Origin of the sequence: Streptomyces sp. STR69 (assembly GCF_024519455.1) — a bacterium.
Taxonomy (GTDB): domain Bacteria; phylum Actinomycetota; class Actinomycetes; order Streptomycetales; family Streptomycetaceae; genus Streptomyces.
This window is the reverse complement of the sequence record NZ_JALJRY010000020.1, coordinates 1-57,671: the sequence shown is the minus strand read 5'-3', so window position 1 is coordinate 57,671 and position 57,671 is coordinate 1. Positions and strand designations below refer to the sequence as shown.

Genomic DNA, 57,671 nt, shown 5'->3' with positions numbered 1-57,671 from the left:
ACGACCCAGCGCTCGTCGTAGCGGTCCAGCAACTCCCCGGCGATCGTGAGCCCTACCAGCGGGGCGAGTTGGGCCGCCGAGATCAGCAGGCCCAACTGCGCTGCGCTCAGGCCGAGTTCATGACGCAGGACGATGCCCATCGCTCCGATGCCCTGCACGAAGAAGCCTGACGCGGCCTGAGTGAAGGTGGCGACCGCGAGGACAGTCCATCGATAGCGCGTGACGTCGTCCCGGTAGCGAGTGGCGTCGTCCCCGCCGATCACGGGCGCCAGTACAGGGAGGGATCGGGGTGTTCGGTGAAACCGAGGTCGCGGTACAGCGGTTCGCCTTCGGCGGAGGCGTGCAGGTCGACCCGGGCGACTCCGCTGTCCTGGAACCAGTCGAGCAGGCCGCGCATGATCGAGCGGCTGTGCCCGCGCCGCCGGTGGGCCGGGTCGGTGACCACTCCGAGCACGTGCCCGATCCGGCCGTTGCGCAGATGTGGTCCTGGCAGTCGCTGCTCGACGGTGCCGATGCCGCAGGCCGCGAGGGCGCCGTCGTCACCGTCCACGACGAGGATGCGCACGGTGTCCGCCGTCAACTGTTCCTTGAGCACGACGGCCAGGGCGTCCAGCCAATCGCCGTCCACCGGCGCGGGGTTGAAGAAGTCGCCGCCCAAGTCCTCGAAGAGCAGCACCCGTAGCCGTACGAGCTCCACGAGGTCGTACTCCACGGCCTGCCGTACCCGGGACGGGTGTGTGTTGTCGTGTTGTCGCATGGCGATCAGACTGCTGTAATGGTCTTATGCACCTCAACCCTTACGGCGAGGATGCCGTGAACCTGGCCGCGGATCTGGTCAACCGGCCCCCCGCCGACGCCGAGGAACTCACGGACCGCTGTCGCGCTGCCGGTCTGGTGCTGGAGCGGCCGACGACCGCCGAGGACCTCGTCCGCGCCCGGTACGCGCTGGAGTCGTGGGAGAAGGTCGTCGACGCCACCGACGAGCACGAGCGCGCGGCGCTGGTCAACCGGATGCTGGAGGAGGCCGCCGCCTATCCGCGGATGACCGACCACGCAGGCAGCGGCTGGCACCTGCACTATCGCGACGACCGGAAGCCGCTCGGCGATGTGCTGTTCTCCCTCATCTCGGTGGGTACGGCACTGCATCTGGCGGGACGCGGAATGCACCGCCTCCGGCGCTGCGCCGTGACCGAGTGCGGCACGGTCTTCGCCGACACCTCCCGCACGGGGCGGCAGCGCTACTGCTCCCAACTCTGCGCCAACCGCGACGCGGTACGCCGGCACCGGGCCCGAGGTCATGAAAAGGAGGCATCCAGTATGTACAAGGGAAAATCCAGTTCATCAGTGCGCAAATCGATCACTGGATCGGTGTAATCGGCACATACGTCCCACCGCCAAGGGATCTAGCGTCGGAGTGCACGGGGCCCGCACGGACCAGAAAGGCATCCCCACACTCATGCCCATCCCGCATACCGCCGTCATGCCCGAAGCCGAGTTCGACACCCGGACCGTCTCCCGCCGCGCCGGACAGCCGGCCGCCGCCGACCTCCTGCTGCCGGTCGACGAACTGCCCGAGACGTCGTCCTCGCCCGACCTGATCTGCCGCCGCGTACGCGACGAGCTGATGCTCGACGGCAACGCACGCCTCAATCTCGCCACCTTCGTGACGACGTGGATGGAGCCGCAGGCAAGGGAGTTGATGGCGGAGACCGCCGAGAAGAACCTCGCCGACCGTGCCGAGTACCCGCAGATCACCGCCATGGAGGAGCGCTGCGTACGGATGCTCGCGCGGCTCTGGCACGCACCGCATCCGGAGCAGGTCCGGGGCTGCTCGACGACCGGTTCCAGCGAGGCGGCCATGCTCGGCGGACTGGCGCTCAAGCGCCGCTGGCAGGAACGCCGGCGCGCCCAGGGCAAGGACACCGCGCGGCCGAACCTGGTGATGGGCGCGAACGTGCAGGTGTGCTGGAAGAAGTTCGCCAACTACTTCGAGGTGGAGCCGCGTTACGTCCCGATGGAGCCGGGCCGCTACCACCTCACCGCCGACGCGCTCACCGCGTACTGCGACGACAACACCATCGGCGTCGTGGCCATCCTCGGCTCCACGTTCGACGGCTCCTACGAGCCCGTCGCGGACATCTGCATGGCCCTGGACGGATACCAGGCCGCCACCGGCACCGACATCCCCGTGCATGTCGACGGCGCGTCCGGCGCCATGGTCGCCCCGTTCCTCGACCCGGACCTCATGTGGGACTTCCAGCTCGAACGGGTCGCCTCCATCAACACCTCGGGACACAAGTACGGGCACGTCTTCCCGGGCCTGGGCTGGGCGTTGTGGCGCGACGCCGAAGCCCTGCCGGACGACCTGGTGTTCGAGGTCGACTACCTCGGCGGCAGCTCCCCCAGCTTCACGCTCAACTTCTCCCGCCCGGGGGCGCATGTCGTCGCGCAGTACTACAGCTTCCTCCGCTACGGCTTCGAGGGGCTGCGGGACCTGGCGGCCCAGAGCCGGACCACCGCCCGCGCCCTTGCCGCGCGGATCCGCGCCGTCGCCCCCTACGAGTTGATCACGGACGGCTCCGAACTCCCGGCATTCGCCTTCCGGTTGACCCCCGGCACACAGGGCTTCACGGTGTTCGACGTCTCCCACGGCATGCGTGCCCGCGGCTGGCATCTGCCCGCCTACAGCTTCCCCGCCCCGTGCCAGGACGTCTCGGTCCTGCGGCTGGTGGTGCGCACCGGGTTCACCACCGAACTCGCCGGCATGTTCATCGCCGACCTGACCGAGGTCACCCGGAACCTGCACACCGCCCTGCCGACCCTCGCACCGCCGCTCAAGCCACTCGTCACCGCCTGAGGCGGCGGACCGCGTCGAGGAGTCCTTCGGTCACGTGCTGGGGTAGACGGCAGAAGAGGATGTTGGCCTGCGGGGTGGCCAACAGGCCCGCACCGGCGATGGACTTGAGGCCGTCGCCGAGACGGGTGGCCATCTCGTTGGCCCGGCGGGCGTTGCGCAGCCACAGACCGTCGGTGAGGTACGCGTCGAGCTGGGCCGTCTGGAACCGCATCTTGGAGGTGAGTTGGCCCGCCCGCTTGGCGCGGAAGGCGAGCTCGGCGGCGAGTGCGGGGTCGAAGGAGACGACGGCGTCGGCGGTCATCCGAACCCGAGGGAGACAGTGAACGCATCGTTCGTTTTACTCAACGCCGACGGGCACACACCCCGCCCCCGCGAGCCTCCAGGAAAAGGCAGTTGCCGATGCCGCATCCGTCATGAACGATCTCGGACCATGACGACGAGCACCGATCACCCGTCCATCCGCCCGCTCGCGCTCGTCACCGGAGTGGGGCGCACCGTCGGTATCGGCGCGGGCATCGCACGTCGGCTGGCGGCCTCGGGCTGGGACATCGCCTTCACCTACTGGACTCCCTACGACGAGCGCATGTCCTGGGGTGTCGAGTCCGGCGCGGCGTCGGCCATCACCGACACGCTCAAGGAACTCGGCGCCGCGACCATGGCCGTCGAGGCGGACCTGTCCGACCCGGACGCCCCGGCCCGTGTCTTCGACGAGATCGGAGGCGGGGCGGGCGGCGTCACCGCCTTGGTGATGTGCCACTGCGAGTCGGTCGACTCCGGCCTCCTCGACACCACCGTCGAGAGTTTCGACCGACACTTCGCGGTCAACGCGCGCGCCACCTGGCTGCTGATCCGCGAGTACGGCCGACGGTTCGCCGCCACTCCGGGCACCGGCCGGATCATCGCCCTCACCAGCGACCACACTGTGCACAACCTCCCCTACGGCGCGAGCAAGGGCGCCCTGGACCGCATCACGCTGGCCGCCGCGCACGAGTTCGCCCACCTCGGGATCACCGCCAACGTCATCAACCCGGGCCCGGTGGACACCGGTTGGATGACGGAGGAGGGGCGAGCGGAGGTCCTGCGGCAGACACCGCTCAACCGTCTCGGCACTCCACGGGACACCGCCCACCTCGTCGACTTCCTCTGTTCACCGGAAGGCCAGTGGATCAACGGCCAACTCCTGCTGAGCAACGGGGGTTTGGCGTAGCGGATGTCACCGGGCGCAGTCGGCGGCCAGACGCAGGCTCTCAGCGACCGCGCGCGGGATGTCGGTGACCGGGAACAGCGTGTGTCGTACGGTCCGTTCGGCGTCGAGGATCAGGATCAGCCGTTTGTGCCGCAGTCGGCCGGCCGCGCGGAACGTCGGCAGGCGTAGGGCAGCGGCGAGTTGTTGAGCCGCGTCGGAGAGCAACGGGTACGGGATCTCCTCGACGCGGGCGAACTCCGCCTGCTCGTACGGGAGTTGGGTACTGACTCCGCGCACGTCCACACCCGCCCGGCGGAAGTCGGGCCAGGCGTCACGGAAGAGGCGGTTCTCCAATGTGCAGCCCTCGGCACCGGGGATCGGTGGCTCGCCCCAGTCGATGCCGGTGCCCGGGTAGGTGAACAGCACGGTCGCTGCGGCCTCCGGTGACACGACCGGCAGGTCCGCGCCCTGGATGCCGGGGAGTTGGAGGTCATCGGGCAGGCGGGTGCCGGGCAGGGCGTGCACGCGAGTGTGTTCGGCGCTGTCCTCGGCCACGGTCGCGGTGAGGGTGCCGTCGCCGAGCATCCACCGGTCGCCCCAGTCCTGCATCGCCACGAGCAACGGCAGCAGGGCCAGACCGGCATCGGTGAGCACGTACTCGTAGCGCACCGGCCGCCGCCGATAGAGCCTGCGGAGCAGCACCCCGCTCGCGACGAGCCGGCCCAGGCGCTCGGTCAGGACGTTCCGGGACAGGCCGATCCCGGCGGCCAGCGCGTCGAAACGGACATGGCCGCGGGCGATCTCCCGCAGCACCAGAACGTTCCACCAGTCCCCCAGGACCACGGCGGCCTGGGCGATGCCGCAGGTCTCGTCGGCGTTGTGCATCCTCATGCGCCCATAGTAGGTTCTCTTTCAGGACTCACTTTGTTTCATGACGGAACTTACCGCCCGCCGACGTCCGGAACGCGGGCCCTGCGTGAGGAGTTGCACCGTGACCGCCATCAGCCGGGTCGTCGCACGCGAGATCATCGACAGCCGGGGCAACCCGACCGTCGAGGTGGACGTGGAACTCAAGGACGGGTCGCTCGGCCGCGCCGCCGTACCCTCGGGCGCCTCCACCGGAGCCAGGGAAGCCGTCGAACTGCGCGACGGCGACCCGACCCGCTTCCACGGCAAGGGAGTCCGCCGCGCCGTCGACGCCGTCAACGAGACCATCGCGGACGCCGTGACCGGACTCGACGCCGAGAACCAGGCGATCGTCGACCACACGATGATCGAACTCGACGGCACCGACACCAAGTCACGCCTCGGCGCCAACGCCCTGCTCGGCGTCTCCCTGGCCACCGCCAAGGCCGCCGCAGCCGCCCACCGGCTGCCCCTGTACCGCTACATCGGCGGCGTCGACGCCCGCCTGCTCCCGGTGCCGATGATGAACATCGTCAACGGCGGCGCCCACGCCGACAACCCGCTGGACTTCCAGGAGTTCATGATCGCCCCGATCGGCGCCGCCACCTTCGCCCAGGCCGTCCGCATGGGCTCCGAGGTCTTCCACACTCTGCGCCGCGACCTGATCGCCGCAGGCCACAGCGCCAACGTCGGCGACGAGGGCGGCTTCGCCCCCGACCTGCGCACCGCCGACGAGGCCCTCGACTTCGTCCTCCACGCCATCGAACGCACCGGCTACAAGCCCGGCACCGACATCACCCTCGTCATGGACCCGGCGACCTCGGAGTTCTTCCGCGACGGCGTCTACGACTACACGGGCGAGGGCGTCCGCCGTACCCCCGCCGAACACGCCGACTATCTGGCCGAGTTGGTCGACCGCTACCCCATCGCCTCCATCGAGGATCCGATGGCCGAGGACGACCACGACGGCTGGCGCGACCTGACCGCACGGCTCGGTGAGCGCTGCCAGCTCACCGGCGACGACGTCTTCTGCACCAACGAGACGCTGTTGAGCGCCGGTATCCGGGACGGGATCGCCAACTCGATCCTGGTGAAGGTGAATCAGATCGGCACCCTGACCGAAACCCTGGCCACCGTCGCCACCGCACACCGGGCCGGCTACACCGTCGTGATGTCCCACCGCTCCGGCGAGACCGAGGACACCACCATCGCCGACCTCGCCGTCGCCACCGGCTGCGGCCAGATCAAGACCGGCTCCCTGTCCCGCGCCGACCGCACCGCCAAGTACAACCAACTCATCCGTATCGAGGAGGACTTGGGCACCCAGGCACGCTACGCCGGGCGGGACGCACTGGGACTGCGCCGCTGAGGCGTCCGGCTCAGGAGACCTTCTCAGGAGACCATCGCTCCCAGCAGGTCGACCGGGACGATCACCGGCGGCGCGCTGAGCTTCGTCCGTGCGATCTCTCCCAGAGCGGCGGCGATTTGACCGACGAGGTGCGCCTGCCGTCCCTGCTCGTCCTCGAAGGTGTCGAACACCCCGAAGGTGGTGGCGTTCTCGCGGAACGCGAACCACGTCACCGTGCCCGGTTCCTGTTCGGCGAGTTCCTGGGCACCGCGGAGCAGGGCCTCCACCTCGTCGGCGTGCTCCGGCTCGGCCTCGATGCGTACCAGCAGACCGACCTTCATGTCACCACTCCTTGTGCATACGTCCAGGGCGCCGGATTTCCGGCGCACCTCGAACCTATGGCGGTGATCGGTGATCACATCAGCGGCGGAAACGACACGGTTGACAGCGTTCCCGCCATGAAGGTAGCGGTCGTCGTCTACGACGGGGTGTTCGACTCGGGGCTCTCGGCCGTCCTGGACGTGCTGAACAACGCCAACGCGCTGGGCGGACAGCTCCACGAGTCGTCGGCCACCTGGGACGTCACCCTCGTCGGCCCCGGCCCGAGGGTGCAGACCCGGGCGGGACTGCTCGTGGCGCCCGAGCCGCTTGAACTGGCGGACACGGCGGACCTCCTGGTCGTACCGGCGCTCCGGGAGAACGATCCCTCGGCGCTGCTCGACCATGCGGGCGGCGAAGTGTCCCGGCCCGTCCGGGACTTGGTCGTGCGCGCCCGCGCACGGGGACGACCGTCGCCTCGGCATGTGCGGGTACCTTCCTGCTGGCCGAGGCGGGGGTGCTGGACGGGCTGCGGGCCACGACGTCCTGGTGGCTGTCGCCCGTGTTCCGGGACAGGTATCCCAAGGTCGAGCTGGATCAGAGCCGGATGGTCATCGACTGCGAGGGTGTCATCACCGCCGGTGCGGCTTTCGGTCATGTCGATCTCGCGCTGGCGATCGTCCGGGCGGCCAGCCCCGCGCTCGCCGACCTGGTCGCCCGCTATCTCGTGGTCGACGAACGCTCCTCGCAGGCCGCGTACACGATTCCCAGTGCCCTGGCCCGGAGCGATCCCACGGTCGCGGCCTTCGAACTCTGGACCCGTGAGCATCTGACCGAGCCCATCGGCATCCCTGCGGCGGCCAGGGCCATCGGGGTCAGCGAGCGGACGCTGCAGCGTGCCGTGCGGCGGACCGTCGGGACGTCGCCGATCCGGTTCGTCCAGGACCTGAGGATCGAACGCGCCTCCCATCTGCTGCGCACCACCGACCTCTCCTTGGAGACCATCTCCAGGAGGGTCGGCTACGAGCACCCCAACACCCTGCGCGTGCTGCTGCGCGAACGCACCGGCAGGACCACGTCGACCCTACGCGACAGCAAGTGACCTCGGTTCAGGGGCAGTTCAGGGGATGAGGACGATCTTTCCGCGCGTGTGGCGCTGTTCGAGTTCGGCGTACGCGTCGCGGACGCGGTCGAGCGGATAGGTGGCGGCGACGGGGATCTCGATACGGCCGGCGGCGACATGGTCGGCCATTTCGGTGAGGACCTCGCGGGTGGAGGCGCCTTCGCTGCCCGCGCTCCTGGTGCCGAGTTCCTGCGCCTTCTGGAACGAGATGATCGTCTCGATCCGGTCCCGGGGAATGCCGAGATCGACGGCGAGTTGGACGTAGTCGGGTCCGAACAGGTCGATGAAGGCATCGATCCCGTCGGGTGCCGCCGCGGTGAGGGCGTCGGCGAGTCCGTCGCCGTACGGGACCGGCGTGGCGCCGTGGGCGGAGAGCCACTCGGCGTTGGCGGGTGAGGCGATGCCGAGGACGTTCGCGCCTCGTACGGCGAGGAGTTGGACCGTGACGGTGCCCACTCCGCCGGCGGCGGCCGAGACGGCGACGGTCTCGCCGGGCTTGGGGGCCACCGCGTCGACGGCGGCCCACGCGGTGCAGCCGACGACGTAGAGAGCGCCGGCCACCTCCCAGCTCAAAGCGTCCGGCTTGGGGATCAGTTGGGTCACCGGTACGACGACGTGGGTGGCGTGGCTGGAGCGCTGCCAGGAGAAGCCGAGGACCTCGTCGCCGAGGCCGAAGTCGGTGACGCCCTCGCCGAGCTCGGTGACGATTCCGGCGAGGTCGCTGCCCTGGCCGGACGGGAAGGTCGCGGGGAACAGCTCGCGCATCGCGCCCGAACGGATGGCCGCCTCACCGGGGTTGATGCCGGCCGCCCGCACCTCGACGAGGACTTCTCCTGCGGCGGGGCTGGGCATCGGCACCTCGGTGACGTGCAGGACGTCGCGGTCGCCGTAATCGTCGAAGCGGACTGCTCGTGCTTGTGCGGGGCTCATCTGGTCTCCTTCGTCAGGGGTGTTGGCCCGTCCGGGGCATGCGGGCCGGCGGCGCGGAGCACGGCGAGCGCGTTCGCGAGGTGGCCGAGTGCCGTGTCCGGGAGCGGACGAGCCAGCCAGGTCGCGAGCTCCCGGTCGAAGACGGGACCGGCTGCGTTCACCAAGTCCCGCCCGGCCGTCGTCAGTTCGACGATCGAGGAGCGGCGGTCGGTGCGGTGCGGCCGTCGTGCGCAGTGGCCCAGTTTCTCCAGCCGGTCGACGGCCTGGCTCGCGCCGCCGACCGTGATGGAGAGGGCGGCGGCGATGTCGTTGACCCGGCAGGAGCCCGCGCGTTCGACGACGAGCAGCACGTTCAGGCTGCCCAGGGTCACAGCGCAGTCCTTGCGGAGCCGGGCGTCGATCCCGTTCCACAGGTCCGTCTCGAAACGCACCAGGTCGTCGAACAGCTGCCGCAGGTCCACGGGCGGGCTCCTTCCGGCCGAAGTGCATTAGCTCTAATCAACTTAGCCCTAATGCACTTCGGATGCGCCCCTGACGATCGGATCGGGCGCGGCTGCCGGGGCGGTGCCGCCTTCGCTGAGGCCGAACCGTGCATGGAACCGGCGCAGGAAGCCGGGCGCGTACCAGGCCGAGCGGCCGAGCAGCCGCATCGCGGCGGGGACGAGGACACCGCGTACGGCGACGGCGTCGATGAGGATGGCCAGTCCGCTGCCCAGGCCGAACAGCTGCATGAAGCTGAGTTCGGCCGTCCCGAAGGCGAAGAAGCTCACCGCGAGCAGACAGGCCGCGGCGGTGACGATGCGTCCGGTGTGTCCGAGGCCGTTGGTCACGGCGGACTCGTTGTCGGCGCCCTGGTCGTGGAGTTCCTTGATCCGGCTGGTGACGAAGACCTCGTAGTCCATCGAGAGGCCGAAGGCGATGCAGAACATCAGCACGGTCATGGAGACGTCCATCGGCTGCGCCGTGAAGCCGAGCAGGGAGGAGAGATGGCCCTCCTGGAAGATCCAGGTCATGACGCCGAGGGTGGCGCCCAGGCTGATCATGTTGAGGAGCAGTGCGCGCAGCGGCTGCACGACGCTGCCGGTGAACAGGAAGAGCAGGAGGAAGGTGGTGAGGGCGACGAGGGCCACGGCGAGCGGGAGCCGGCTGCCGACGGAGTGCTTGGAGTCGACCAGGACGGCGTCGACTCCGCCCACCAGGGGCTGTGTTCCGGCGGGCACGGCGACCGCCCGTACCTCCCGGACCAGGCTCTGGGCCGCGTCGGACTTCGGTGTCAGGGTGCTCACCACGTTGATCTGCTGTGCGTCGGGGCGGCCGAGGGCGGGGTTGCCGGGGTCGGTCACGGTCGACTGTCCTGCGGCGTAGGTGCCGGCGCTGGTCTCGACTCGGACGACTCCATCGAGCCCCGACAGCTGGCCCGCGTACACCCCGAGCGCGCTCTTGTTCACGGGTGAGTCGATGACGACGTGGAGGGCCGCGTCGTCGCTGCCGTTGAACTTCTCCCTCAGTACGGCGGAGACCTGTCGGCTCGCGGCGTTCTCGGGCAGTACGCGTTCGTCCGGGGTGCCGAAGGTGATGCCCAGCAGCGGGCTCGCCGCGAGCAGCAGGACCGCGAGGACGGGCAGCGCGGTGAGCGCGGGCCGCCGCATGACGGTGCGGGCCAGCCGTCCCCACAGGGGTGCCCGGGCGCCGGAGCGGCCACGGTTCGCCCACGGCAGCCGTCCGCCGTTGACGCGGTGGCCGAGGACGACGAACAGGGCCGGCATGACGAACAGGGTGCTGACGGCCGCGATGACGACGACGCCGACCCCGGCGTAGCCGAAGGAGCGCAGGAAGTACTGCGGGAACACCAGCAAGGCCGCGAGCGCCGCCGCGACGGTCGCGGCGGAGAACGCGACGGTACGGCCCGCGGTGCTCACTGTCCGCCGTACGGCGTCGTCCACGCTCGCCCCGGTCGCGAGTTGTTCCCGGAACCGGCTGACCATCAGCAGCGCGTAGTCGATGCCGAGGCCGAGTCCCAGTGCCGTGGTCAGGTTGACCGCGAAGACGGAGACGTCGGTGACGCTGCCGAGGAGGAACAGCTCCGCGAACGTGCCCGCGATGGCGATGGTTCCGATCGCCAGCGGCAGCAGTGCGGCGACCGCGCTGCCGAAGACGAGCAGGAGCAGCACGAGGGTGAGGGGGACGGCGATGGACTCGGCGAGGACGAGGTCCTTGGCCGACTGGGTGCCCATCTCGCTGGTCACGGCGGCGCCGCCGCCCGCCCGGATCGTGAGGGTGCCCTTGTACGGTCCGGCGTAGGCGTCGATGACGCTCTTCGCGTTCTTGTCCCGCTCGGTGTCGTCGCCCTTCACATGGGCGAGCACCACGGCTTCGCGGCCGTCCTTGGAACGGAGGTCGGGGCTGGACGTGTCCCAGAACGAGATCACGTTCTCAAGGCGTTGTTCCTTCTTGAGGTCGGCCACCAGCGCCCGGCCGCTCTGTTGCGCCGCCGGCGCGTCGACGCGCCCTTCACCGGCATCGACCAGCAGGACCAGATTCGTCTCCCCGCCGAACTTCTGGTCGATGACCTTCGCGGCCCGGGACGACGCGGAGGACGGGTCGTCGTAGCCGCCTCCCAGCAACTTGCCGAACGCGCCGGCGCCCAGGACCCCCATGAGAGCCACGGCCACGACGGCGACCACGAGTACCAGCCGCGACCGGCGGATCACCAGCTCGGCCATACGTTCAAACACGCCCGTTCCCCTTTGCTGTCCATACGTCGGAAAAGGCGCGAAACAGCCGGATTTGACCAATGCGGCATTCTTCGTCGCCGCACACGACGCTAGTGAGGAGCAAGAAGATTTGGCAGTGTTAGATTTTCCTCACACTTTGCAACTTCACGTTCCCCGGCGCGAGTTGCGGTCGTACGGTGAACGCATGCCCGCCGACGAAGCCACGACCGCCCTACCCTCCCTGCGCGAGCGACGCCGGGCCGCGGCCACCCAGGAGATCGTGGACGCCGCCGAGCGCCACCTCACCGAACACGGCCCCGCGGCCCTGTCCCTGCGCGCGGTCGCCCGCAGCCTCGGCATGACCGTGCAGGCGCTCTACCACTACTTCCCGAACCGGGACGCCCTCATCACGGTCCTCGTCACCAAGGCGTACGACGACCTGGCCGACGCCGTGCAGACCGCCGTCGAGACCCCGGCGGACGACCCGGACCTGCCCCGCCTGGTGCGGGCGGCCGAGGGCTACCGGCGGTGGGGCATCGCCCACCCCGAGCACTTCCAACTCCTCTACGGCACACCGCTGCGCGACTACGCGGCACCGGCCGACGGTCCGACCACCCAGGCCACACGCCGGATGAGCATGATCTTCGAGCGCGAGCTCTTCGAGGAATTCACCCCGGAACAGCTCGCCGCGGCCGACACCCCCGCGCTCTCACCCGAACTCCGGGGGTATCTGGAGCAGTTGCCGCACTACGGCCAGGGACATCTGCCGTCGCCCGCGACCGCCCTCCTGATGAGCGCGTGGGGACACCTGCACGGGCTCGTCGCCCTGGAGGTGTTCGGACACACCACTTTCCTCGGCGGGCACCAGGCCGAGCTCTTCCGTATCGCGATGCGCAACCTGTTGGCGGACATCCACCGCCGGATCACGTGACACGGTCCGCTCGACGCGCTCATTGTCCGGCACGCCGACCCCGGCCTGGGGGTGAGCACGCAGGATCAGGTGCTCACCGCAGATGACTACCTCTCCGCGTACGTCCCGGAGTGGACGTGGCGGGGCCGTCCGCCGAATCACTTGCGGGGGCACGCGAGTTGCTGGAACGGATCACCAAGGCCGTGTTCCCCGCGTCCTTCTCCGACCGGGGCGCGCCGCTCGTCGACACCGGGCGGCGGGCGCCGACGGATACGGAGAAGCAACAACTCGGCGTGCTGGCAGCGGAGTTGCCGTTCGCCCTCGGCCGACGTGTCGGCAACTCGGCTGGGGAGCACCCGAGTTGCCGACAGTTGGCGAGCGGCCATACCACTCAGAGCGCTGCCGCCGCCGCGCGGCCCGCCTGGCGGCCGGAGAACAGGCAGCCGCCGAGGAAGGTGCCCTCCATCGAGCGGTAGCCATGCACTCCCCCGCCGCCGAAGCCGGACACCTCACCGGCCGCGTAGAGACCCGGAATTGGCGTACCGCCGGCGTCCAGGACACGGCCCGAGAGGTCGGTCTGCAGGCCGCCGAGGGTCTTGCGGGTGAGGATGTTGAGGCGGACGGCGATCAGCGGTCCGGCGGCCGGGTCCAGGATCTTGTGGATCGCGGCAGTGCGGCTGAGTGAATCGCCGGTGTAGGAAAGGGCGTTGCGGATGCCCATCACCTGGGCGTCCTTCGAGTACGGGTTGTCGATCTCCCGGTCCCGGGCCTCGATCTGCCGCTGGAGGTCGGCGAGTTGGATGAGGCCGTCGCCGGTGAGCTTGTTCATCCCGAGGACCAGTTCGGAGAGGGTGGTGGCGGTGATGAAGTCGACGCCGTTCTTCCTGAACTTCTCGATCGGCTCCGGCGTCTGCCAGATGCGCGAGAGCAGCATCAGGATGTCCTTGTTGGTGAGGTCCGGGTTCTGTTCGGACCCGGAGAGCGCGAACTCCTTCGCGATGATCTTGCTCGTGGTGACGAACCACGAGTAGTCGTAGCCACTGGCGGTGATCGAGCCCAGGGTGTGGAGGGTGTCGTAGCCCGGCAAGTCGGGGGCGGAGAACCGCTTGCCCTTGGCGTCGAACCACATCGAGGACGGGCCCGGGAGGATGCGGATACCGTGGTTGGGCCAGATCGGGTCGTAGTTCCTGAGGCCCTCGGTGTAGTGCCACATCCGGTCGGGGTTGACGATACGGCCGCCCGCCGCCGAGGTGATCCCCAGCATCCGGCCGTCCACGTAGGCGGGCACACCGGTGATCATGGTCTTGGGCGCGGGGCCGAGCCGGGCAGGCCAGTTCTGCCGTACGAGATCGTGGTTGGCGCCTATGCCGCCCGAAGTGACGATCACGACCGGGGCCTTGAGGTCGAAGTCGCCCACCACCGTGCGGGAGGTGGCCTTGCCGCGCTGGGCGGTGCTGGGTTCGAGGATGGAGCCGCGGACCCCGGTCACGGCGCCGCCGGTGCGGACGATCTCGTTGACCTGGTGGCGGAACTTGAAGACCACCTTGCCGCCGGCGACCCCGGCCCGCACCTGCTTCTCGAACGGCTCGACCACGGCGGGGCCGGTACCCCAGGTGACGTGGAAGCGGGGCACCGAGTTGCCGTGTCCGTCGGCGAGGCCGCCGCCGCGCTCGGCCCAGCCGACGATCGGGAACCAGCGGATGCCCAGGCCGTAGAGCCAGGACCGCTTCTCGTTGGCCGCGAAGTCCACATACGCTTCGGCCCACTTGTGGGCCCAGTAGTCCTGGCCGGTCGGGTCGTCGATGCCGCGGTCGAAGCCGGCCGTGCCCAACCAGTCCTGCCAGGCCAGCTCCTGGGAGTCCTTGATGCCCATGAGCCGCTGCTCGTCGGAGTTGATCAGGAACAGTCCGCCGAAGGACCAGAACGCCTGGCCGCCGAGGTTGGACTCGGGCTCCTGGTCCAGGAGCAGCACTTTCTTTCCGGCGGCGACCAGTTCGGCCGTCGCGACCAGTCCGGCCAGACCGTGGCCGACCACGATGGCGTCGGCGTCCGAGGTGCCGGCCGCGAACGCCGGTACCGCGTGCGCCGCGAGGGCAGCGCCGGCGGCGACGCCACCGGCCACCGTCAAGGCTCTTCGTCTGCTGATCGCCGTGGGGGACGTCGAGTTCTCCATTGGTGCCTTCCGAATGAGGTACGGGAGGTGCGGGAGGTGTGTCCGACACGTGGAGCGTGCCGCGACACCTCAGTTGTTACCGCCGGTAGCACCTACGGAAACCAAGCTGTGTCGGCAGTGTTGCGGAAGGCGGATTCCGGGCGGTCGCGCCGCACCACTGCCGGACCACACAGGTACGACCGCCGGTATGTCGCCAATCACCTAAGATCGCCGCACAGAACAACGGTGCGGGGGTGGCGGCGTGCTCTGGTGGGCTCTGGAAGAGATACGAATACAGCGGACGGGGCACAACGCCCGTTACTCACAAGTGGTGTTGGAGCTGGCCTGGAATCCGGGCCCGGGCTCGGATGCCTCGCTCGCGGCGGAACTGCTCGCGGTCGGCGTGCCGAAGGCGTCCCAGTTGTGGCCGCCGATCGGGTCGGTGGTTCTCGTCGCACCCGGAGCCGGTGCGCACCCTGGGGTGCAGCCGGCCGTGGACACGGTCCGGGAGCAGTGGCCGGCGGCGGTGGTCACCGTGGTGGACGAGACAGTGGCCGCCCTGCTCGGCGCGGACCCGGAGCCGGCCGCGTGTGTCGTGGTGCACCAGGACGCCGTACACACCTCCGTCGCCCTCGTCGCCGGGCGTGAGGTGATCGCGAGCGGTCTGGCCACCGGTGGCGTGCGAGGCCTGGCCGAGGCGGTGATCGGGCATGTGCGCGACGGTCACCGCCTCGACCTCGGCCTGGAGACGGCGTGGTCCGCCGTCGTCCACGGCGGCGCGTTCGCGCCGTCGCCGAAGGTGCCCGTCCCCATGTCCGTCCACGGATCGCTGATCACCGACGACACCCCCGGCCCACGGCAGCCGGTCGAGGTCGCCCTGTCGCCGACCGAACTGCGTGCCGTCGTAGCCCCTGCCTATCAGCCGGTGGTGGACCTCGTGGCGCGGGTGCTGCGTGACGCGCCGCCGGAGACCGCCCGGCGGGCGACCGCCGGCGGGCTGCTGCTGACCGGCCCGCACCCGCCCGGAGCGGAGGACCACTTGACGGGGCTCACAGAGCTGCCCGCACGCCGGGTCGCCGAACCGAAATCCGGCTTCGAACACCCTCAGATCCTCCGCGATGGGGTCGCCCGTCTGCTCGCCGAGAATCCGCCGACCCCTGTCATCGACCAGGAACGCACCGAGCGGTTCCGCCAAGTCATCGCGGACTGGGCCTCCTCCTCGGTCGCAGACGACGACGCCTACACACCGGAGGAGTTGGCGCTGCTGGAGGCGCTCCGCCTGCTGCCGGGTCGTCCGAACACCGGCGACCGGTGAGCGCCACCGGCCGGAGATGGACCGTGCGTCTGCTGTGGACGGCACTCGCGGTGCCGGTGAGCGCGGCCCTGACGGGTATTGCCTTCGGCGTCGTCTACGGTTGTGGGACCTGTCCGCCGTGATCGCCGTGGTTCAGGCCCTGTTCACCGCCTCGCTCGGTTTCAGCGCCGCCAGAGGGCGAGAGCGCTGATTCAGTGCTTGGCGAACTGGAGGCGCGTGGCCTGTACGACATCGGGGCGCACCGCGAGTGCGGGGACGGTGAGTTGCTCGCCGTAGATGTCGGTGAGCCTGATCGCGCCGCCGCAGCCGCTGCCGCTCTCGGAGAGGAAGTAGTTGTAGCTGGCGCGCGGCAGTTGACGCCAGGTGCCGCCCGCGAGGACCTCCAGGCGGGCCAGTGGATTGCGGTGGCCGATCGCCTGGATACCGCACCAGTAGCGGCTGGACCCGGTCTTGTAGCGGATCGAGATCGTGTCGGAGGTGCTGGGGCTGACCAGGTTCCAGGTGATCGGGATCCGGCCGGCCGAAGGGCTGGCGAGTTTGGCGAAGGCCTGCGCGCTGAGGTCGATCTGACCCGGTGCGCAGTCCCCCGGGCACTCGTTGGTGATCCGGACCGTGACGGTGGCGCCGCCGGCCGCGTGGACGAGCACATACGCCCCGCAGGCCTTGGACGACTCGTAGTCGGTGGTGTTCATCGCGCCGGTCAGGACGTCGTCGCCCGTGTCATACAGACAGGCGCCGCCGCCACCGTCCGCGTCGTAGAAGGTGGCGACACCGCGGTAGGTGACGCCGGGCCGGATGCGTCCCGCCAACGAGGCGGTACCGGCGGCCTGTTGACGGGACTTCGTGGCCGACGTGGTGGCGGACGGACGGGCGGACGATGTCGTCGACGGCTTCTTGGAAGCGTCGGTCGCGTGCGCGGAGGGGGATGCGGAGGCGGTCGAAGTGCCGGTCGCGGACGGGGAGTTCGTCACGGATCGGGTGGCGGCGGGTGCGGTGGCGGCGGGTCCCGCCTCGGTCTTCACGTCCTCGCCGTTCTTGTCTCCGGGCAGGAGCACCAGGGCCAGCGAGACGACGATGAGCACCGCGGCCGCCGACAGGAACAGCCACCGCTTGGACACCGGACCTCCTCGACGGCCACCCTCCGTTGTCCGGAGTGATGGAGGAGGCGATCGTGCCAGCCTCCGGGGGACGTCGGCAAGCCCTTTCTGCGGATGGGCAGTTGGGGGCGGGTGTCGAGTGGGGTGGAAGGTACGGCTTGAATACGGTCATGGACTCCCCGATATGGGCCACGCTGTCGGCCGCCGAGCGTTCCACCGTGGACGGTCTGATCCGGCGCGACCACCGGATCGCGGCAGTTGCCCGTGTGCGTGAGGCGTTCCCGGCCGAATCCAGGCCGGGGCTGTACGAAACCCTGGACGTGGTGGCAGAGCGCTACCGGGAGTTGGGCCAGCGGTTCGAGCGCCGCCCCACCCCGCCCCTGGACCTGACGGCACTCACGGAGCAGGTCGAGGCGTTGCCCGGCCGGACGGTGGCCTTCGAGGCGCTGTGGGACGGCGACAGCGACGGCTGGTACGTGGACCTGATCGCGCTCACGGATGCCCCGGTCGCCGAGTACCGGCTCGCCACCGTCCGGCACGGCGGTGACCTGCGACTGTTCAACGGCGCAGTCCCGCCATGGCCCGAAGCGAGGGAAGCGGAGACGGTCGGCCGTGCCCTGGCCGAGCAGTTCGGCGTGCCCTTCCACTTCGCCAGCCCCGACGAGCCGGACAACGACGCCCCGCGCTGGAGGACCTCCTCGTGAGCGACACCGCCGCACAGCTCGACACCCTTGCCGCCGCGCTGGCGGACCCCGACTCCGACCTCGACCAGATCGCAGACTTGGAACGCGAACTGCTGACGACCCTGCTCGCGGACCCCAGCGCCAGGGTACGAATGAGCGCCCTGAGCTCTCTCGGTTTCACACAGCAGCCCAGGACCCTGCCGGCCATCCACCGCCTTGCCGATGACGACAACACCGACGTGCGGGCGTGGGTCGCCATCTCCCTGAGCCGGTTCCCCGCCCCCGAACCGGCGACCCCTGGCCGTACTGGATCTCCTCGCTCACGACCCGGACGCCTATGTGCAGAAGCAGGCTGTCGCTGCCCGAAAGAAGCTCGCCGTCTGACTCATGTGAAGCACCGCCGAACGGGCTCACCGACGCTCGAACCCGCCGGCCCGACTCCAGTGAAGAGTGGTGTCCCTTCCGAAGACGACCTGCTGACCGTCGTCGGAGACGGAGGCCCGTTCCCAACCGTCGAAGTTCTTCGTGACGTTGACGCTCCAGTCGGTCAGGCCGTCGGTGGCGACGGCCGCGATGGACTCGGTCGGGGGCTCGCCGTCGTAGCAGTAGGGGCCGAAGTCCGCGATGGCCGCGACGGTTCCGTTCTTGGTGCGCAGGTGGATGCCCTGGCATGCGTCGGTCCTGGTGCGGTAGATGACCCTCGGTTCGGTCCAGGCCTTCGCCCGGGGGTTGTAGTGCTGCTCGACGAGCCCCTTGCCCCTGCGGTAGTGCAGGGCCACGCGGCGGCCGTCACCGAGTTTCACCTCGGCGTCGTACGGGCTTGGACTGCCGCTCCAAGGGAGGTCGCTCTTCTGCAACTTGGAGGCGTAGACCGTGGATTGCGGTGCGGCGGAGGCAGCCCCAGAGGGCTCCTTCACCGGCGCCGGGTTCTGATGCGCGCACGACGCCGCCAATGTCACAGTCACGACCACGCCGAGCATCCCTCTGACTCTGACCGGCGCCCTCATGCCGGGCTTGTCCATACGTGTCTCCCGTCGCCCCGCCGCAGCATAGGGCGGCCCGCCCCTCCGCACCGAACCTCCTCCGCCGAGGCGGGCAGGTCGAAGGGCGTACCGGCCCGGCCCGGCAGCGGAGGTCCAGCCGGTTCAAGGAGTGGTCGGCGATGTGGTCCAGATGCGGCGCTCCGCGCTCAGCGGGTCGTCCAGCATGTGCGGGGCGGTGTCCCAAGTCATCGTGGTGCGGCGCTTGTCGGTGTAGCGGGGCCACTCGGGGCCCGGGTCGAGGTCGCGGACGAAGGCGACCCAGGCTGCGTGCATCGCGTCGGCGAGGGACTGAGGCGGACGCGGGCCCGTCGCGGCCGTGACGCGCTCGGCGTCGAGGAGGTCGAACGCGAAGGGGATCTCGACGCAGTGGGCGGCGCTTCCATAGGTGAAGTGGTAGAGCCAGGTGGGGAGTTCGTGGTGTGCGCGGGCTTCGGCGAGGGCGAGTGAAGGGCCCCGGAAGATGGCGTCGGTCAGGGCCTGGCCCACGCGTTGCGCCGGGTCGTGGTCGTTGTGGAGGGTGGCGTAGGCGGCCACGGCCTCCGGGGGCAGCCCATGTGCGGCCAGCACGGCTTGTACGGCCTCGGCCGGTGCGGGAGCCTCTGCCGAACCGCTCCCGACCGGCGGGTTGAACTCCCGCTGGGTAAAGCCGAGCAACAGCGGGACGGCGGCGGCGCTGCCATCGGTGAAAGCCTCAGCCACCGGGACAGGGATCAACTCCCCGTCGGCAAAGGGCGCCAGCGTCAGTCCGGCCTCAGGAGTGGCCAAGGCGTCCTGAAGCGCGAGCAGTTCGTCAACGGTCAGGTCGCGGAGCGCTGACGCCAGGGCGGGGACACCCGTCCGTTCGGTCAGGCGGGCCGAGTCGGCGAGTGCGTCGCGTCGGCGCTGGGGGGACCTGACGGCGCCGGACTGGGAGATCGCGGCGCGGAAGAGTCCGTGTGCGGCGGGGGTGGCCATCAGGGTCTGTGCGGCGCCGCCGCCGGCCGACTGTCCGGCGATGGTGACCTTCGCGGGGTCGCCGCCGAACGCGTCGATGTTGTCGCGTACCCAGGTCAGTGCGGCGATCCAGTCGAGCACACCACGGTTGTCGGGGGCGTCGTCGAGGTGGAGGAAGCCCTCGATGCCGAGCCGGTAGCCGATCGACACGAGGACGATTGCGTCGCGGGCGAAGGCCGAGCCGTCGTACCAGGGGCTGGCGGCGGATCCGGCGACGTAGCCGCCGCCGTGGATCCAGACGAGGACCGGCAGGCCGGTGCCCGGGTGCGGGGCAGGGGTGAAGACGTTGAGGTTCAGGACACCGTCGCCCGGTACCGAGGGTTCGGGGATGGTGGTGGGGCCGTCGAGGATGAAGGGGCGGCGTTGCGCGGTGGGCCCGTACCGGGTGGCGTCGAGTGGTTCGGTCCACGGCTCGGGCGGGACGGGGGCGGCAAAGCGGAGGTCGCCGACCGGGGGCTTGGCGTAGGGGATGCCGAGGAAGCGGGCGGTGGTGTGCCGCCACGTCCCGAGGACGGGTCCCTGGGACGTGGCGGCGATCACGGACTGGGGCACGGAGCAACTTCCTTGTGGAGATGTGCAGTTACAGGTGATGGTCGAAGTTTCGTGCCTGGCCTGCTACTTGACGCTCTTGATCGGCCGGATGGCGAGCGCGCTGATCAGTACGACGGCCATGGCGAAGGCGAACAGGACACGGTAGCCCGGCAGTTTGTCGCTGCCCGCGGCGAAGCAGGTGATGAGCACGGAGGCGATGATCGGGCCCAGGGCCTGGGGGATGTTGGTGGCGATGTTGAGGATGCCGAGGTCCTTGCCGGCGGCCGAGCCCTTGGGCAGGACCTCGGTCATGAGGGCCATGTCCAGCGACATGTACGTGCCGAATCCCATTCCGCTGACCAGCGCGTAGGCGTACATCGCGGGCAGGGTGGGGCTGAGCAGCGGGATGGCCATGGACAGGGCGAGCAGGACGGACGCGCCGATCACGAAGATCTTGCGGCGGCCGGTGCGGTCGGAGATCTTCGCGGCCGGGACGGCAGCGGCGAGGGTGCCGACGAGGGCGAGCACGGACATCAGCTGCTGGGCGCTGTCCACCGCGTCGCCGTCCAGGCCGGCGTAGTCCTGGAGGGCGTAGCGCTGGTAGGTGGCGACTCCCCAGTAGCCGAGGATGAAGGTCATGCGGGCCACGAACGCCCAGGCGAAGTCGGGGTGTTGGCGCGGGGAGACCCAGAAGCCGGTGAGGAACTCCCGCCAGGAGAAGGGCTCCGGGGGCTCGGGGCGGGTGCGGTCGCGGTTGAGGAGGACGAACGCGAGCACCGTCACCAGGACGACGGCCGCGATGACGCCGTAGCCGAGGCCGAGGCGTCCGGCGTAGCGGGCGGCGAGGATCACGCCGAGGGTGGCGCCCAGGTTGGAGCCGAGGCCGACGAAGGCGGAGACGATGCCGAAGCGGCGGGGAGCCACACGGTCGGCCATGACGGCGGTGAGCGGGGCCTGCACCACGTTCAGCAGTACCTGGACGGCGACCCACAGCAGGGTGAGCCAGAGCAGGGTGGTGGCGTGGGAGATGGCCAGCAGGGTGAGGACCGCGCCGACGGCGCCGAACAGCATCCAGGGGGTGCGGCGGCCGAGGCGGCCCCGGGTGCGGTCGGAGACGGCGCCGATGATCGGCTGGGCGAAGAGCGTGACGATGGACGAGGTCATCGTGACCAGGGCGAGGTTCGATTCCTTCGTGGCGGCGTCGAGGTTCTGGATCTGGGTGGGAAGCAGGACCACGACGAGGCCGGCGTAGGCGGTGTAGAGAGCGGCGAATCCCGCGCCCATCGACCACATCAGGACGTTGACCTGGGAGCGGCCCAGGGTGTCGTCCGTTCGGGATGTGGCGGGGGCGGAAGAGGTCGAAGCGGACAAGGACGCCTCCACGGGGACGGACCGGCTTCGTTGCCGGTGTCGGGAGTATGACCTCGCCCATTTATTTATTTCAAGACTCGAAAAAATATATCTTGGCCACCCTGACCGGATCACACAGCGCCGGAGGCACAATCGTGCATGTGAACGCCCCCGCCGACTCGACCGACGTACGACGCCGCAACCTGGCCCTGGTGCTGCGGTACCTCGACACCCACGGTCCCTGCGCCCGTACCGAGGTCGCCGCCGGGACCGGTCTTGTGCACGCCTCCGTCACGGCGCTCGTCGCGGAACTCATCGACCGCGGCCTCGTCCGCGAGGCGGGCTCGGTTCCGTCCGGCGGGCGGGGCCGCCCCAGGCGGCTGCTGCGGCTGGTGCCCGAGCGCGTGGTCATCCTCGCCGCGCAGGTGACCCTGGAGTCCGTGCACGTCATGGCGGCCGACTTCCGTGGCCGTGTCCTGCACCGCGAGTCGGCGCCGCACCACGCGCCGTACGGCGATCCGCGCGCTCTGGCCGCGGTCATCGGATGTGTCGCGCGGGCGGCCGGGGCCGCGGTCCGGGACGCCTCACCGGACGCCCATCTCGCCCAACTCACCGTCGCCATGGCCGGACCGGTCGTCGGACCCGGCCAACTGGTGGCCGCAGCCATCGACTTCGGTTGGCACAGCACCGACCTGCGCGCCCTGGTGGTCGCCGAACTCCCCGGACTCGACTGCCCTGTTGACGTGGTCAACGACGCCAACATGGCGGCCCTGGCCGAGTACCACGCCCTCGCGGCCGACGGCGTACGGCACCCGGAAACCGTCGCCTACATCAAGGCCGACACCGGAGTCGGCGGCGGGCTGCTCGTCAACGGCCGGGTGCACAGCGGCAGTCACGGCATGGCGGGCGAGATCGGACATCTGCCGATCGCCCTCGACGGACCGGAATGCCGGTGCGGCACCCGGGGTTGCCTGGCGATGTACATCGGGCCCGAACCCCTCATCCACGCGGCCGGGTTGGACACCGTGGCCGAGGCGCGCGGAGGCGAGGCTGCGCTCGCCGAGCTGGACCGCCGGCTGCGCGCGGGCGATCCGGACGCGACCGCAGCGCTCGGCGCCGCCGGGCACGCCCTGGGCGCGGCCGTCCTCGGCGTCTGCGGTGTCACCGACGTCGGCGAGATCATCCTCGGCGGCTACCTCGCCACCTGGGCCGTGTGGCTCCGGCCCGGCATGGACGCCCGGCTGGCCGGACGTCGCGCCCTGGCGCCGGACACCCAGCCGGACATCACCTTCGGCGTCCTCGGCACGGAGGCGACGCTGCGCGGCGCGTTCCAGACCTGCCGCGACGCCCTCCTCGACGACCCCACCAGCGTTCCGGCCCTCCCCCGGACCCCGGTCGCCGTGACGTCTCCGTAGCGACACCGCCGTACGCCGGTAAGGCCGCCCCCGCTGCCCGCCACACCCGTTCCGGCGACTCCCGCCGGTGGCCGTCGCTTCGTCCGGCCGCCCCGGTACGGGCATACTCGGGCCTTGCGCGCGCACCGGCGTTCGCGAGAAGCGGGAGGTGGGCGATGGTGCTGCCATCAGCAGCGGGGACCGAGCCCCGGAAAATCACGATCAATGACGTCGCCAAGTCGGCCGGGGTGTCCCGGCAGACCGTGTCACGGGCGCTCAACGACAAGGACGAGATCGACGTCGACACCAAGCAGCGGGTACTCGACGCCGCTCGGGCGCTCGGGTACCGCCCGAGCCGGTTCGCCCGCGGTCTGGTCCGCCAGGACACGATGACGATCGGGCTGGTCATCCCCGACCTGCTCAACCCGTTCTTCACCGAGGTCGCCGCCGCCGCGCTGGAGGCGGCCAGGGCCCGTGGCTGGCAGGTCGTCGTGTACGACACCGGGGACCGGGCGGAGGAGGAACTCGGCACGCTCCAGGTGATCAGCTCCCAAGTGGACGCGGTCATCGGCTACTTCAGCTGCCCCGAGAGCGAGTTGGAGAAGTTCACGCGTGGCATGCCGGTGGTACTGATCGGCCGGGAGCAGCGGACGCGGTTCAGCGCGATCACGATCGACGGCTCAGCGGGGGTGCACGCCGCGGTCGCGCACCTGGTCGCGCGGGGACACACCCGGATCGGCATGCTCGACCACCACACCCGCGCCGAGCCGAGCGTCCGGCACGAGTGGTTCACGACGGCCGCGGCGGCGCACGGGATCGACCCGGGCCTGGTGGTCGGCGCGGACCAGACCGCCGACGGCGGCGGGGAGGCGCTCAGGGCCATGCTCACCGCCCACCCCGACGTCACCGCGGTCTTCACGTTCAACGACATCATCGCGATCGGCGCCCTGCGGGAAGCCCGCCGGCTGGGCAGGAACGTCCCGCACGAGCTGGCGGTCATCGGCTTCGACGGCCTGCAGCTCGGCGCGCTGGTCGAGCCCCCGCTCACCAGCGTCGCCCTCGACACGCGCGGGCTCGGCGCCCTCGCCATCGAGCAGGTCGCGCGGCTGCTGTCGGGCGCGGAGGCGCTGGCGGCCGACGAACTGGTCGTACAGGCCGAACTGCGGCTGAGTGGTTCCGCCTGACCCGCACGGGTGCGCGTCCGGTCCGAATGTCTTGACACTCCCCCGCGCCGGAGCGCAAACTTCCGAACATTCGCAACACACTTGAAACAGGTTTCGCACAGAGAGTCCCGTGAGCGCTCACGGGAGCGCTCACGGAGACCTCGTACCGCAACAAAATGGTGTACCCACTCCAGCAGACATCCCTCCCGGGGGATCAGCACCGAGCCGCCTAGCACCGCCGCTAGTCGTTGTCTGGAACGGAAACTATGAGCAGCAGAATCACTCGCTTCCGCCTCGCCGTCGTCGCCGTGGCCGCCAGTGTCTCCGTACTCGCCGGATGCTCGTCATCCACGACGTCGGCCAAGACATCCGCGACCTCCTGCGCCCCCGCGAAGGGCAAGGTCACCCTCCAGTACTGGAACACCGTTCCGGGCATGGACAAGGTGGTCGCCCTGTGGAACAAGAAGAACCCGAACATCCAGGTCGAGACGAAGAACATCTCCAACGACCAGTACGGCATCCTCAGCAACGCCCTCAAGGCGGGCAAGGCCCCCGACCTCTCCCAGGTCGGCTACGACGAGCTCCCCAACCTGCGCACCCAGAGCGCCTTCGTGGACGCGTCGGCCTGCTCGGCGGCCACGGCGGCCAAGTCGAAGTTCGTGCCGTGGACCTGGTCGCAGGCCAGCTTCGGCGACACCGGTGTGTTCGCCATGCCGCAGGACACCGGCCCGATGGCCCTCTACGTGCGCAGCGACATCTTCAAGAAGTACGACATCGCGATCCCCACCACCTGGGACGAGTACGCGGCTGCCGCGGCGAAGCTGCACAAGGCGGACTCGAAGCTCGACATCACGTTCTTCGACCCGAACAACGCCGAGTGGTTCAACGGACTCCTGTGGCAGAACAACGCCCAGATGTACAGCTACTCCGGCAACAAGTGGCAGGTCACGGTCGCCTCGGACCAGAGCAGGCAGGTCGCCGACTACTGGCAGAAGCTGATCGCCGGCAAGCTGGTGCGCACCGACCTCGCCAACGGTTCGACGCAGATGTACGCGGCGTACCAGAAGGACCAGATCGCCAGCTACGTCGGCGCCGCCTGGGGCTACAGCATGTTCCGCGACAACCTGCCCAAGCAGGCCGGGAAGTGGACGATCGTCCCGATGCCGACGTGGGGTTCGGACGGCGCCTCCGGTGACTGGGGTGGTTCGACCGTCGCGTTCATGAAGGGCAGCAAGCACCTCTACGAGTCGGTCAAGTTCAACACCTGGCTCAACACCGACCCGGAGGCCCTCGCGCTGGAGAACCAGCTCGGCGGCCTGTACCCGGCGGCCGACGCCGGGCTCCAACTCCCCGCGCTGTCCAAGGGAGTTCCGTACTACAACAACGAGAAGATCTTCGACGTCTTCGCCGACTCGTCCAAGAAGATCAACACCAGTTTCGCCTGGGGCCCGACCCAGAAGACGGTGAACCTGGCGCTGCAGGACGCGATGGCCAAGGCGGCGGCCGGGAGCGGTACGCTCTCCGACGCCCTGGCGACGGCTCAGGCAGCCGCGCTGAAGTCGATGAAGGATCAGGCGATCCCGGCAGCGGCGGGCAAGTGACCGCACGATGACCGACATCGCAACCCGCGCGACGCGCGGGGTGGCGTCTCCCGGGGGCCGTCGCCGTCTCAACGGCGGCGGCCCCCGGGCGGGCACCATCTTCGCGTTCGTGATCCCCTTCTTCCTCCCGTTCGTGCTCTTCTACCTGGTGCCGGTCGGCTACGCGCTGTGGCAGAGCGTCCGCGTCGTCCGCCGCACCGGCGGGCAGTACGGCACCTCGTACACGACGTTCGGGGGTTTCGAGCAGTACACGAAGGTCTTCCAGAACGACGAGTTCTGGTCGAGCGTCGGCCGCATCGGACTCTTCGGCATCGTGCAGGTGCCGGTGATGCTGTTCGTCGCCCTGGTGATCGCGCTGCTGCTCGACACTCCGCTGCTGCGGCTCAAGTCGGTGTTCCGCATCACCGCGTTCATGCCGTACGCGGTACCCGGCGTGATCGCCGCGATCATGTGGTCATACCTCTACTCACCCCAACTCAGCCCCGTCGTCGACCTGTTGAACGGCATCGGGCTCAAGCCCGACTTCCTCGGCCCGGGCGCGGTGCTGTGGTCGGCGGCGAACATCTCGACGTGGCTGTGGACCGGCTACAACATGCTGATCATGTTCTCGGCCCTGCAGTCGATCCCGCAGGAGCTGTACGAGGCCGCCAAGCTGGACGGCGCCAGCAACTGGACCATCGCCTGGCAGATCAAGGTCCCGATCATCGCCCCGTCGATCATCCTCACCACGGTGTTCTCGATCATCGGCACGCTCCAGCTCTACGCCGAGCCTGCCGTGCTGCGGCAGATCTCCTCGAACATCTCCAGCACGTTCACGCCGAACATGCTGGCGTACGCGGTGGCCTCCGGGAACAACTACCAGCAGGCCGCGGCCATTTCGGTGGTCATCGCCGTCATCACCTTCGTCCTGAGCTTCGGGTTCATGCGACTGACCTCGAAGAGGGCCGGGCTGTGAGCAAGCAAACCGTGAACCGTGAGAGCCAGGTCAGCCGTACGGCCGCCATGGCCGTGATGCTCCTCCTGGCGATCTACTTCCTGCTGCCGATCTACTTCCTGATCGTCGCGGCCACCAAGCCGCAGGGGGATCTCGCGGCCACCAACGGGCTGACGTTCTCGCACTTCAACCTGTTCGAGAACCTGCGCGTCCTGTTCACCCGCAGCGACGGCGTCTTCGGCAAGTGGATCGTCAACACCGTGATCTACGCGGTGTTCGGCGCGGTCGTGGGCACGCTGATCTCCGCGCTGTGCGGCTACGCGCTCGCCAAGTTCCAGTTCCGCGGACGGGAGTTCCTGTTCTCCGTCATCCTCGGCGGCGTTCTCGTCCCCACCACCGCGCTGGCGCTCCCGCTGTTCCTGCTGTTCTCGGCGACCGGGATCGTCAACACGTACTTCGCGGTGTTCCTGCCGAGCATCGTCAGCCCGTTCGGTGTCTATCTGGCCCGGATATTCGCCAACGCGGCAGTTCCGCAAGAGCTGTTGGAGTCCGCGCGGCTTGACGGTGCCGGTGAGTTCCGCACCTTCTTCTCGGTGGCGTTCAAGCTGATGACGCCGTCACTGGTGACGATCTTCCTGTTCCAGTTCGTCGCCATCTGGAACAACTTCTTCCTGCCGATGGTGATGCTGCAGAAGGAGTCCCTCTTCCCGATCACGCTCGGCCTCTACGAGTGGAACGGCCAGACCGCGCGGGCCCCGCTCCTTCAAGAGTCCGTGATCACCGGTTCGTTGGTGTCGATCGTGCCCGTGATCATCCTGTTCATCCTGCTCCAGCGGTTCTGGCGCACCGGACTCGCCGCCGGTTCCCTCAAGTGACCGCCCCCGCACAGAAGGTGCCACCTGTCATGAGCGACTCCGCTGTCTTCGTGCCCCATTTCCACTGGGACCGGGAGTGGTACGAGCCCTTCCAGGTGTTCCGGCACCGGCTCGTCGCCGCCCTCGACACCGTGCTGGACACGGCGGAGACGGACCCGGACTTCCGGTTCACCGTCGACGGTCAACTGGCGGCGATCGAGGACTACTTGGAGATGCGGCCGGAGAACCGCGACCGGGTCGTGGCCCTGGTCCGCGAGGGCCGGCTCGCCATCGGACCGTGGCTCATCCTGCTCGACGAGTTCCTCTGCTCCGGCGAGACCATCGTGCGCAACCTCCAAATGGGCTGGGCCGCCGCCGAAGGGCTGGGCGGCGCGATGCCGGTCGGCTATCTGCCGGACATGTTCGGCCACATCGCGCAGATGCCGCAGATCCTGGCCCGGGCCGGCATCGAGCACGCGGCGCTGTGGCGCGGAGTGCCCGGATCCGTCGACGGCCACGCCTTCAACTGGCGTGCGCCGGACGGCTCCCAGGTCCGTACCGAGTTCCTCTTCGACGGCTACGACAACGGCCTCGACGTACTCCTGATCCCCGAGCAGATCGGCCGCGCTCTCCACGACTACGCGGAGATGACGGCCGAACGGTGGGGCGGCGACCCGGTGTTGGCGATGGCCGGCACCGACCACAACGCGCCCGACCCCCAACTGGCGTCCTGGCTGCGGCGGGCCTCCGGTGAGGGGCGGGCCATCACCGTCGCCACGCTCGACGAGTACCTCCGCAAGCACGTCCGCGACCAGGTCTCCGCCGTCGTCACCGGTGAGCTGCGCAGCCATGTGCGCGGCAACATCCTCCCGGGCGTGCTGTCGGTACGGCTCGGCCTCAAGCAGCGCATGGCCGTCGCGGAGCGCACGATCGACCACGCCGAGCGCATGAACGCGCTGTGGTCCCGGCGCGACGACTCACCGTTCCTCGCGCTCGCCTGGCACAAGATCATCGAGTCGACCGCGCACGACTCGGTCGTCGGCTCCGGCACCGACGAGACCTGCGACCAGGTCGCCGCCCGCCTCGCCGAAGCCGCGCAGACAGCCCGTGCGGTACGGGACGCGGCGCTCGCCGAGCCCGCCGCCCTGGTACCGAGCGACGGCCATCTGGTCGCCAACCCGCTGCCGTTCGACCGTACGGCGCTGGTCGAGGTGGACGTCGTGGCCCCGCCGGAGGGGACCGCGCTCCTCGCGACCGCCGCCGACGGCTCGACAGCCCCCGTACAACTGATCTCCCAGGCGCCGACCGTCCTCAGCGACGAGCGCATGGACGCCTCGCAGCTGGAACGCGTGCTGCGCCGTATCCACCGCCGCGAGCTCTTCGGCCGACTGATCGACCACTACGAACTCACCGCCGGTGAGCTCGTGTTCCACCTCGCCGAGGTCCCGGCGAGCGGACCCTTCGACCTGCTGATCCTGCGCCGCGAGGTCGCCGCGGCAGCCGCGGCGCATCCGGGCGAGTGGCGGGTGCTGACGCTGGAGGAGGCCCGGGCCACCGCGCTCGTACCCGTGGACGTGCCCGCCTCCGGACTGTCGAGCTTCCGGGTCGAGCCGAGCGAAACCACCGCTTCGACCGTGTCCGCCCCCGCCACGGCGACGGATCGCACCCTCTCCAACGGCCTGGTCGAGGTCACGGTCGCCGCCGACGGCACCCTGGACATCACCGGGCAGGACGGCACCGTTCTGTACGGCGTGGGGCGTCTGGTCGACGGCGGTGACCGGGGCGACAGCTACAACTACGCTCCCCCGGCGCAGGACGTCCTCGTCTCGGAGCCCACGGAGATCACCGTCGAGGTGCTCGAAACCGGCCCGCTGCGTTCGCGGTCGAGGGTCACGCGGGTCTACCAGTGGCCAGCCGTGCTATCCCCCGACCGCGATGTGCGCGGTGACCGGGCCGTGCCGACGCCGGTGGAGACGCTGGTGGAAGTGCGCGTGGGCGAGCCGTTCGTGCGGGTCTCCACGTCCTTCCTGAACCAGTCCGCCGATCACCGGCTCCGCTTCCACGTGCCGCTGCCCGAGCCGGTGACCACGTCCGCGTCGGCCGGGCAATTCGCCGTCACCGAACGCGGGTTGACCGCCGAGGGCGGCTGGGGCGAGTATCCGCTCCCGACCTTCCCGGCCGGTTCGTTCGTGTCGGCGGGCGCCGCCACCGTCCTGCTCGACCACTCCAGCGAGTACGAACTGGTCGGTGACGGCTCCGAACTCGCCGTCACGCTGCTGCGCGCGATCGGCTCCATCAGTGTCAACATCCACCCCCTGCGCGACGAACCGGCGGCGAGCGAGATCCCCGTACCTGGTGCGCAGGACCTCGGGATGCGGATCGAGAACCGGTTCGCCGTGGTGCCCTCGGCGTCCGGCTGGCGTGGTGCCCACGCGGTGGCGCTCGCCGAGGAGTTCCGGAGCGACGTCCTGGTGACTCGTGGAACCGGGCCCGCCGGGCGTCAACTGCCGCCGGACACCGCCGGGTTGCGGGTCGACGGGAAGGACGTCCTCGTGTCGGCCGTCCACCGTGTCGGCGGCGACGACGCCCAAGCCACCGGCATCGAGGTGCGGTTGACCGCGATGAGCGACACCGCGTCCACGGTGCGTGTGACGGGGACCTTCACGGAGGTCACGACCGTCGATCTGCTGGGCCGGTCGCTGTCCCGCACCCCGGTCACCGACGTGCTCGAACTCGACCTCGGGCCCTGGGAGATCCGCACCGTCGTGCTCCGGTAGACCGCCATGATCGAATGCAATACGACCCGTTCTGCTCTCATGAAAGCGTTGTGACCTCTTGCTCCCCGAGTTCTCCCCCCGTGTTTCCGACCTCGCACCCGGCCGTGGTGCCCTGCGCCCGGCGCGCTCGTGGCTGCGCTCAGACGCGAAGTCCCTCTCCCTGAACGGGTCCTGGCGTTTCCGCCTGTCCCCCACGGCGTCGGCGGCGAAGGACTTCGCGGCCGAAGGCTTCGACGCCGACGGCTGGGACAGCATCCCCGTGCCCGCGCACTGGGTGCTGCAGGGCGACGGCGCGTACGGCCGCCCGATCTACACCAACGTCCAGTTCCCGTTCCCGATCGACCCGCCGTACGTCCCGGACGAGAACCCGACCGGCGACTACCGCCGTACCTTCGACGTGCCCGCCGACTGGTCGGACGCCGAGCGGGTCGTGCTGCGCTTCGACGGTGTCGAGTCGCTCTTCACGGTGTGGGTCAACGGGGTGGAGATCGGCGGCGCGAGCGGCAGCCGGCTGGCCCATGAGTTCGATGTGACGTCGGCGGTGCGCCCGGGTGGGAACGTCGTCGCGGTGCGGGTGCACCAGTGGTCGGCGGCCAGTTATGTCGAGGACCAGGACCAGTGGTGGCTGCCGGGCATCTTCCGCGATGTCACCCTGGTCGCCCGGCCGGCCGGGGGCATCGAGGACGTCTGGCTGCGGACCGGCTTCGACGACGGCCGCGGCCGGGTCGAGGCGGAGATCACCGCCGACGCCACGGCGTTCCCGGTCACCCTGCGCATCCCCGAGCTGGGCGTGGAGCGGGTCTGGACCACGCCGGCCGATCTGTCGCCCGTCGACATCGCCGTCGTGGAGCCGTGGTCCGCCGAGCGGCCCCGCCTCTACGACGCCACCGTGTCGACGGCCACGGAGACCGTCACCCTGCGCGTGGGCTTCCGTACGGTCGAGATCCGCGGGGACCAGTTCCTGGTCAACGGGCGCCGGGTCGTGTTCCACGGGGTGAACCGGCACGAGACCCATCCGGAGCGCGGCCGGGTCTTCGACGAGGCGCACGCCCGTGAGGACCTGGCGCTCATGAAGCGGTTCAACGTGAACGCGATCCGCACCAGCCACTACCCGCCGCATCCCCGGCTGCTGGACCTCGCCGACGAGCTCGGGTTCTGGGTGATCCTGGAATGCGATCTGGAGACGCACGGCTTCGACAAGGTCGGCTGGACCGGCAACCCCAGTGACGACCCGGCCTGGCGCGAGGCGTACCTCGACCGTGTCGAGCGCACCGTCGAGCGGGACAAGAACCACCCCAGCATCGTGATCTGGTCGCTCGGCAACGAGGCGGGCACCGGCAGCAACCTCGCCGCCATGTCCGCGTGGGTCCACGCCCGCGACGCCGAACGCCCGGTGCACTACGAGGGCGACTACACCGGCGAATACACCGACGTCTACTCCCGTATGTACGCGTCCGTGCTGGAGACCGAGCAGATCGGCATCGACGGCTCACGCGCCCCGCTGCTCAACTGCACGCCCGCGCAGGGTGCCCGGCAGCGCACCAAGCCGTTCCTGCTGTGCGAGTACGCGCACGCGATGGGCAACGGTCCTGGCGCGTTCGACCAGTACGAGGCGCTGGTGCACGAACACCCGCGCCTGCACGGCGGTTTCGTCTGGGAGTGGCGCGACCACGGCATCCTGGCCACGGCCCCGGACGGGACGCCGTACTACGCGTACGGCGGTGACTTCGGGGAGGTCGTCCACGACGGCAACTTCGTGATGGACGGCATGGTGTTGAGCGACGGCAGTCCGACGCCCAGCCTGCACGAGTTCAAGGCCGTGGTGGCGCCGGTGGACTTCGCGTTCGACGGCGACAAGGTCGCGATCACGAATCTGCGGCATACGGCCGACACGTCCGATCTGCGGTTCCGCTGGCGGGTCGAGCACGACGGAATGGCAGTGGATTCAGGGGAGTTGGAGGTTCCGCGGGTCGGGGCGGGCGACTCGGGGTGGGTGTCGCTGCCGGCGGTCGCGGTGTCGCCGGATGCCGAGACCTGGCTGACGATCGACGCGGAGCTGGCGCGGGACACGGCTTGGGCGTCCGAGGGTCATGTGGTGGCAACTGCCCAGCTGGACCTCTCGGTTCGCCGCCCGGTGCCCGGTGTCCGACCTCGGAGCGGCTGGCGTCCCGGCGACGGAACATTGACGCTCGGGATCGCCGAGTTCGTCGGCGGGTCCCTCGTGCGCCTCGGCGAACGTGCCGTGGCAGGGCCCCGGTTGGAGCTGTTCCGTGCGCCGACCGACAACGACAAGGGTGCGTGGGGCGAGGTCGAGGAGAGCGATGCAAGCGTCTCGGGGGTGTCCAACGCCGAGCTGTGGCTCCGTGACGGGCTCGACCGGCTGACCTCGCGACGGGTGTCCGTGGAGCAGACCGTGGACGCGCTGCGCACGGTCGACAAGGTCTCGGCCGCCGACTCGGGGCTGTCGGTGCTGGTGGAGTCGGTCTGGTCGCGGGAGAGCGACGGCGAGGTGGAGCTGCGGGTGGAGATCCAGCCCTCGCACGGCTGGCGGACGGTGTGGCCGCGGATCGGGGTGCGTTTCGAGTTGCCCGACGGTACGGCTCCCGTCGACGGCGCCGAGTGGTTCGGCCCGGGCCCGCTGGAGTCCTACCCCGACAGTCTGCGCGCGGCCCGCACCGGCCGGTTCGCCGCAGGCATCCGTGACCTCTCGGTCGAGTACGCGCGGCCCCAGGAAACCGGACACCGTTCCGCGGTGCGCCGGCTGGCACTGACGACCGGCGACGCCGACGTGCTGCGCGTCGAGGCGCTCCCCGACACACAGGGCCGCCGTCCCGGCTTCACGCTCAGCCGCCACACCCCGCAGGAGATCGCCCGGTCCGGACACCCGTTCGAACTGCCGGATTCTGCGTCGAGTTACCTGACCGTCGACGCCGCTCAGCACGGCCTCGGCTCACGGGCCTGCGGCCCGGACGTGTGGCCCGCGTTCGCGCTGCGCCCGGAAGCCCGCACGATCCGCCTCCGGATCACGGCACCGAACTAGGCCGTGCACTGAGGGTGCGGTCTCGCACGACGCCGACCGCACCCTCAGTATGGGAGGGGACGACTGCCGTCTCGGGTGCGACCCTGCCGGTCGTCCCCGTGGGAAGGAGTTCCCCGTGCCCACCCTGCTGTCGGTGAATGTCGGGATGCCGAAGGACGTTCCGTGGGAGGGCAGGAACGTCCGCACCGGTGTGTGGAAGTACCCGGTGCGAGGCCCTGCCATGGTCCGCCGGCTCAACATCGACGGCGACGGCCAGGGCGACACCGCCGGTCACGGCGGCGAACAGCGGGCCGTGCTCGTCTACCAGATCCAGTCGTACCGGCACTGGCAGCGGCACTTCGGCCGCGACGACCTCGGCTACGGCCAGTTCGGCGAGAACCTCACCGTGGACGGCCTGCTCGACGACGAGGTGTGCATCGGTGACCGGTACCGCATCGGCGAGGCCGAGTTCGAGGTCACCCAGCCGCGCGTCACCTGCTACCGGGTCGGTATGCGCTTCGGCGAACCCGAGCTGGCCGCCCTGCTGGTGAGCCATCACCGCCCCGGCTTCTACATGCGGGTCGTCAGCGAGGGGCGGGTGCAGGCCGGCGACCGGATCGTACGGACCAGGACCGGTCCGGGCGCGCTGAGCGTGGCCGACACGGACGCGCTCCTCTACCTACCTGGCCGCGACCCCGCCAAGCTGCGCCTCGCCCTGAACGTGCCCGCGCTGAGCCCGGGTTGGCAGGGGTCCTTCCGCGAACTGCTCGCCAGCGCTGACGGTTCGGAGCCCGCCGCCCGCCCGGCCTGGGACGGTTTCCGCCCGCTGCGGGTGACGGACGTGACCGCGGAGAGCACGACGGTCACCTCGATCCGGCTGGCCGACCCCGACGGCTCCCCGCTCCCGCCCGCCCGAGCGGGCCAGTACCTCACCCTGCGCGTCCCCACCACGACCGTCCCCGCCCCGGTGCGCAGCTACTCGCTCTCCGCCGCGCCCGATGCCGGCAGCTACCGGATCAGCGTCAAACACGAGCCCCACGGCACGGCGAGCGGCTATCTGACCACGCGGCTACGGCCCGGTGCGGACCTCCAAGTCGCCGCGCCCCGCGGTGAGTTCGTGTACGCCGAAGGAAGCGGGCCGGTGCTCCTGGTCTCCGCCGGCATCGGCCTCACACCGGTGCTGTCCATGCTGCACGCGCTCGCCGCCGGGAAGAGCGAACGTGAGGTCTGGTGGATCCACGGTGCCCGCGGCCCCCGCGAACACCCCCTCGCGGCCGAGGCACACGACCTGCTCGCCGCGCTGCCGCACGCGCACGAGTACGTCTTCTACAGCGCGGCCACCCCCGAGGAACGCCGGCGTGCCCATGCGGCGCCGGGCCGCCTCACGAAGGACAGGCTGATCGCACTGTCCGTCCCCGCCGACGCGACCGCCTACGTGTGCGGCCCCGCCCCCTTCATGGCCGACATGCGGCAGGCCCTCACGGAGGCGGGCGTCGATCCGGCGCACATCCACACCGAGTTGTTCGGGGCCCTGGCCGCCATCAACCCCGGAGTCACCGGACAGCCCGCCCGAGCACCCCACCAGCCGCCGGGACCGCCCGGCACCGGCCCGTCGGTGACCTTCGCGCGCAGCGGTCTCACCGTCCCGTTCGACGACGGCTGGCGCAGTGTGCTCGAACTCGCCGACGCCTGCGACGTCCCCACCCGCTGGAGCTGCCGCACCGGCGTCTGCCACACCTGCGTGACGCCTCTGCTGTCCGGCACGATCACCTACTCCCCCGAACCGCTCGAACCACCGGCGGCCGGTGAGGTCCTCATCTGCTGCGCCCGGCCCGGGACGGACCTCGTCCTCGACATGTAGGGCCGACGCGGACTCGTCGTAGAAAAGATTCTTCCGACCTGCAACCTCGATGCGGTCGGAACGTCTGTCCGGGTGGAGGCGCCTCCGAGCCGGGGCCTTCGCCACGGGAAGCCACCTGTGGCGGCGGCCCGACAGACCGTTCACCATCGACGATTCGAGGAATCACATGTCCGCAGGTCAGGCTGTTCGCAGCAGTCTCCGCCCGGGCCGGGTGCGTCTCGCTCCGGGAGTGACCACCGCCGCCGTCGCGGTCCTGGTGGTGGCCGCGGTGGTGGTCGGCATCCTGTTCGCGGCGACGCACCTGGACCAGAAGGCGCCCGTCGGGCCCGCGCGTGTCCCGTCGGTGTCGCCCTCCCCCGGTGACATGAACGCCAGCCCCGACTCTCCCGGATCGAATGCGGTCACCGCGGTGCCCCATCCCTGACCGGGACGGCCAACTGCCCTGCCGTTGCGGCCCATTCGTCGGTCGGGAGTGAGAGGAGTCGTTCGATCCGGGCGCTGTCCGGCAGGGGCCCGTGATCGGCCGTCACCTTCAGTGCCGAGGCGGCCGTGATGTGTCCGAGCCGCAGCGCGCGCTCCATGTCCTCGCCGCGCAGCAGACCGGTCAGCACCCCGGCGGCGAACGCGTCGCCCGCGCCGACCGGCTCCACCACGTCCGTGCCCAGCGCGGGCACGGTCCAGCTGCCCTCCGCGCTGAACGCGACCGCCGAATGTCCGCCGTCCTTGACGACGAGAAGACGTGGACGGGGCAACAGCCGTCGTACGTCCGCCGGTTCGAGGTCCGCGTCCCAGAGATCCTGTGCCTCGTCGAGCCCGACGAAGGTGATGTCGGCCCGGTCGGCCAGCTCGCGCAGCACGGTGGCGGCCGTGTCGGGCGGCCACAGCGCGGGCCGGTGGTTGACGTCGAAGCTGATGGCGTACGGCCGTTCGTCGGCCGGGACGGCGAGCGCGGTGGCCACCAGGCTCCGGCAGGACGGGGACAGCGCCGCGGTCACGCCCGTGAGATGGAGGACGGAGGCCGACCTGAGCCGGTCGTCGTGGAGTACGTCGGGCCCCATCGCCGAGGCCGCCGAGTTGCCGCGGTAGTAGTGGACGCGGGTCCGGCTGCCGGTCGGCTCCTTCACGAGCAGGCCGGTCGGCCGCTCGGGGTCGCGGCGCACTCCGCCGACGTCGACTCCCGCCGCGCCGACCTCGGCCAGCACCCGCCGGCCCAGCGCGTCGTCCCCCACGGCCGAGAGCCAGGACACGGGGATGCCCAGGTCCGCCAGGTACATGGCCACGTTCGACTCCGCGCCTGCCACCGACACCCGCAGGTCGTCGGCGTTCTCCAGCGACGCGGACGGCGCGGGCGCCAGGGCCGCCATGGTCTCCCCGATGCAGACCACCGCCCCCTCGCCCCCGCCGACTCCGACCGCTCGGGCGTCTTCAAGTTCCATGGGACGAATTCCCTTCCCGTGCAGGTCGGTTCAGACACAGCGGCAGTGCGTGGCCAGCGTCAGCCGCCACCGCGCCGCACCCGAGGCGGGTACTCGGGCGGCGTCACCGGGGCCCGCCTCCGCGAGGTCGAAGACTCGGCCGAGCATCGGTTCGACGCCCGTGCTGCGATAGGGGTCCTGGGCGGGAAAGCCGCCCAGGTTGCGCCACAGGGCGATGGACAGGGGCTGCCCGTCGGCTTCGAGAGCGAGTGAGAGACGGTCGTCCCGGTCGTGGACGCAGCAGTGCGAAGCGTCCACGACGGCTCCTACGGCGGTGCCGTCGTCCGGCCCGAACCGGTCCAGGCGCAGTCCGCCCGGCGCGGGCCAGTCGCCCTCTACCCACGGGTCGCCCTTGGGCCACGCCCCGTCCAACAGCGGAGCCGCCTCGGGGAAGAGCCGGGTGCGCGCTCCCTCGCGGAGGTGCAGCCCCGCCCGGTCGGAGAGGTCGAGCAGGGCGTGCGCGGCCCATACGAAGCGGAAGCCCGCGTCGGCCGTCAGCACATAGTCGGCCTCGGCACCGTCGGAGGTCCCGCGCACGGTACGTGCCAGCGTGAAGCGGTCGCAGCGAACGACGTCCGCCTCCCCCTCCCGCGTCCAGGGCCGTGACCAGACGTCTCCGTGGTCGGGATCGCCACGGACCGTGGGGACGCACTCCTCCAGTCCACCCGCGTCCACGAAGGCGTCGCCGGGGAAGACCTTCGCCCGCTCGGGTGCGTCACGCCGCCACAGCCATTCGCGGTCCCCCGCCCGCAGCGAGGTCCAACGCCCGCCGTGGGCACGATCGATAACGATGTCCAGCGGCACGGTCACCACTCCGCGAACGAGCCGTCGGGGTGCCGCCACACGGGGTTGCGCCAGGCGTGACCGGTGCGGTCGGCAGCCCGTACGGCGGCCTCGTCGACGGTGATGCCGAGGCCGGGGGCGTCTCCGCGCAGTGCGTGACCGTCGACGAACCGGAACGGCGCGGGGTCGACGAGATAGGACAGCAGGTCGGCGTCCTTGTTGTAGTGGATGCCCCGACTCTGTTCCTGGATGAGGAAGTTGGGGGTGGCGAAGGCGACCTGGAGACTGGCCGCCAGCGCGATCGGGCCGAGCGGGCAGTGCGGGGCGAGCTGGGCACCGTAGGCCTCCGCGAGGGAGGCGATGCGGTGCACCTCCGAGATGCCGCCGGCGTGGGACAGGTCGGGCTGGACGACGGCGATGCCCGCGGCGAGCGGGGGCAGGAACTCGGCGCGTCCGTAAAGGCGTTCACCGGTGGCGAGGGGTACCGGGCTCGACTCGACCAGTCCTGCCAGCAGATGGCCGTGCTCCGGAAGCACCGGTTCTTCCACGAACAGCGGGTGCAGCGGGGCGAGTTCGGTGAGGACGCGGCGGGCGGCGGGGGCGGTGAAGCGGCCGTGGCAGTCGACGGCGACATCGCGGTCCGGGCCGAGCGCCTCACGGGCGGCGGCGACCCGGGCGACGATCGCGGCGGTCTCGGCGGGGGTGGGGATCGGTGAGGTGGCTCCGGCGGCGTTCATCTTCACGGCGGTGAAGCCCGCCTCGACCTGGGCGGCTATCTGCTCGCTCAGCTGGGCGGGTTCGTCGCCGCCGACCCACGCGTAGACCCGGACACGGTCGCGCACCGGCCCGCCGAGCAGGGCGTGCACCGGAGCGCCGTAGGTCTTCCCGGCGATGTCCCACAGCGCCTGGTCGAGGCCGGCGACGGCGCTGGAGAGGATGGGGCCGCCCCGGTAGAAGCCGCCCTTGGACATCACCTGCCAGTGGTCCTGGATGCGCAACGGGTCCTGGCCGACGAGGTGTTCGGCCAGCACGTCGACCGCGGCACGCACCACCTCGGCGCGCCCTTCGACGACCGGTTCGCCCCAGCCGACCACGCCCTCGTCGGTCTCCACCCGGCAGAACAGCCAGCGGGGCGGGACCAGGAAGGTTTCCACACGGGTGATCTTCACTGGGAGCGGGAGCCTTCCGTCTCTTCGGAGTCTTCTTCTGAACCTTCTTCGGAGTCTCCGAGCCGGTCCAGGTCGCGGCCGGCCTGGTCGAGCAGGGCACGCATCGCGGCCTCGGCGGCCTGCGGGTCCCGCTCGCGTACGGCGTCCAGGACGGCGCGGTGGGCCGGGACCGGGTCCTCGCTGTGCGGGGCGCTGTGGACGATGCGGTCGCGGTGCGCCAGGCCCGACTCGATGACCATCTCCATGCGTTCGAGGAGTTCGTTGTGGGTGGCGGCGAGCAGCGCGCGGTGGAAGGCGAGGTCGGCCTCGACGGCGTGGGCCGCGTCGGAGCCCTCCTCCCCCATGGCGTCGAGGGCGCCGTCCAGGGCGGCCAGGTCCTCGTCGGTGCGGCGCTGGGCGGCGAGTCGGACGGCGGCGGGTTCGATGATGGCGCGCACTTCGGCGAGGTTGTGCAGCAGCGCCCGGTCGGACTCGGAGGTGGAGGCACCCTCGAACTGCCAGCGCAGCACGTCCGCGTCGAGCAGGTTCCACTCGGCGCGGGGGCGCACGAAGGTACCGCGACGCTGCCGGGCGTCGACCATCCCCTTGGCCGCGAGCACTTTCAGCGATTCGCGCAGCGCGGTCAGACTGACGTCCAACTCGCTCTGCAGCGCGACCAGATCCAGCGTGGCCCCTTCGGCGATCTCGCCGCCCAGGATGCGGCGGGCGAGGACTTCCACGGTCTGGCCGTGGACGCCGCGTCGGGCATAGGGCGTCATGTCGTACAGCCTTTCTGCTGGTTGTGGAGCGTGGTCATGCGGAGGCCTTGACGACGCTCCAGCCGCCGTCCACCACGAGACTCGTACCGGTGATGAAGGAGGCTTCGTCCGCGCTGAGGAACGCGATGGCCGCGGCCACCTCCTCGGGTGCGCCGAAGCGGCGGGCGGCCGTCTCGGCGATGCTGCGTTCCCGTTCCTCGGGTGGCACTCTGTCCCAGGCGGCTGTGAGTATCGGTCCCGGCACGACGGCGTTGACACGCACAACGGGCCCGTATTCGACGGCGAGTTGGCCGCACAGGGAGAGCAGGGCGCCTTTGGCGGAGGCGTAGGCGGGATGTCCGGGGAGGCCCCTGAACGCGTGCACGGACGAGGTCAGCACCACCGCGCCCCGCCGCTCCTCCAGATCGGGCAGGACCGCCCGGAAACCGAGAAAGCTGCCGGTCAGGTTGACGTCGAGCTGTCGCTGCCAGGAGGCGAGGCTCATCTCGTGGGCAGGTCTGACGTCGACGGTGAAGGCGTTGCTGACGAGGACGTCGACGGGCCCGAAGCCGTGCGCGGCCTCGACGATCCGTGCCCAGTCGTCCTCGGCCGCGACATCCGCGGCCACGAACCGGGCCCGCCCGCCGTCCTTGCCGATGCGTTCCGCCACCGCCTCGCCCCGCTCCTCGGCGATGTCGACGAGCACGACGGCCGCTCCCTCCTCGGCGAGGCGTACGGCCGTGGCGGCGCCGATTCCTGAGGCCGCTCCGGTGATCACGGCCGTGCGCCCGGTGAAGCGGGCGCCGTGCCGTCGTACGGGCTGGTCCATCGTGGGGTTCGACTCCTTCGCGCGTCAGGGCTTGCTGGAAACATAACGGGGCTCACTCGCGCAGCAGCACGACCAGGTCGGCGTCGTGACCGGCACTCCACGCGAACGGCAGCCCGTGGTGCAGCAGATGGGCTCCGCCGTACGACGTCCCGGTCGCCGTGTCCCGGTAGCGCGCCGCCGGCTCGAGTCCCCGCAGCCGTAGCCGTTGCGGACGCCCCGGCACTAGCGGGGCCCCGTCGAGCCGTCCGGTGCTGAGCGCGGCGACGACGGTCCGGCCCCCTGCGTCGTACTGCACTCCGCAGCTCGGGTCGTCCGGTGTGCCGAGGAGTCGTGCCTCGCCGCGGTGGATCACGTCCCGCACCTCCTTGTACCGGGCGATCCAGCCGGCGGCCTCGGCCCGCTGCTCCGGTGTCCAGGCACGCAGGTCGGCGCCGATGCCCAGGACTCCGCACATGGCGTTGACGAAGCGGAAGGCGAGGCTGCGCGGGCGTGGGTCGAAGACGCCGGGCGCGTCGGTGACCCAGGAGCTCATGACGTGCGGGGCGTGCGCGTGCAGGAAGCCGTACTGGATCCTCAGCCGGTCCAGCGGGGCGGTGTTGTCGCTGGGCCAGACCACGTCCGTGCGCGCGATCGTCGCGTGCTCGATCCGTCCGCCGCCGCCCGCGCAGCCCTCGACGGTGACGTCGGGGTGGGCGGACCGGAGGTGGTCGAGGACGCGCAGGTATCCGGCGACGTGCTCGGCGTCGAGGTCGACGCGGCCGGCGCCGGGGCGTCCGCGTTCGGTGGGCGGCCGGTTCATGTCCCACTTGAGGTAACCGATGTCGTATGTGCCGAGCAGCCGGTCGAGCGTGCCGATCACGAAGTCCTGGACGTCGGTCCGGCCCAGGTCGAGGAGGAGCTGGTTGCGGACGAGCCGCCCGGGGCGGCCCTCGATCCGGTAGACCCACTCGGGGTGTTCGGCGTGCAGGCGACTGCCCGGGCTGACGGACTCGGGTTCTATCCACAGGCCGAAGTCCGGGCCCAACGCCCTTACGTCCGCGATGAATTGGTCGAATCCCTGGGGGAAGGCGGCCGGGTCGGGCCACCAGTCGCCGAGTCCCCCGGTGTCGTCGGCGCGTCCGGTGAACCAGCCGTCGTCGACGACGAACAGTTCGGCCCCGAGGTCGGCGGCCGTCTTCGCCAGCTCCAGTTGCCCGGCCGCTTCGACGTCGAAGCCGGTGGCCTCCCAGGAGTTGTAGAGGACCTTGCGGGGGCGGTGCAGGCGCTCGCCGGTGAGCCGGCGTTCGTAGCGGTGCCAGACTCGGGACAGTCCGTCGAGGCCGTCCGGGCTGAAGGCACAGGCGAGTTGGGGGGTGGCGAGGGTTTCGCCGGGTGCGAGCAGCACCGCGCCCTCGTGGGGCACGCGGCCCGCTCGTACCCGCACGGAGCCACCGGGTTCGGCCTCCGCGGTCATGTGCCAGTTGCCGGGCCAGGCGAGGGCGATGCCGTATGCGGCCGGTGCCTCGCCGTCCTGCACCGCGAGCCAGGGCGCGTACGCGTGCCCCGGGACGCCTTGCAGGCTGCCGATGGTGAACGTGCCTCTGGGCAGGTCGAGTCGGGTGCGCTGGAACTCCTGCGACCACTGGCCGGTGAGGTACGTGAGGCGGGCCACTCCGGTGATCGGGATGTTCACGGCGGCCGAGTCGAGCCGCTCCAGGCGGAGTTCGGCCGTGGCGGTGAACTCGGTCCGGCGGAGGATGACGTCCGTGCCGGGGACGGTCTCGTAGTGGAGGACGGTGCGCAGGCCCAGCTGTTCGTCGTGGAAGGCGAACCGCAGCGCGGTCTCCTCCGCCTCCACGTGGTCGAACTCCCACCACGACCCCCGGTCCCCGCCCGGACCCGACACCACCAGCTCCGAACCGGTGAACGGCCTTGTCCCGTACGGCAGATACTCGGCGGGGGCCGCGTCGGCGGGGGTGATGAAGTGGGTGCGCCGCGACCGGTCGAGGGCGGACGGGCCGTCCTCGACGCCGAGCGGTCCCCAGGCGTCGAGTTCGACCCAGGGGCCGTCCGGGGACAGGCGCACGGTGTAGCTGGTGTTCTCCGTGCGCAGGGTCCAGCGCTGGTGGGTCACTTGACCGCCCCGAGGTTGAGGCCGGCCACGAAGTGCCGCTGGAAGCGCAGGAACACGGCGACGGTGGGTGCGGCGGCGATGACGGAGCCGGCCGCGATGACGTTCCACATCGAGACGAACTGGCCCTGAAGTCCGATGAGGGCGGCGGTGATCGGCATCTTGGTGTCGCTGCGCAGGACGGTGATGGCCCAGAGCAGGTCGTTGAAGATCCAGGTGAAGGACAGGGCGCTGAGCGCGGCGAGGGCGGGGCGGGTCAGCGGGAGGATGATCCGCCAGAAGATCTGCCAGGGTCCTGCGCCGTCTACGACCGCAGCCTGCTGGATCTCCGCCGGGATCGACCGCATGAACCCGTGCAGGACGAAGACGTAGAAGCCGACGCCGAAGCCGATCTGTACGCCGATGAGCGCGGGCAGGGTGTCGAAGACGCCCATCACCTCGCTGAGCTTGGACACCGGGATGAGGAGGATCTGCGGCGGGAGGAGGTTGCCGCCGAGCATGAGGAGCAACAGGGAGCGGCGGAAGGGGAGTTCGTAGCGGCTGAGGGCGAACGCGGCCATCGAGGCGAGGGCCAGCGTGATCAGGACGGACGGAATCGTGACGATCAGGCTGTTGATGAGGGCGCGTTGCTGGCCGCCGTCGACCCAGGCCTGGCGGAAGTTGCCGAGGGTGAAGGAGCGCGGCCAGCTGCCCAGGCCGTGCGCGGCGATGTCGTCGAAGGAACGCAGGCTGGTCACCAGGACCAGGGCGATGGGCAGCAGCCACAGGATCGCCAACGCGCCCGCGCCCAGGTGGAATCCGGCGGTCGCGGCCCGTTTGCGGCGCAGGGCCGTGGAGTTGGCGGACATCAGTCGGCCTCCCGGAACGCACGGACGAGGTAGGAGCAGATGACGCCGAAGGCCAGCACGAAGATGACGGCGGCGAGTGCGGAGCCGTAGCCGAGTCGCAGGGACTGGAAGGCCGTTGAGTACATGTAGGTGCTCAGGAGCTCGGAGGAGTGGTAGGGGCCGCCGCGGGTCAGTGACCACACGACGTCGAAGGAGCGCAGCGAGTCGATGACGATGACGGACAGAACTACCGCGTTCACGCTGCGGAGTTGGGGCAGGGTGACGTGTCGCAGGCGCTGCCAGGCGCTGGCGCCGTCGACCTTGGCGGCCTCGTACAGGGCGGGGTCGATGCCCTTGAGGCCGGCCAGGTAGAGGACCATCACATAGCCGATCTGACGCCAGAGCGCGGGCACGATCACGGCGTAGAGGGCGGTGTCCTGGTCGGCGAGCCAGGCGTGGCGGAGGCTGCCGAGGCCGACGGACTGGAGGAGCTGGTTGAGGACGCCGTCGGGCTGGTAGATGGCCTGCCAGACGAGAGCCGTGGCGACCAGGGAGAAGACGACCGGCAGGAACATGGCCGCGCGGTAGAAGCCGACGCCACGGCGCTCCTGTTGGAGCAGGAGCGCGGCGGCGAGGCCGAGCAGGGCGGACAGGCCGCCGAAGAGGACGAGCCACAGGACGGTGTGGCCCGTCGCGCTGCGGAAGACGTCGTCGTGGGCCATCTCCCGGAAATTGCCCAGGCCGATGAACTGGGGTGGGGAGACGCCGTCCCAGCGGGTGAAGGCGAGGTAGAAGCCCTGCACGGCGGGCCAGAACACCCACACCGCCTCGACGAGAAGTGGCATCAGGACGAACGCGAGGACCAGCGGGGGTGTGCGCCGGGGGCCCCGAACCCGCTTGCCCCGGTCGGGCGTTCGGGCCGGGGACGTCCGGTCGGGCGCGGTCAGGACAGCCATGTCAGGCGTTCCAGATCTTCTCGGCATCGCGCTGCCAGTCGGTGAGGATGCTCCCGATCGACTTGGGCTTGGCCAGGAACTTGGTCAACGCGTTGTCGGCGGTGGGCTGGAGGGCGTCGCTGGAGTCACGGTTGAAGAACTGGGTGATCTCGGCCGCCGCCGCGACATGCGCGCGGCCCTTCTTGACCAGCGCCGTGCCCGAGTCCTTCGCGTCGGGGTGGCAGGGCAGGACGGTGCCGGAGGAGCCCTTGATGTAGATCTCCTGGGCCTCGGCGGTGGCGAGGTACTTCATCAGGTCGATGACCTGGTCGTGGCGGCCGGTGCGGGCGCTGGCGAAGTAGCCGTCGACCGGCGCCTCTTCGGCGAGCGGGACCTTCGCGTCGATGACGGGGAAGCGGAAGAAGTCGATGTCGTCGAGGGCGTCCTTGGGGGCGGCGTCGGCGAAGAAGGTGCCGATGAGCATCATGCCGCTGCGGCCGTTGAGCAGGGAGGTGGTGGCGTCCTGGAAGGCGACGGCGGCGCCGTTCGGGTCGAAGTACGGCAGCACCTCCTGCCAGCGGTCGAAGACCTTGCGTACCTCGGGGTCGGTGAACCTGTGCTTCCCGGCGAGGAGTTGGCGGTGGTACTCGGCGCCGTTGATCCGGATGTCGAGGTAGTCGAACCACGCCGAGGCGACCCAGGCGGTGCCGCCGCCGGCGCCGAGACCGATCGGGTTGACGCCCTTGCTCTTGAGCTTGTCGCACAGGTCGAGGAAGTCGTCCCAGCTCTTGGGCTCGCTGACGCCCCACTTGGCGAAGTTGGACTTCCGGTAGAACATGCCCCACCAGTAGTAGGTGCTGGGCACGAAGATCTTCTTGCCCGAACTCGTCGACGTGCAGAGCGTGTTGAGCGCCTTGGAGTAGCGCTTGAGGTCGGGCGAGGTGGTCCACGCGTCGTCGAGGTCGAGCAGCAGGTTCTTCTTGGCGTACGCGTCCGCCACCGAGCCGGGGTACCAGGTGTACACGTCGGGCGGGTTGGCCGAGGTGAGGTACGTCGGCAGCTGGGTGCGGTAGGTCTCCGCGGCGACCGTGTTGAGGCTCGCCTTCTCGGACCCCTTCTTGGCGTAGGCGGCGACGAGGTCCTCCATCGCGGCCTTGGCCTGCGGGGCGGAGAGGTTGGACTGGAGGGTCACCGCACCCTTCGAGGAACTCTTGCCGGTGGAGGTCGAGGTGACACAGCCGCTGAGCAGTGCCGCCGCTCCGGCGCCGCCGAGCCCGGCGAGGAACCGGCGTCTGTCCGGCTGATGGACGTTGGTCATGGATGGCTCCCTGTGGATCCCTCGCGGGCGGATCCAGGTTCGCGTGGCGTCCCCACCACGTCAAGAATAATTACTAATTTATTTGAACTGAGTCCGGTGCACGTAGCCGTCAACGCCCAGGTACACCGCGTCGACCGCTCCACCGGTCCCTGCCACCGCACCGAGCGCACCGTCGAACGCGGCGCTGGGGAAGGCCACTTGCTTGGTCCACCCCTGCCAGGCGCCGTTCTCGTACCGCTGCTGCCAGAGCGTGTAGTCGGCGGCCCGCGCGTACAGCACCACGGCGTCCCCCACAGCGACCAGCGTCGGGCTGCCGCTGATGGTCCCGCCGAGCGAGCTCCACGGCGACCACTCCCCCGATGTGTCCCGGGACCGGGTCCACACGTCGTCGGCCGCGCTGCGCACGGCGACATGGACCCGACGCTGGGAGTCCACGACCGCGGAAGGCCGCCCGTACACCGCCCGGCCACCGGGTGCGCCGAGCGAGGACCACGCGGTCGACGGGCCGCGCTGCATGACCTGTCCGTCGGGTCCGGTGGCGAACAGGGTCCAGTGCGCGGGATCGGTGAACGCGACCGAGGGCGCGTCGGCGACCTGCCCGCCGAGACCCTGCCAGGCGCCCCAGCGGCCGGCGGTGAACACCCGCCGGTACACCCGCGAGTCGGTGCCGCGCACGAAGACGTCGATCCGGCCGCCGGCCGAGGCGTACGCGGCGGGCTGGCCGAGCATCCGGCCCTTCGTGGGACCTGCGAGGTCCTTCGCCTGGCCATCGGCCTGCTGAACGAGCGAGCCGTGCGGGCCGCGCAGGAAGATGGTCGGCGTGCCACCGTCATTCACGACCGCCGGACTCGCCGTGGTCTGCTGCCCCAGATTCGTACCGGGCAGGGCATCGACGCCGGTCAATTTCAGGAACGCGGTGCCGTGCGCGGGGACCTCGACGGTGTACGACCCCGTGTGGGTGCCCCGGTCGGCGCGCGCCCGCAGGTCCCGGACCCGCACCGCCCCGCCGAGCCCGGTGTCCGCGAACTGCACGGTGCGCAGGGCGGGTTGGTCCGACCGGTTGAGCAGCACGACCGCGCGCTGCCCACGTCCCTCCAGCACCTTGCTGTACACGTCCCCGGCCGAGTCGGTCGCCACGCGCACGCCCTGGACGGCCAGCGGGTCCTGGTCGACCGCGATGATCTCAGGGTTGCGCAGGATGGCCAACATCGCGTCGGACAGGGTGCGGGGGTCGGAGCCGAGGACGAGCGGTGAGCCCATCTCGGCCCACATCACGAACTGGCTGGTCGACTCCTCCTGGCTGAGCTCGTACGACCCGTCGGTCATCTTGCGCATCGGGATGAGGTAGTCGGGGTCGTTGTAGTGGCCGGGCCCTTGTGCCTCGGGGTGCCAGGCGTTGGCGTCCATGTTGCGCAGCACGTTGGGCCACTGACCCGGGCTCGGTGTGCCCCAGGCGATGTCCGTGCCGGTGCGCCAGGAGTCGGCGGTCGTCGGGCCGTAGACGTAGGTGTTGTGCGCGTCCTGCTCCGGTGTGTGCGGCAGGCCCCAGTCGTCGGTGAGCGGGTTGCAGAGGTTGAGCAGCATCTTGCGGCCGGACTTGGCGACCGCGTCGCTGAACTCCTTGAAGGCCGGGCCCGGATCGAGCTTGGCGCCGATTCCGCACAGGAAGTCGACCTTGACCGCGTCGATCTTCCAGTTGGCGAACTGCCGTGCGTCCTGGTCGTAGTACCCGCGGCTGCCCAACCCGCAGCTCTTGCCGCCGTCGTAGGCTCCGGCGTCGGTGTAGATGCCCGCGCCCAGTCCGCGTTTGTGGAGATAGGAGACGAGCGCCGGGATGCCGGAGGGGAAGCGGTCCGGGTTGGCGACCAACTGGCCTTGCGCGTTACGCGGGTTGTCGGCCTGCCAGCCGCCGTCCAGCCACACGATGTCGTAGCCGCTGTCCCGCAGACCGCTGCTGACCAGCTTGTCCGCGACGGAGCGCACCTGTTGTTCGGTGGGCGCGCCGAGCCCGTAGTAGGTGTTCCAGCCCATGTAGGGCGTCGGTGCGAGACCGCTGTCGTAGTAGTCGGGCGCGCCCTGGTCGGCGCCGGTCCGTGCCGTGGCGGCCGGGGCCGCGGTCGCCGCCAGCACGGTCGCGATGGCGATGACGGTGGCCCGGCGGGTCAGTCTCGTTACCGCGGGTGTGCGGACCTGCGGATGTGAAGTCACTTGCCTCTCCCGAGGGTTGGGAAGCAGGAGGACGTGACGCGGGCCGCACTTCAACAGGGGGCCGGCCGCGCCACGGCGACGACTGTGGCGTGCGGCCGAAACCCTGTCAATATTAATTCCTAATTTATTAGAAGGTCGCCCCAAGGGTTGACACAGCTTCCCTCGCGTCCCAGCCTTTGGCAACGTTGTCAGTGCCGCCGGTTTTTGATGGGACATCACGCTCATGACAGATCAGTCGGGTTCACCACACGTGTCACGCCGCGCTTTCGTCACCACGGGTTCCGGTCTGCTGGCCGGGTTCGGGCTCGGTTTCTCCACGCCCGCGTCGGCCGCCCCCTCCTCCCCCGTCCAACCCGGTGAACTCGCCCTGTACCGACCCGTGTCGGTCTCCTCGACGGCCTATGCGCCCACGCCGGGTGCGTTCGTGGTGGACCGGCTCAACCCGCCGGGCGTACGCGGCAGCGGGTGGCGTGCCGGAGCGGGCGACCCCCAGTGGATCTCGATCGACCTGCAGACCCCGTGCCAGGTCACGTCGATCCGCCTCACCTTCGAAGGCGACGCGAGCGACCCGGTGTTCACCCCGCCCGCCTCGGGCAACCCGGCCGACGGCACAACAGGCAAGGAGATCCAGTCCAGTTACTCGGTCGAGTACGTCGTCGAGACCTCGACCGACCACACCTCCTGGACCGGCGTGTACCGCACCACGGCGGGCACCGGCGGAGTGGTGAACATCCAGCCCCCTCACCCGGTCACGGCACGCTGGATACGGCTGACCTCGAACCGGCGCTCCAACCCCAACCCCCTCGGTCTGAACGGCTTCGAGGTCTACGGCACCGTCAAGGGACACCGTCCGTCGGCCACGGGCTGGACGGACTGGGGCACCCGCACCGGCCCGGCACCGAAGCTGGCCGTGGCCGAGGACGGCACGGTCCCGGTGGAGTCCGGCTGGCGGCTCACCCTCGACGACTGGGCCGGCTCGGACGGTACGGAGCTGTCCAAGTCGTCCTTCGACACAAGCAGTTGGCTGCCGGCCACCGTCCCCGGCACGGTGCTGGCCTCGCTCGTGGACCAGGGCAAGCTGCCCGATCCCGTCGCGGGGCTGAACAACCTCCGTGTCTCCGAGGCCCTGTCGCGCCACGCGTGGTGGTACAAGCGGGACTTCGAGCTGCCGCGCGGTCTGCGTACCGGGGCCGGGCGCCGGATCTGGCTGGAGTTCGACGGCGTCAACCACACGGCCGACATCTGGCTCAACGGCCACCACGTGGGCGGACTCACGTATCCCTTCGCCCGCGCGGCCCTCGATGTGACCCGACTGCTCGCCCCGGGCGGGGCGAACGCGCTCGCGGTGAAGATCACGCCGATGCCGGTACCCGGCAGCCCCGGCGACAAGGGCCCGGCCGGCGAGTCCTGGGTGGACGCGGGCGCGAACCAGATGAACCTCAACTCCCCCACCTACCTGGCCGCTTCGGGCTGGGACTGGATGCCGGCGGTACGCGACCGGGCCGCCGGCATCTGGAACCACGTCCGGCTGCGCTCGACCGGCCAGGTCGTGATCGGTGATCCGCGGGTCGACACGCTGCTGCCGGACCTGCCCGGTCTGTCGGTCGCCGAACTGACCGTGGTCGTCCCGGTCCGCAACGCCGACACCACCGACCACCGGACGACGGTCTCCGCCGCCTTCGGCGACATACGGGTCAGCAAGGCCGTCACCGTGCCCGCCGGGGAGAGCGTCGACGTCGTGTTCACCCCCGAAGCCTTCGCCCAACTACGGCTGCACGACCCCGAGTTGTGGTGGCCCAACGGGCTGGGTGACCCCGCGCTCCATCGGCTCACCCTGGTCGCCTCGCTCGACGGCGCGGAGAGCGACCGCCGCACCACCCGGTTCGGCATCCGCCAGTTCGGCTACGAGTACGAGGTGCCCCTGCCGTTCGCCAACTCCGGTGACGCGTACACCCAGTCGGTGACCTTCGACCGGCAACAGGCCCGATACGTGCGCATCAAGTGCCTCACCCGGGCCTCCGGTTGGGGCTACTCCCTGTGGACCCTGGCCGTACGCGACAGCGCTCGGCCCGCCACCGACCTGGCCCTGCACGCGCAGGCCGACGCGTCGAGCACGGACGGGGACGACCACGGCGCGGGCAACGTGACCGACGGCGATCCCGGCACCCGCTGGTCCTCGGCCTACGAGGACGACCAGTGGATCCGGGTCGACCTGGGGTCGGTGCAGTCCTTCGACGAGGTCGACCTGGTCTGGGAACAGGCGTACGCGAAGACCTTCGTGGTGCAGGTCTCCTCCGACAACGCCACCTGGACCGATGCCGCGTCGGTGGACAACGGCGCGGTTCCCCTGCCCTTCAACAACGGCAACGCCAGCCTGCAGACAGAGGACTTCACTCCCCGGACCGCCCGCTATGTCCGTATCAACTGCGGGCTGCGCAACACCAGTTGGGGCAACTCCCTGTGGTCCCTGAGCGTCATCGACAGCACGATCCCCGGCACCGACCTCGCTCTCCGTCGTACGACGACCGCCTCCACCGAGGATCCCGACCACCCGGCCGCGCACGCCACGGACGGTGATCCGGGCACCCGCTGGTCCTCGGCCTACCAGGACCAGCAGTGGATCCAGGTCGACCTGGGCGTCTCGAAGAGATTCGACCGGGTCGCCGTCCTGTGGGAGTCGGCGTATCCGAAGACGTATGTGATCCAGGTGTCGGACGACGCGGACACCTGGACCGATGTGAAGTCGGTGTCCAACACCCCGGATCCGCTGAAGATCAGCGTGAACGGGGTGCGGGTCCTGGCCAGGGGCGGCAACTGGGGCTGGGACGAGCTGCTGCGCCGGATGCCGCCGGAGCGGATGGACGCGGCCGTGCGGATGCACCGGGACATGAACTTCACCATGATCCGCAACTGGGTCGGCACGTCCGACCGGGAGGAGTTCTTCGCCGCCTGCGACGAGCACGGCATCCTGGTGTGGAACGATTTTCCCAACGCGTGGGGCATGGACCCGCCGGACCACGACGCCTTCAACTCGCTCGCGCGGGACACGGTGTTGCGCTACCGCATCCATCCGAGCGTGGTGGTCTGGTGCGGCGCCAACGAGGGCAATCCGCCCGCCGCGATCGACCAGGGCATGCGCAAGGCGGTGGAGGAGCAGGTCCCCGGCGTCCTCTACCAGAACAACTCGGCGGGCGGCATCATCACCGGCGGCGGACCCTACGGCTGGGTGGAGCCTGAGAAGTACTTCGACCCAACCACCTACGGCAGCAAGGACTTCGGCTTCCACACCGAGATCGGCATGCCCGTGGTCTCCACCGCCGCCAGCCTGCGGAACATGACGGGCGACGAACCCGAGTGGCCGATCGGCGGCGCCTGGTACTACCACGACTGGAGCGAGCGCGGGAACCAGGCCCCGCAGACCTACAAGGCCGCCGTGGAGGCGCGTCTCGGAACGACCACCGGCCTGGACGACTTCGCGCGCAAGGCGCAGTTCGTCAACTACGAGAACACGCGCGCCATGTTCGAGGCCTGGAACGCGAACCTCTGGGACAACGCCAGCGGCCTCATGCTGTGGATGTCCCACCCGGCCTGGCACAGCACGGTCTGGCAGACCTACGACTACGACTTCGACGTCAACGGCACCTACTACGGCGCCCGTTCGGCCTGCGAACCGCTGCACGTCCAGGCCGACCCCGAGGGGCAGGTCATCGCCGTCAACCACACCCGCGCCGGACTGCGCGACGCCGTGGTCTCCGCGCAGCTGCTCGATCTGTCGGGCCGTCGGCTCGGCGGGAACAGGAGCGCCCGGTTGGATGTCGCACCGGCCGCGACCGCGAAGGCGTTCAGCGTCCCCTGGACCGACGACCTGCCCGATCTACACCTCCTGCGCCTCACGCTGGAGGACGGTGACGGGCGGCTCCGGTCGCGGAACACGTACTGGCGCTATCGCACGCCGGCCGCCATGCGGGGCTTGAGCGGGGCGCCTCGGACAACGATGTCGGCGACGCTCGGGCGCGTGACCCGAACCGGGCTCACCGCCACCGTCCGCAACGACGGTCCCGCCGTCGCCGCGATGGTCCGGCTCTCGCTGACGAACGGCGCGACCGGCCACCGTGTGCTGCCGACGCTGTACAGCCACAATTACCTGTGGCTGCTGCCCGGCGAGGCGCAGTCCGTCACCCTGTCCTGGCCGGCCCGGGCACTGGCCTCGGGGCATCCGCTGCTGACGGTGGAGGCCTACAACAGCCGCCCCGCTACGGCGCGTTGACGGTCAGCGGCGCATCAGGACGCTTCCACCGCCGCCTTGATGCGCTGCCCGAACGCGGGCGCGTCCTTGCGGGCCGCGCCCAGCGCGAAGCCCACAAGCAGTTTTCCGACGCCGTGGCCTTCGAGGACGTTGAAGATCCGCACCCTGGTCGTGCCCTGCCCGGTGGATTCGAGGTCGTAGCCGCCCTCGTCGGCCGTCACGACGTTCTTCGAGGTCTCCGCCCAGCGGATGCGGTGGGGTGCCTCGAACTCGGTGATCCGGAAGGTCCGGCCCGTCTTCATCCCGGCGTCCTTGACCGTGCTGGTGAAGACGGTGCCCACGGCGGTCGGGCCCTCCGGGGTCTTCGTGATCTCCTGGACCCTCGGACTGAACTTGGGGTCGTTCGTGCCGGCGGCGAGGAAGGCGAAGACCTCCTCGACCGGGCGGTTGACCTCGGCTGTCGCCTCGAACTGACCGGCCATGGGTTCCTCCTGTGCTGCGATCGCTGGAGTTCCGGCTGAGCGCGCGCTGATGGGCCGAGCACCACCAGCCTATCGGCGCGGCCCCGCCCGTGCTCTTCACAGCGTCCGCCGGTATCAGTCGGCCGGTGCCGCGGAGGGTGCTCCCGGCGGCATGTTGAACGGTGTGACGACCTGGATCGCCGAGGGCAGGGACGGGCCGTCGTCGGGGAGTGCCTTGTGGGCGCGCATGATGATCTGGCAGGCGCGGCGCATGTCCTGGCGCAGATCGTGGTGGAGGACCGCCGACAGTCGGCGCTCGCGCAGGAGCCGGGTGTTGTCGTGGTCGAGGTCGTGGGCGATAAACACCGCGCACTCGCGGCCGAGCGCGTCGAAGGCGTCGAGGGTGGCGAGGTTGCCGCCACCCGCCGAGTAGACGGCGACGATGTCCTCGTCCCGCTTGAGCGCCGCCAGGACGAGATCGTGCTGGGTGGCGTCCAGGCCGTCGCTGTCGGTGACCTCCACCAGGGACCGCCGGGGGTCGGCGAGGCGCATCGCGCTGCGGAAACCCATCTCGCGCTCCTCCTCGCCCCGGAAGGAACCCCGGCTGATGGTGGTCAGCACATTGCCGGGCCGCCTGCCCAGCCACTGGCCCAGGAGGTAGGCGGCGGTGGCGCCGGCCGCGCGGTTGTCGATGCCGACGTAGGCAAGGCGTGCGCTGTGCGGCAGGTCGGTCACCAGGGTGACCACCGGGATACCGGCCGCGATCAGCCGGCCGACGGCCGCCGCGATCTCCGGCTCGTCGGGGGCCTTGAGGATGACGCCCTGGGTGCCGCGCTTCGCGATCCCGTCCAGGGTCGCGGTCAGTTCGGCGGGCGGGCAGGTCTCGCGGAAGTGGAAGCGGGAACGCACGAGAGCGGGATGCAGCGAGGGCAGTTCGGCTTCGAGCGCGTCCCGTACGGCGGTGGAGAACCGCTCCGGGGTCTGCATCACGATGTCGATCATGAAGGTACGGCCGCCCAGCCGGACCTGGCTCTGCTGGCGGTCCAGGTCCTTGATGGCTTCCTGCACCTCCCTGATGGTGCTCTCCGTTACGTTGCCCCGCTGGTTGAGGACACGGTCGACCGTGGCCGTACTCAGCCCGGCCTGACGGGCGATTTCCCTGATCGGGTACGGATGTCGCATGCCTGATCTCCCGGACCGATGATGCGCTTTTGATGTAGCGACAAGCATTGAATGATGGGTTTGAGTTATCAAGACTGTCAGAAACACACGGACAGTGAAAGGACTCGGATGTCTCCCATCACCGCAGGGACGCGGACTTGGCTGACCGAGGCGGACTGCGATCTCGACGTGTTCCGCTCCCTCGTGGAGCAGCGCACCGACCTCGCCGACCACCCCTCGGCCGAGCGCATCGAGCAGAACGTCCCGCTCTACGACAGCACCCGGCTCCGCGGACTCGCGGCCACCCCCGAGGGCCGCAGGGGCGTGCAGAGCGAACTGGTGCGGGCGCTGCTCGACGGGCCCGGCATCGTGGTCCTCAAGGGTGCCTTCCCCGACGAGGCCGTGGTGGACCGGGCGTCCGACGCCTTCCGCGCCCTGATCGAGGAGGAGCGCGCGAGCGGCGCGGGGCGCGGCGACCACTTCGCCAAGCCGGGCGCGAACGACCGCGTCTGGAACGCCCTGGACAAGGTGGCCGTACGGGCGCCCGAGGCGTTCGCCGACTACTACGCCAACGACATCCTGGAGCTGATCTCCGAGGCCTGGCTCGGCCCCGGCTACCAGGTCACTTCGCAGGTCAACGTGGTCAACCCGGGCGGCGCGGCACAGAGCGTCCACCGTGACTACCACCTCGGCTTCCTCTCCCAGGAACAGGCCGCGGCCTATCCCGCGCACGTCCACCGGCTCTCCCCGGTACTGACGCTGCAGGGCGCGGTGGCCCACTGCGACATGCCCGTAGAGTCCGGTCCGACGCTGTACCTGCCGCACTCGCAGAAGTTCGAGCCCGGCTATCTCGCCTGGCGGCTCCCGCAGTTCGTCGAGTACTTCGGCGCGCACCACGTCCAACTCCCCCTGGAGAAGGGCGACGCGGTCTTCTTCAACCCGGCGCTCTTCCATGCCGCCGGGCACAACCGGTCGGCCGGCATCAGGCGCATGGCCAATCTGCTGCAGGTGTCCTCCGCGTTCGGCCGTGCCATGGAGACGGTGGACCGCGAGGCGATGGCGAACGCCCTGTTCCCGGTGCTGCTGAGCCGCAAGGCCGAGGGCGTCTCGGAGGACTGGCTGCGCCGCGTGATCGCCGCCACCGCCGAGGGCTACCCCTTCCCCACCAACCTCGACCTCGACCCGCCGGTCGATGGCCTCGCCCCGCCCTCGCAGGCGGACACCCTGCGGCGGGCCGTCGCCGAGGACTGGGACCCCGGGCGGCTGCGCCACGAACTGCAGGCCGCGGCCAAGCGCCGCCAGAGCTGAGACAAGGACACATCACTCTCATGGGACTGCTTGAGGACAGAGTCGTCCTCGTCAACGGCGGCAGCCAGGGCGTCGGCGCGGGCGTCGTGCGGGCCGCCGTAGGGGAAGGCGCGACTGTCGTCCTCACCGGCCGCCGGGCCGACGTGGGTGAGAAACTCGCCGCGGACACAGGTGCCCACTTTCTGCGGGCGGACCTCGCCGATCCGGCGCAGGCGCGCGACAGCGTCGTACGGACCGTCGATACCCACGGGCGCATCGACTGCCTCGTCAACGCGGCGGGGCTCACGTCACGCGGCTCGCTGCTGGACACCACACCGGAACTTTTCGACCAGCACATGGCGATCAATCTGAAGGCACCGTTCTTCGCGATGCAGGCGGCCGTGGCCGACATGACCGCGCGCAAAGCACCCGGGGCGATCGTCAGCATCGGCTCCAACTGCGCACAGGGCGGGCCTCCTCACCTCGCCCCGTACTCCACAGCCAAGGCCGGGCTCTCGGGCCTGACCCGCAACGCCGCGCACGCCCACCGCTTCGACCGGATCCGGATCAACACCGTCAACATCGGCTGGACCGACACCGAGGGCGAGGACGCCACCCAACGCGCGTTTCACGGCGCCGGCGACAACTGGCGGGAGCAGGCCGCCCGGTCACAGCCGATGGGCAAGCTCGGGCAGGTCGACGAGATCGCCGAGTTCGTGGTCTTCCTGCTCTCCGACCGCAGTGGCGTGGTCACCGGCTCGGTCATCGACTGGGACCAGAACGTCTTCGGCGGCCAGGACTGAGCCGCACCCCGGCAGAAGGAGCACGATTCCCATGCGCATCGGCATCATGGGGCTGGGCCGCATCGGCGCCTTCCACACGGAGACCCTCGCCGGGCTGGACGCGGTGGGCTCCCTGGTGGTCACCGACCCGGTGGCCGCGGCCGTCGCGGCGGTCACCGAACGCTTCGGGGCCACCGGCGTCGATTCCCCCGAGGCGCTGCTCGCCGCCGGGGTCGACGGTGTTGTGATCGCCGCCGCGACCGACGCACACCCCGAACTCGTCCTCACCGCCGTCAAAGCGGGCGTCCCCGTGTTCTGCGAGAAACCCGTGGCGCGCGGCATCGAGGAGAGCCTTGAGGTGCTGCGCGCGGTGGAGGGCAGCGGTGTCGAGGTGCACATCGGCTACAACCGGCGTTTCGACGCGGGTTTCATGGCCGCGCGCCGGGCCGTGGTGAGCGGTGAACTCGGCGCCCTGCACACGGTACGGTCCACCACCCTCGACCCCGCCCCGCCGCCGCCCGCCTACGTGGCCGCCTCCGGCGGCATCTTCCGCGACTGCGCCGTGCACGACTTCGACATCGTGCGCTGGGTGACCGGCCGCGAGGTGGTCGAGGTGTACGCCACCGGCGGCAACCGGGGCGCGGAGTACATCCGGGCAGCGGGTGACGTCGACACGGCGTCCGCCCTGCTCACCCTGGACGACGGCACCATCGCCGTGGTCTCCAACTCCCGCCACAACGCCCGCGGTCACGACGTACGTCTGGAACTGCACGGCATGAAGGACAGCATCGCGGTCGGCCTGGAGGACAGGCTGCCGCTGCGCTCCGTCGAACCGGGCGCCGGCTTCCCGGCCGGGGTGCCGCACACGTTCTTCATGGACCGGTTCGCCGACGCCTACCGTGCCGAACTCACCGCGTTCACCGAGGTGGTGGCCGGCACCCGCGCCTCCCCCTGCACGGTCGCGGACGCCGTCGAGGCGAGCAGGATCGCCGAGGCGTGCACCCTGTCCCGCCATGAACACCGCCCGGTACGACTCGAAGAGGTATGCGCATGACGACGGACGAACCGCTGCGGATCGGTGTTCTGGGCGCGGCCCGGATCGCCGAACTGTCCATCGTGGGACCGGCCCGGGCGACCGGCCACCGCCTCGTCGCGGTGGCCGCCCGGGACCGGTCCCGCGCCGAGACCTTCGCCGCCGCCCACGGCGTGGAGCGGGTGGTCGGTTCCTACGCCGACCTCGTGGCCGACCCGGAGGTCGAAGTCGTCTACAACCCGCTGGCCAACAGCCTGCACGGACCGTGGAACCTGGCCGCTCTCCGGGCCGGCAAACACGTCCTCACCGAGAAGCCGTCCGCGAGCAACGCGGCGGAGGCGGCCGAGGTCCACGAGGCCGTCGCCAAGTCGGGCACGGTGTTCATGGAGGGCTTCCACTACCTCTTCCACCCGGTCGTGCTGCGCCTCCACGAGCTGCTGGACGGTGGGGAGTTGGGCGAACTCCGGCACGTCGACACCATGGTCGCCATGCCCGCGCCGCCGGACAGCGACGTACGGTGGTCGCTGCCGCTGGCGGGTGGCGCGCTGATGGACCTCGGCTGCTACAGCCTGCACGCCCAGCGCATGCTCGCGCCCTGGGCCGGCGGGTCACCCCGGCTGGTCGCCGCGCGCGGCGGCGAGAAGGCCGGCGCACCGGGGATCGACGAATGGCTGGACGCCGACCTGGAGTTCCCGGGCGGCGCCACGGGCAGCGCCCGTTGCCACATGGCCCACGAGACCTGGCAGATGAGCTGTCACGTCGTGGGCTCACGCGGCGAGGCCACGGTGACGAACTTCGTGCAGCCCCATCTCGACGACCGGGTGGTCGTCCGTACGGCGGCCGGTGAGCGCACCGAGGAACTCGGCCGCAGGTCCTCGTACACCTACCAACTGGAGGCCTTCGCCGCCCACTTGAGGGGCGGTGAGCCACTGGCACTGGACGCCGACGACGCGCTGACCACGATGGGGCTCGTCGACGACTGCTACCGGGCGGCGGGGTTCTCGGTCCGGCCGCGTACGGTGCTTCCAACGGCCTGAGCCCGCACGGCAGTTGGGGGCGGTGCCGGTCCGGTACCGCCCCCAACTGCCGTGTACGGTCAGCCGACTTTGAGCGCGGCCTCCTCGGGGAGTTCTTCGACGTCGACGCCGCGGACCTGGGACAACTCGTGCTTGAGTGCGGCGAGTTCGGTGCCGCCCGCCATGTGGTTGGTCAGCTCTTCCAGGGTGATCTCGCTGCGTTCGGCGGAGAGTT

The 57,671-nt window shown here is 70.2% G+C and carries 47 protein-coding genes and 3 pseudogenes (1 of these 50 running past the window's edge); 23 read left to right on the top strand and 27 right to left on the bottom strand.

Going from position 1 to position 57,671, the window contains the following annotated elements; all coding sequences use genetic code 11:
- A protein-coding gene (locus OC490_RS32450; protein ID WP_262061591.1) for an MFS transporter crosses the window boundary here: on the bottom strand, positions 1-263 show its 5' end (the start). Its footprint begins 1,045 nt before the window's first position; only the first 263 of its 1,308 coding nucleotides appear in the window; the start codon lies at positions 261-263; its stop codon lies beyond the left edge, outside the window.
- Positions 260-757: a GNAT family N-acetyltransferase gene (locus OC490_RS32445; protein WP_262061590.1), complete on the bottom strand. Its 498-nt coding sequence runs from the start codon at positions 755-757 to the stop codon at positions 260-262. The genes OC490_RS32450 and OC490_RS32445 overlap by 4 nt, the downstream gene beginning before the upstream one ends.
- A gap of 26 nt (positions 758-783) precedes the next feature.
- Here OC490_RS32445 and OC490_RS32440 point away from each other — a divergent pair, with 26 nt between their 5' ends.
- Both OC490_RS32440 and OC490_RS32435 read left to right on the top strand, forming a co-directional pair.
- Positions 784-1,374 carry a CGNR zinc finger domain-containing protein gene (locus OC490_RS32440; protein ID WP_262061589.1) on the top strand — a complete coding sequence of 197 codons (591 nt, stop codon included), beginning with the start codon at positions 784-786 and terminating at the stop codon, positions 1,372-1,374.
- 82 nt (positions 1,375-1,456) lie between these two features.
- Complete coding sequence (locus tag OC490_RS32435) at positions 1,457-2,857, top strand: glutamate decarboxylase (RefSeq protein WP_262061588.1); 1,401 nt, start codon at positions 1,457-1,459, stop codon at positions 2,855-2,857.
- Between the two features lie 16 nt (positions 2,858-2,873).
- Here OC490_RS32435 and OC490_RS32430 read toward each other — a convergent pair.
- Positions 2,874-3,158: pseudogene (locus OC490_RS32430) on the bottom strand (low specificity L-threonine aldolase); the annotation flags it as partial.
- A gap of 129 nt (positions 3,159-3,287) precedes the next feature.
- Here OC490_RS32430 and OC490_RS32425 point away from each other — a divergent pair.
- Positions 3,288-4,064, top strand: a complete 777-nt coding sequence (locus OC490_RS32425; protein WP_262061587.1) for an SDR family oxidoreductase — start codon at positions 3,288-3,290, stop codon at positions 4,062-4,064.
- Between the two features lie 6 nt (positions 4,065-4,070).
- Here the strand turns inward: OC490_RS32425 and OC490_RS32420 are convergent, their stop codons facing one another.
- Positions 4,071-4,934, bottom strand: coding sequence for a winged helix-turn-helix transcriptional regulator (locus OC490_RS32420; protein ID WP_262061586.1), 864 nt, complete (start codon positions 4,932-4,934; stop codon positions 4,071-4,073).
- A gap of 100 nt (positions 4,935-5,034) precedes the next feature.
- On the opposite strand from OC490_RS32420, the gene eno reads away from it, so the two are divergent.
- Positions 5,035-6,318, top strand: coding sequence for a phosphopyruvate hydratase (eno, locus tag OC490_RS32415; protein WP_262061585.1), 1,284 nt, complete (start codon positions 5,035-5,037; stop codon positions 6,316-6,318).
- 23 nt (positions 6,319-6,341) lie between these two features.
- Here the strand turns inward: eno and OC490_RS32410 are convergent, their stop codons facing one another.
- Both OC490_RS32410 and OC490_RS32405 read right to left on the bottom strand, forming a co-directional pair.
- Positions 6,342-6,638, bottom strand: a complete 297-nt coding sequence (locus OC490_RS32410; RefSeq protein ID WP_262061584.1) for a putative quinol monooxygenase — start codon at positions 6,636-6,638, stop codon at positions 6,342-6,344.
- Between the two features lie 137 nt (positions 6,639-6,775).
- Positions 6,776-6,961, bottom strand: a complete 186-nt coding sequence (locus OC490_RS32405; protein ID WP_262061583.1) for a hypothetical protein — start codon at positions 6,959-6,961, stop codon at positions 6,776-6,778.
- A gap of 171 nt (positions 6,962-7,132) precedes the next feature.
- On the opposite strand from OC490_RS32405, the gene OC490_RS32400 reads away from it, so the two are divergent.
- The gene (locus OC490_RS32400; RefSeq protein ID WP_262061582.1) at positions 7,133-7,717 is read left to right on the top strand and encodes a GlxA family transcriptional regulator; all 585 of its coding nucleotides are present in this window, start codon (positions 7,133-7,135) and stop codon (positions 7,715-7,717) included.
- An 18-nt stretch (positions 7,718-7,735) separates the two neighbouring features.
- Here the strand turns inward: OC490_RS32400 and OC490_RS32395 are convergent, their stop codons facing one another.
- From OC490_RS32395 to OC490_RS32385, 3 genes are read right to left on the bottom strand one after another with little or no spacing between them, the layout of a single operon-like run.
- Positions 7,736-8,668, bottom strand: coding sequence for an NADP-dependent oxidoreductase (locus tag OC490_RS32395; RefSeq protein WP_262061581.1), 933 nt, complete (start codon positions 8,666-8,668; stop codon positions 7,736-7,738).
- On the bottom strand, positions 8,665-9,129 hold the full coding sequence (locus OC490_RS32390; protein ID WP_262061580.1) for a MarR family winged helix-turn-helix transcriptional regulator: 465 nt from the start codon (positions 9,127-9,129) through the stop codon (positions 8,665-8,667). The genes OC490_RS32395 and OC490_RS32390 overlap by 4 nt, the downstream gene beginning before the upstream one ends.
- Before the next feature lie 48 nt (positions 9,130-9,177).
- Positions 9,178-11,403, bottom strand: a complete 2,226-nt coding sequence (locus OC490_RS32385) for an MMPL family transporter (RefSeq protein WP_262061579.1) — start codon at positions 11,401-11,403, stop codon at positions 9,178-9,180.
- A gap of 184 nt (positions 11,404-11,587) precedes the next feature.
- Between OC490_RS32385 and OC490_RS32380 the strand changes: the two genes are divergently transcribed.
- Entirely contained in the window at positions 11,588-12,313 is a 726-nt protein-coding gene (locus OC490_RS32380) for a TetR/AcrR family transcriptional regulator (protein ID WP_262061578.1), read from the top strand.
- A gap of 370 nt (positions 12,314-12,683) precedes the next feature.
- Here OC490_RS32380 and OC490_RS32370 read toward each other — a convergent pair whose 3' ends face one another.
- Positions 12,684-14,465, bottom strand: a complete 1,782-nt coding sequence (locus OC490_RS32370; RefSeq protein ID WP_262061577.1) for an FAD-binding dehydrogenase — start codon at positions 14,463-14,465, stop codon at positions 12,684-12,686.
- Between the two features lie 310 nt (positions 14,466-14,775).
- On the opposite strand from OC490_RS32370, the gene OC490_RS32365 reads away from it, so the two are divergent.
- Positions 14,776-15,759, top strand: coding sequence for a rod shape-determining protein (locus OC490_RS32365; RefSeq protein ID WP_262061576.1), 984 nt, complete (start codon positions 14,776-14,778; stop codon positions 15,757-15,759).
- A 191-nt stretch (positions 15,760-15,950) separates the two neighbouring features.
- Here OC490_RS32365 and OC490_RS32360 read toward each other — a convergent pair whose 3' ends face one another.
- Positions 15,951-16,877 carry an RlpA-like double-psi beta-barrel domain-containing protein gene (locus OC490_RS32360; protein WP_262061575.1) on the bottom strand — a complete coding sequence of 309 codons (927 nt, stop codon included), beginning with the start codon at positions 16,875-16,877 and terminating at the stop codon, positions 15,951-15,953.
- Between the two features lie 149 nt (positions 16,878-17,026).
- Here OC490_RS32360 and OC490_RS32355 point away from each other — a divergent pair, with 149 nt between their 5' ends.
- Together OC490_RS32355 and OC490_RS49630 are read left to right on the top strand one after the other, a co-directional pair.
- Entirely contained in the window at positions 17,027-17,560 is a 534-nt protein-coding gene (locus OC490_RS32355) for a hypothetical protein (protein ID WP_262061574.1), read from the top strand.
- Positions 17,557-17,814 (top strand): annotated as a pseudogene (locus OC490_RS49630) (HEAT repeat domain-containing protein); the annotation flags it as partial. The gene OC490_RS32355 and the pseudogene OC490_RS49630, both read left to right, overlap by 4 nt.
- Positions 17,815-17,949: 135 nt before the next feature.
- On the opposite strand, the gene OC490_RS32350 reads toward OC490_RS49630, so the two are convergent.
- From OC490_RS32350 to OC490_RS32340, 3 genes are all read right to left on the bottom strand, one after another.
- Positions 17,950-18,456: a hypothetical protein gene (locus OC490_RS32350; protein WP_262061573.1), complete on the bottom strand. Its 507-nt coding sequence runs from the start codon at positions 18,454-18,456 to the stop codon at positions 17,950-17,952.
- Between the two features lie 228 nt (positions 18,457-18,684).
- Positions 18,685-20,127: a carboxylesterase/lipase family protein gene (locus tag OC490_RS32345; protein WP_262061572.1), complete on the bottom strand. Its 1,443-nt coding sequence runs from the start codon at positions 20,125-20,127 to the stop codon at positions 18,685-18,687.
- Between the two features lie 63 nt (positions 20,128-20,190).
- Positions 20,191-21,477, bottom strand: coding sequence for an MFS transporter (locus OC490_RS32340; protein WP_262061571.1), 1,287 nt, complete (start codon positions 21,475-21,477; stop codon positions 20,191-20,193).
- A gap of 140 nt (positions 21,478-21,617) precedes the next feature.
- Here OC490_RS32340 and OC490_RS32335 point away from each other — a divergent pair, with 140 nt between their 5' ends.
- The 9 genes from OC490_RS32335 to OC490_RS32295 all read left to right on the top strand — a co-directional run bounded on the left by OC490_RS32335 (position 21,618) and on the right by OC490_RS32295 (position 35,483).
- Complete coding sequence (locus OC490_RS32335; protein WP_262061570.1) at positions 21,618-22,871, top strand: ROK family transcriptional regulator; 1,254 nt, start codon at positions 21,618-21,620, stop codon at positions 22,869-22,871.
- A 155-nt stretch (positions 22,872-23,026) separates the two neighbouring features.
- Complete coding sequence (locus OC490_RS32330; protein WP_262061569.1) at positions 23,027-24,034, top strand: LacI family DNA-binding transcriptional regulator; 1,008 nt, start codon at positions 23,027-23,029, stop codon at positions 24,032-24,034.
- A 245-nt stretch (positions 24,035-24,279) separates the two neighbouring features.
- Positions 24,280-25,614, top strand: coding sequence for an ABC transporter substrate-binding protein (locus OC490_RS32325; protein WP_262061568.1), 1,335 nt, complete (start codon positions 24,280-24,282; stop codon positions 25,612-25,614).
- A gap of 7 nt (positions 25,615-25,621) precedes the next feature.
- Positions 25,622-26,569 (top strand): carbohydrate ABC transporter permease, encoded by a 948-nt coding sequence (locus OC490_RS32320; RefSeq protein ID WP_262061567.1) that lies wholly within the window; start codon positions 25,622-25,624, stop codon positions 26,567-26,569.
- 47 nt (positions 26,570-26,616) lie between these two features.
- On the top strand, positions 26,617-27,423 hold the full coding sequence (locus OC490_RS32315; protein ID WP_410099204.1) for a carbohydrate ABC transporter permease: 807 nt from the start codon (positions 26,617-26,619) through the stop codon (positions 27,421-27,423).
- A gap of 29 nt (positions 27,424-27,452) precedes the next feature.
- On the top strand, positions 27,453-30,179 hold the full coding sequence (locus OC490_RS32310) for a glycoside hydrolase family 38 C-terminal domain-containing protein (protein ID WP_262061565.1): 2,727 nt from the start codon (positions 27,453-27,455) through the stop codon (positions 30,177-30,179).
- Positions 30,180-30,237: 58 nt separating this feature from the next.
- Entirely contained in the window at positions 30,238-33,219 is a 2,982-nt protein-coding gene (locus OC490_RS32305; protein ID WP_262061564.1) for a glycoside hydrolase family 2 TIM barrel-domain containing protein, read from the top strand.
- Between the two features lie 115 nt (positions 33,220-33,334).
- Positions 33,335-35,059 (top strand): MOSC and FAD-binding oxidoreductase domain-containing protein, encoded by a 1,725-nt coding sequence (locus tag OC490_RS32300; protein ID WP_262061563.1) that lies wholly within the window; start codon positions 33,335-33,337, stop codon positions 35,057-35,059.
- 166 nt (positions 35,060-35,225) lie between these two features.
- Positions 35,226-35,483, top strand: coding sequence for a hypothetical protein (locus OC490_RS32295; RefSeq protein WP_262061562.1), 258 nt, complete (start codon positions 35,226-35,228; stop codon positions 35,481-35,483).
- Here the strand turns inward: OC490_RS32295 and OC490_RS32290 are convergent.
- From OC490_RS32290 to OC490_RS32245, 10 genes are all read right to left on the bottom strand, one after another.
- Entirely contained in the window at positions 35,461-36,495 is a 1,035-nt protein-coding gene (locus OC490_RS32290) for a sugar kinase (protein WP_262061561.1), read from the bottom strand. The two genes, OC490_RS32295 and OC490_RS32290, sit on opposite strands and share 23 nt — an antisense overlap.
- Before the next feature lie 30 nt (positions 36,496-36,525).
- Positions 36,526-37,344 carry a hypothetical protein gene (locus OC490_RS32285; protein WP_262061560.1) on the bottom strand — a complete coding sequence of 273 codons (819 nt, stop codon included), beginning with the start codon at positions 37,342-37,344 and terminating at the stop codon, positions 36,526-36,528.
- A complete protein-coding gene (gene dgoD, locus OC490_RS32280) occupies positions 37,341-38,486 on the bottom strand; it encodes a galactonate dehydratase (protein WP_200714520.1) in 1,146 nt (381 codons plus the stop codon). Before dgoD ends, OC490_RS32285 begins: the two co-directional genes overlap by 4 nt.
- The gene (locus tag OC490_RS32275) at positions 38,483-39,244 is read right to left on the bottom strand and encodes a FadR/GntR family transcriptional regulator (protein WP_262061559.1); all 762 of its coding nucleotides are present in this window, start codon (positions 39,242-39,244) and stop codon (positions 38,483-38,485) included. Before OC490_RS32275 ends, dgoD begins: the two co-directional genes overlap by 4 nt.
- 34 nt (positions 39,245-39,278) lie before the next feature.
- Positions 39,279-40,052 (bottom strand): SDR family NAD(P)-dependent oxidoreductase, encoded by a 774-nt coding sequence (locus OC490_RS32270; RefSeq protein WP_262061558.1) that lies wholly within the window; start codon positions 40,050-40,052, stop codon positions 39,279-39,281.
- A gap of 52 nt (positions 40,053-40,104) precedes the next feature.
- On the bottom strand, positions 40,105-42,165 hold the full coding sequence (locus OC490_RS32265) for an alpha-galactosidase (protein ID WP_262061557.1): 2,061 nt from the start codon (positions 42,163-42,165) through the stop codon (positions 40,105-40,107).
- Positions 42,162-43,010 (bottom strand): carbohydrate ABC transporter permease, encoded by an 849-nt coding sequence (locus tag OC490_RS32260; protein WP_262061556.1) that lies wholly within the window; start codon positions 43,008-43,010, stop codon positions 42,162-42,164. The genes OC490_RS32265 and OC490_RS32260 overlap by 4 nt, the downstream gene beginning before the upstream one ends.
- Positions 43,010-43,945 (bottom strand): carbohydrate ABC transporter permease, encoded by a 936-nt coding sequence (locus OC490_RS32255; RefSeq protein WP_262061555.1) that lies wholly within the window; start codon positions 43,943-43,945, stop codon positions 43,010-43,012. Before OC490_RS32255 ends, OC490_RS32260 begins: the two co-directional genes overlap by 1 nt.
- A gap of 1 nt (position 43,946) precedes the next feature.
- Complete coding sequence (locus tag OC490_RS32250; protein WP_262061554.1) at positions 43,947-45,242, bottom strand: ABC transporter substrate-binding protein; 1,296 nt, start codon at positions 45,240-45,242, stop codon at positions 43,947-43,949.
- A gap of 78 nt (positions 45,243-45,320) precedes the next feature.
- Positions 45,321-47,450, bottom strand: coding sequence for a glycoside hydrolase family 27 protein (locus OC490_RS32245; RefSeq protein ID WP_262061553.1), 2,130 nt, complete (start codon positions 47,448-47,450; stop codon positions 45,321-45,323).
- 223 nt (positions 47,451-47,673) lie between these two features.
- On the opposite strand from OC490_RS32245, the gene OC490_RS32240 reads away from it, so the two are divergent.
- Positions 47,674-51,717: a discoidin domain-containing protein gene (locus OC490_RS32240; RefSeq protein ID WP_262061552.1), complete on the top strand. Its 4,044-nt coding sequence runs from the start codon at positions 47,674-47,676 to the stop codon at positions 51,715-51,717.
- Between the two features lie 14 nt (positions 51,718-51,731).
- Here OC490_RS32240 and OC490_RS32235 read toward each other — a convergent pair whose 3' ends face one another.
- Both OC490_RS32235 and OC490_RS32230 read right to left on the bottom strand, forming a co-directional pair.
- Positions 51,732-52,178, bottom strand: coding sequence for an SRPBCC family protein (locus tag OC490_RS32235; protein WP_262061551.1), 447 nt, complete (start codon positions 52,176-52,178; stop codon positions 51,732-51,734).
- A gap of 114 nt (positions 52,179-52,292) precedes the next feature.
- The gene (locus OC490_RS32230) at positions 52,293-53,339 is read right to left on the bottom strand and encodes a LacI family DNA-binding transcriptional regulator (protein WP_262061550.1); all 1,047 of its coding nucleotides are present in this window, start codon (positions 53,337-53,339) and stop codon (positions 52,293-52,295) included.
- Between the two features lie 108 nt (positions 53,340-53,447).
- Here OC490_RS32230 and OC490_RS32225 point away from each other — a divergent pair, with 108 nt between their 5' ends.
- Genes OC490_RS32225 through OC490_RS32210 form a run of 4 tightly spaced genes read left to right on the top strand, consistent with a single transcriptional unit; the run spans position 53,448 to position 57,457 of the window.
- Positions 53,448-54,626 (top strand): phytanoyl-CoA dioxygenase family protein, encoded by a 1,179-nt coding sequence (locus OC490_RS32225; RefSeq protein WP_262061549.1) that lies wholly within the window; start codon positions 53,448-53,450, stop codon positions 54,624-54,626.
- 20 nt (positions 54,627-54,646) lie between these two features.
- The gene (locus tag OC490_RS32220; RefSeq protein WP_262061548.1) at positions 54,647-55,408 is read left to right on the top strand and encodes an SDR family oxidoreductase; all 762 of its coding nucleotides are present in this window, start codon (positions 54,647-54,649) and stop codon (positions 55,406-55,408) included.
- Positions 55,409-55,439: 31 nt separating this feature from the next.
- Positions 55,440-56,441 carry a Gfo/Idh/MocA family oxidoreductase gene (locus tag OC490_RS32215; protein ID WP_262061547.1) on the top strand — a complete coding sequence of 334 codons (1,002 nt, stop codon included), beginning with the start codon at positions 55,440-55,442 and terminating at the stop codon, positions 56,439-56,441.
- Entirely contained in the window at positions 56,438-57,457 is a 1,020-nt protein-coding gene (locus tag OC490_RS32210) for a Gfo/Idh/MocA family protein (protein WP_262061546.1), read from the top strand. The genes OC490_RS32215 and OC490_RS32210 overlap by 4 nt, the downstream gene beginning before the upstream one ends.
- A gap of 59 nt (positions 57,458-57,516) precedes the next feature.
- Here the strand turns inward: OC490_RS32210 and OC490_RS32205 are convergent.
- Positions 57,517-57,671, bottom strand: a pseudogene (locus tag OC490_RS32205) (sugar ABC transporter ATP-binding protein); the annotation flags it as partial.

Coding starts and splice junctions, on each gene's coding strand:
- OC490_RS32215 (WP_262061547.1), top strand. CDS start 55,440: ATGCGCATCGGCATCATGGGGCTGGGCCGCATCGGCGCCTTCCACACG.
- OC490_RS32315 (WP_410099204.1), top strand. CDS start 26,617: ATGGCCGTGATGCTCCTCCTGGCGATCTACTTCCTGCTGCCGATCTAC.
- OC490_RS32355 (WP_262061574.1), top strand. CDS start 17,027: ATGGACTCCCCGATATGGGCCACGCTGTCGGCCGCCGAGCGTTCCACC.
- OC490_RS32370 (WP_262061577.1), bottom strand. CDS start 14,465: ATGGAGAACTCGACGTCCCCCACGGCGATCAGCAGACGAAGAGCCTTG.
- OC490_RS32295 (WP_262061562.1), top strand. CDS start 35,226: ATGTCCGCAGGTCAGGCTGTTCGCAGCAGTCTCCGCCCGGGCCGGGTG.
- OC490_RS32220 (WP_262061548.1), top strand. CDS start 54,647: ATGGGACTGCTTGAGGACAGAGTCGTCCTCGTCAACGGCGGCAGCCAG.
- OC490_RS32320 (WP_262061567.1), top strand. CDS start 25,622: ATGACCGACATCGCAACCCGCGCGACGCGCGGGGTGGCGTCTCCCGGG.
- OC490_RS32330 (WP_262061569.1), top strand. CDS start 23,027: ATGGTGCTGCCATCAGCAGCGGGGACCGAGCCCCGGAAAATCACGATC.
- OC490_RS32240 (WP_262061552.1), top strand. CDS start 47,674: ATGACAGATCAGTCGGGTTCACCACACGTGTCACGCCGCGCTTTCGTC.
- OC490_RS32380 (WP_262061578.1), top strand. CDS start 11,588: ATGCCCGCCGACGAAGCCACGACCGCCCTACCCTCCCTGCGCGAGCGA.
- OC490_RS32255 (WP_262061555.1), bottom strand. CDS start 43,945: ATGGCTGTCCTGACCGCGCCCGACCGGACGTCCCCGGCCCGAACGCCC.
- OC490_RS32310 (WP_262061565.1), top strand. CDS start 27,453: ATGAGCGACTCCGCTGTCTTCGTGCCCCATTTCCACTGGGACCGGGAG.
- OC490_RS32225 (WP_262061549.1), top strand. CDS start 53,448: ATGTCTCCCATCACCGCAGGGACGCGGACTTGGCTGACCGAGGCGGAC.
- OC490_RS32250 (WP_262061554.1), bottom strand. CDS start 45,242: ATGACCAACGTCCATCAGCCGGACAGACGCCGGTTCCTCGCCGGGCTC.
- OC490_RS32435 (WP_262061588.1), top strand. CDS start 1,457: ATGCCCATCCCGCATACCGCCGTCATGCCCGAAGCCGAGTTCGACACC.
- OC490_RS32235 (WP_262061551.1), bottom strand. CDS start 52,178: ATGGCCGGTCAGTTCGAGGCGACAGCCGAGGTCAACCGCCCGGTCGAG.
- OC490_RS32410 (WP_262061584.1), bottom strand. CDS start 6,638: ATGAAGGTCGGTCTGCTGGTACGCATCGAGGCCGAGCCGGAGCACGCC.
- OC490_RS32260 (WP_262061556.1), bottom strand. CDS start 43,010: ATGTCCGCCAACTCCACGGCCCTGCGCCGCAAACGGGCCGCGACCGCC.
- OC490_RS32275 (WP_262061559.1), bottom strand. CDS start 39,244: ATGACGCCCTATGCCCGACGCGGCGTCCACGGCCAGACCGTGGAAGTC.
- OC490_RS32440 (WP_262061589.1), top strand. CDS start 784: ATGCACCTCAACCCTTACGGCGAGGATGCCGTGAACCTGGCCGCGGAT.
- OC490_RS32270 (WP_262061558.1), bottom strand. CDS start 40,052: ATGGACCAGCCCGTACGACGGCACGGCGCCCGCTTCACCGGGCGCACG.
- OC490_RS32290 (WP_262061561.1), bottom strand. CDS start 36,495: ATGGAACTTGAAGACGCCCGAGCGGTCGGAGTCGGCGGGGGCGAGGGG.
- OC490_RS32425 (WP_262061587.1), top strand. CDS start 3,288: ATGACGACGAGCACCGATCACCCGTCCATCCGCCCGCTCGCGCTCGTC.
- OC490_RS32210 (WP_262061546.1), top strand. CDS start 56,438: ATGACGACGGACGAACCGCTGCGGATCGGTGTTCTGGGCGCGGCCCGG.
- OC490_RS32420 (WP_262061586.1), bottom strand. CDS start 4,934: ATGAGGATGCACAACGCCGACGAGACCTGCGGCATCGCCCAGGCCGCC.
- OC490_RS32445 (WP_262061590.1), bottom strand. CDS start 757: ATGCGACAACACGACAACACACACCCGTCCCGGGTACGGCAGGCCGTG.
- OC490_RS32230 (WP_262061550.1), bottom strand. CDS start 53,339: ATGCGACATCCGTACCCGATCAGGGAAATCGCCCGTCAGGCCGGGCTG.
- OC490_RS32325 (WP_262061568.1), top strand. CDS start 24,280: ATGAGCAGCAGAATCACTCGCTTCCGCCTCGCCGTCGTCGCCGTGGCC.
- OC490_RS32395 (WP_262061581.1), bottom strand. CDS start 8,668: ATGAGCCCCGCACAAGCACGAGCAGTCCGCTTCGACGATTACGGCGAC.